54 protein-coding genes (2 of these 54 only partly in view) are annotated in these 57,671 nt (G+C 47.8%); 16 read left to right on the top strand and 38 right to left on the bottom strand.

Annotated features, from left to right (window positions below; translation table 11 throughout):
• From amrS to ACZ45G_RS01250, 5 genes are all read right to left on the bottom strand, one after another.
• A protein-coding gene (gene amrS / locus ACZ45G_RS01270; RefSeq protein WP_464174801.1) for an AmmeMemoRadiSam system radical SAM enzyme crosses the window boundary here: on the bottom strand, positions 1–946 show its 5' portion. The gene continues 62 nt to the left of window position 1, outside the view; only the first 946 of its 1,008 coding nucleotides appear in the window; the start codon lies at positions 944–946; the stop codon falls past the left edge of the window.
• 6 nt (positions 947–952) lie between these two features.
• A complete protein-coding gene (locus ACZ45G_RS01265) occupies positions 953–1,726 on the bottom strand; it encodes a class I SAM-dependent methyltransferase (RefSeq protein ID WP_464174800.1) in 774 nt (257 codons plus the stop codon).
• A 2-nt stretch (positions 1,727–1,728) separates the two neighbouring features.
• Positions 1,729–2,496: an ATP-binding protein gene (locus ACZ45G_RS01260; protein ID WP_464174799.1), complete on the bottom strand. Its 768-nt coding sequence runs from the start codon at positions 2,494–2,496 to the stop codon at positions 1,729–1,731.
• Positions 2,497–2,623: 127 nt separating this feature from the next.
• Positions 2,624–3,187 (bottom strand): response regulator, encoded by a 564-nt coding sequence (locus tag ACZ45G_RS01255; protein ID WP_464174797.1) that lies wholly within the window; start codon positions 3,185–3,187, stop codon positions 2,624–2,626.
• Positions 3,188–3,310: 123 nt separating this feature from the next.
• Positions 3,311–3,811 (bottom strand): universal stress protein, encoded by a 501-nt coding sequence (locus ACZ45G_RS01250; protein ID WP_464174796.1) that lies wholly within the window; start codon positions 3,809–3,811, stop codon positions 3,311–3,313.
• Positions 3,812–4,096: 285 nt separating this feature from the next.
• Here ACZ45G_RS01250 and ACZ45G_RS01245 point away from each other — a divergent pair, with 285 nt between their 5' ends.
• Positions 4,097–4,894 carry a sulfite exporter TauE/SafE family protein gene (locus ACZ45G_RS01245; RefSeq protein ID WP_464174795.1) on the top strand — a complete coding sequence of 266 codons (798 nt, stop codon included), beginning with the start codon at positions 4,097–4,099 and terminating at the stop codon, positions 4,892–4,894.
• A gap of 45 nt (positions 4,895–4,939) precedes the next feature.
• Here the strand turns inward: ACZ45G_RS01245 and ACZ45G_RS01240 are convergent, their stop codons facing one another.
• Both ACZ45G_RS01240 and ACZ45G_RS01235 read right to left on the bottom strand, forming a co-directional pair.
• Positions 4,940–5,680, bottom strand: a complete 741-nt coding sequence (locus ACZ45G_RS01240; RefSeq protein ID WP_464174794.1) for an acyl-[acyl-carrier-protein] thioesterase — start codon at positions 5,678–5,680, stop codon at positions 4,940–4,942.
• A 119-nt stretch (positions 5,681–5,799) separates the two neighbouring features.
• The gene (locus ACZ45G_RS01235) at positions 5,800–6,351 is read right to left on the bottom strand and encodes an FKBP-type peptidyl-prolyl cis-trans isomerase (RefSeq protein ID WP_464174793.1); all 552 of its coding nucleotides are present in this window, start codon (positions 6,349–6,351) and stop codon (positions 5,800–5,802) included.
• Between the two features lie 258 nt (positions 6,352–6,609).
• Between ACZ45G_RS01235 and ACZ45G_RS01230 the strand changes: the two genes are divergently transcribed.
• Positions 6,610–6,771 (top strand): YqaE/Pmp3 family membrane protein, encoded by a 162-nt coding sequence (locus tag ACZ45G_RS01230; RefSeq protein ID WP_464174792.1) that lies wholly within the window; start codon positions 6,610–6,612, stop codon positions 6,769–6,771.
• A gap of 149 nt (positions 6,772–6,920) precedes the next feature.
• On the opposite strand, the gene pruA is transcribed toward ACZ45G_RS01230, so the two are convergent.
• Both pruA and amaB read right to left on the bottom strand, forming a co-directional pair.
• The gene (gene pruA, locus ACZ45G_RS01225) at positions 6,921–8,549 is read right to left on the bottom strand and encodes an L-glutamate gamma-semialdehyde dehydrogenase (protein WP_464174791.1); all 1,629 of its coding nucleotides are present in this window, start codon (positions 8,547–8,549) and stop codon (positions 6,921–6,923) included.
• Positions 8,550–8,589: 40 nt separating this feature from the next.
• Positions 8,590–10,140 carry an L-piperidine-6-carboxylate dehydrogenase gene (amaB, locus tag ACZ45G_RS01220; RefSeq protein ID WP_464174790.1) on the bottom strand — a complete coding sequence of 517 codons (1,551 nt, stop codon included), beginning with the start codon at positions 10,138–10,140 and terminating at the stop codon, positions 8,590–8,592.
• Between the two features lie 131 nt (positions 10,141–10,271).
• Between amaB and ACZ45G_RS01215 the strand changes: the two genes are divergently transcribed.
• Together ACZ45G_RS01215 and ACZ45G_RS01210 are read left to right on the top strand one after the other, a co-directional pair.
• Positions 10,272–11,168, top strand: a complete 897-nt coding sequence (locus ACZ45G_RS01215) for a LysR family transcriptional regulator (protein ID WP_464174789.1) — start codon at positions 10,272–10,274, stop codon at positions 11,166–11,168.
• 57 nt (positions 11,169–11,225) lie between these two features.
• On the top strand, positions 11,226–11,705 hold the full coding sequence (locus tag ACZ45G_RS01210; protein ID WP_464174788.1) for a hypothetical protein: 480 nt from the start codon (positions 11,226–11,228) through the stop codon (positions 11,703–11,705).
• A 69-nt stretch (positions 11,706–11,774) separates the two neighbouring features.
• On the opposite strand, the gene ACZ45G_RS01205 is transcribed toward ACZ45G_RS01210, so the two are convergent.
• From ACZ45G_RS01205 to ACZ45G_RS01180, 6 genes are all read right to left on the bottom strand, one after another.
• Positions 11,775–13,355, bottom strand: a complete 1,581-nt coding sequence (locus ACZ45G_RS01205) for an MBL fold metallo-hydrolase RNA specificity domain-containing protein (protein WP_464174787.1) — start codon at positions 13,353–13,355, stop codon at positions 11,775–11,777.
• A 25-nt stretch (positions 13,356–13,380) separates the two neighbouring features.
• Positions 13,381–14,142 carry a DUF4197 domain-containing protein gene (locus tag ACZ45G_RS01200; RefSeq protein WP_464174786.1) on the bottom strand — a complete coding sequence of 254 codons (762 nt, stop codon included), beginning with the start codon at positions 14,140–14,142 and terminating at the stop codon, positions 13,381–13,383.
• A 49-nt stretch (positions 14,143–14,191) separates the two neighbouring features.
• Positions 14,192–16,231 (bottom strand): AsmA family protein, encoded by a 2,040-nt coding sequence (locus tag ACZ45G_RS01195; protein ID WP_464174785.1) that lies wholly within the window; start codon positions 16,229–16,231, stop codon positions 14,192–14,194.
• Positions 16,232–16,284: 53 nt separating this feature from the next.
• Positions 16,285–16,785: a thiol peroxidase gene (gene tpx / locus ACZ45G_RS01190; RefSeq protein ID WP_464174784.1), complete on the bottom strand. Its 501-nt coding sequence runs from the start codon at positions 16,783–16,785 to the stop codon at positions 16,285–16,287.
• Positions 16,786–17,011: 226 nt separating this feature from the next.
• Entirely contained in the window at positions 17,012–18,469 is a 1,458-nt protein-coding gene (locus ACZ45G_RS01185) for an ExeA family protein (protein ID WP_464174783.1), read from the bottom strand.
• A gap of 41 nt (positions 18,470–18,510) precedes the next feature.
• The gene (locus ACZ45G_RS01180; RefSeq protein WP_464174782.1) at positions 18,511–19,485 is read right to left on the bottom strand and encodes a TAXI family TRAP transporter solute-binding subunit; all 975 of its coding nucleotides are present in this window, start codon (positions 19,483–19,485) and stop codon (positions 18,511–18,513) included.
• A 467-nt stretch (positions 19,486–19,952) separates the two neighbouring features.
• Here ACZ45G_RS01180 and ACZ45G_RS01175 point away from each other — a divergent pair, with 467 nt between their 5' ends.
• Positions 19,953–21,869: a Na/Pi cotransporter family protein gene (locus tag ACZ45G_RS01175; protein WP_464174781.1), complete on the top strand. Its 1,917-nt coding sequence runs from the start codon at positions 19,953–19,955 to the stop codon at positions 21,867–21,869.
• A 69-nt stretch (positions 21,870–21,938) separates the two neighbouring features.
• Here ACZ45G_RS01175 and ACZ45G_RS01170 read toward each other — a convergent pair whose 3' ends face one another.
• From ACZ45G_RS01170 to ACZ45G_RS01160, 3 genes are all read right to left on the bottom strand, one after another.
• Positions 21,939–24,074, bottom strand: a complete 2,136-nt coding sequence (locus ACZ45G_RS01170) for a Tex family protein (RefSeq protein WP_464174780.1) — start codon at positions 24,072–24,074, stop codon at positions 21,939–21,941.
• A gap of 76 nt (positions 24,075–24,150) precedes the next feature.
• On the bottom strand, positions 24,151–24,300 hold the full coding sequence (locus ACZ45G_RS01165; protein ID WP_464174779.1) for a hypothetical protein: 150 nt from the start codon (positions 24,298–24,300) through the stop codon (positions 24,151–24,153).
• A 37-nt stretch (positions 24,301–24,337) separates the two neighbouring features.
• Complete coding sequence (locus ACZ45G_RS01160; RefSeq protein ID WP_464174778.1) at positions 24,338–24,682, bottom strand: hypothetical protein; 345 nt, start codon at positions 24,680–24,682, stop codon at positions 24,338–24,340.
• A 277-nt stretch (positions 24,683–24,959) separates the two neighbouring features.
• Between ACZ45G_RS01160 and ACZ45G_RS01155 the strand changes: the two genes are divergently transcribed.
• The 3 genes from ACZ45G_RS01155 (at position 24,960) to metF (ending at position 26,587) form a co-directional block, all read left to right on the top strand.
• Positions 24,960–25,217 (top strand): FmdB family zinc ribbon protein, encoded by a 258-nt coding sequence (locus tag ACZ45G_RS01155; RefSeq protein ID WP_464174777.1) that lies wholly within the window; start codon positions 24,960–24,962, stop codon positions 25,215–25,217.
• Complete coding sequence (locus ACZ45G_RS01150; protein ID WP_464174776.1) at positions 25,217–25,645, top strand: iron-sulfur cluster assembly scaffold protein; 429 nt, start codon at positions 25,217–25,219, stop codon at positions 25,643–25,645. Before ACZ45G_RS01155 ends, ACZ45G_RS01150 begins: the two co-directional genes overlap by 1 nt.
• A 66-nt stretch (positions 25,646–25,711) precedes the next feature.
• Positions 25,712–26,587, top strand: coding sequence for a methylenetetrahydrofolate reductase [NAD(P)H] (gene metF / locus ACZ45G_RS01145; RefSeq protein WP_464174775.1), 876 nt, complete (start codon positions 25,712–25,714; stop codon positions 26,585–26,587).
• Positions 26,588–26,684: 97 nt separating this feature from the next.
• On the opposite strand, the gene ACZ45G_RS01140 is transcribed toward metF, so the two are convergent.
• Entirely contained in the window at positions 26,685–27,665 is a 981-nt protein-coding gene (locus ACZ45G_RS01140) for a type I phosphoribosyltransferase (protein ID WP_464174774.1), read from the bottom strand.
• A 188-nt stretch (positions 27,666–27,853) separates the two neighbouring features.
• Positions 27,854–28,414 (bottom strand): manganese efflux pump MntP, encoded by a 561-nt coding sequence (locus ACZ45G_RS01135; protein WP_464174772.1) that lies wholly within the window; start codon positions 28,412–28,414, stop codon positions 27,854–27,856.
• 212 nt (positions 28,415–28,626) lie between these two features.
• On the opposite strand from ACZ45G_RS01135, the gene ACZ45G_RS01130 reads away from it, so the two are divergent.
• Positions 28,627–29,130 carry a ferritin-like domain-containing protein gene (locus ACZ45G_RS01130; RefSeq protein WP_464174771.1) on the top strand — a complete coding sequence of 168 codons (504 nt, stop codon included), beginning with the start codon at positions 28,627–28,629 and terminating at the stop codon, positions 29,128–29,130.
• Here the strand turns inward: ACZ45G_RS01130 and ACZ45G_RS01125 are convergent.
• The 5 genes from ACZ45G_RS01125 to fumC all read right to left on the bottom strand — a co-directional run bounded on the left by ACZ45G_RS01125 (position 29,127) and on the right by fumC (position 33,471).
• On the bottom strand, positions 29,127–30,470 hold the full coding sequence (locus ACZ45G_RS01125) for a multiheme c-type cytochrome (protein ID WP_464174770.1): 1,344 nt from the start codon (positions 30,468–30,470) through the stop codon (positions 29,127–29,129). The genes ACZ45G_RS01130 and ACZ45G_RS01125 overlap by 4 nt on opposite strands.
• 79 nt (positions 30,471–30,549) lie before the next feature.
• Positions 30,550–30,975, bottom strand: coding sequence for a hypothetical protein (locus tag ACZ45G_RS01120; RefSeq protein WP_464174769.1), 426 nt, complete (start codon positions 30,973–30,975; stop codon positions 30,550–30,552).
• A 307-nt stretch (positions 30,976–31,282) separates the two neighbouring features.
• Complete coding sequence (locus ACZ45G_RS01115) at positions 31,283–31,786, bottom strand: dihydrofolate reductase family protein (RefSeq protein WP_464174768.1); 504 nt, start codon at positions 31,784–31,786, stop codon at positions 31,283–31,285.
• A 41-nt stretch (positions 31,787–31,827) separates the two neighbouring features.
• The gene (locus ACZ45G_RS01110; protein ID WP_464174767.1) at positions 31,828–32,040 is read right to left on the bottom strand and encodes a hypothetical protein; all 213 of its coding nucleotides are present in this window, start codon (positions 32,038–32,040) and stop codon (positions 31,828–31,830) included.
• A 36-nt stretch (positions 32,041–32,076) separates the two neighbouring features.
• A complete protein-coding gene (gene fumC / locus ACZ45G_RS01105; RefSeq protein WP_464174766.1) occupies positions 32,077–33,471 on the bottom strand; it encodes a class II fumarate hydratase in 1,395 nt (464 codons plus the stop codon).
• Positions 33,472–33,678: 207 nt separating this feature from the next.
• Here fumC and ACZ45G_RS01100 point away from each other — a divergent pair, with 207 nt between their 5' ends.
• Positions 33,679–34,818 carry an SPFH domain-containing protein gene (locus ACZ45G_RS01100; protein ID WP_464174765.1) on the top strand — a complete coding sequence of 380 codons (1,140 nt, stop codon included), beginning with the start codon at positions 33,679–33,681 and terminating at the stop codon, positions 34,816–34,818.
• The gene (locus tag ACZ45G_RS01095; protein WP_464174764.1) at positions 34,781–36,055 is read left to right on the top strand and encodes a hypothetical protein; all 1,275 of its coding nucleotides are present in this window, start codon (positions 34,781–34,783) and stop codon (positions 36,053–36,055) included. The genes ACZ45G_RS01100 and ACZ45G_RS01095 overlap by 38 nt, the downstream gene beginning before the upstream one ends.
• A 14-nt stretch (positions 36,056–36,069) precedes the next feature.
• Here the strand turns inward: ACZ45G_RS01095 and ACZ45G_RS01090 are convergent, their stop codons facing one another.
• From ACZ45G_RS01090 to ACZ45G_RS01035, 12 genes are all read right to left on the bottom strand, one after another.
• On the bottom strand, positions 36,070–37,353 hold the full coding sequence (locus ACZ45G_RS01090) for an Hsp70 family protein (protein WP_464174763.1): 1,284 nt from the start codon (positions 37,351–37,353) through the stop codon (positions 36,070–36,072).
• 229 nt (positions 37,354–37,582) lie between these two features.
• The gene (locus ACZ45G_RS01085) at positions 37,583–37,894 is read right to left on the bottom strand and encodes a hypothetical protein (RefSeq protein WP_464174762.1); all 312 of its coding nucleotides are present in this window, start codon (positions 37,892–37,894) and stop codon (positions 37,583–37,585) included.
• Positions 37,895–38,082: 188 nt separating this feature from the next.
• On the bottom strand, positions 38,083–39,693 hold the full coding sequence (locus ACZ45G_RS01080; protein ID WP_464174761.1) for a fumarate hydratase: 1,611 nt from the start codon (positions 39,691–39,693) through the stop codon (positions 38,083–38,085).
• Between the two features lie 20 nt (positions 39,694–39,713).
• The gene (locus ACZ45G_RS01075) at positions 39,714–40,448 is read right to left on the bottom strand and encodes a fumarate reductase iron-sulfur subunit (RefSeq protein WP_464174760.1); all 735 of its coding nucleotides are present in this window, start codon (positions 40,446–40,448) and stop codon (positions 39,714–39,716) included.
• Entirely contained in the window at positions 40,448–42,418 is a 1,971-nt protein-coding gene (locus ACZ45G_RS01070; RefSeq protein ID WP_464174759.1) for a fumarate reductase flavoprotein subunit, read from the bottom strand. Before ACZ45G_RS01070 ends, ACZ45G_RS01075 begins: the two co-directional genes overlap by 1 nt.
• Before the next feature lie 25 nt (positions 42,419–42,443).
• Entirely contained in the window at positions 42,444–43,382 is a 939-nt protein-coding gene (locus ACZ45G_RS01065; RefSeq protein ID WP_464174758.1) for a fumarate reductase cytochrome b subunit, read from the bottom strand.
• A 21-nt stretch (positions 43,383–43,403) separates the two neighbouring features.
• Positions 43,404–44,270, bottom strand: a complete 867-nt coding sequence (gene sucD, locus ACZ45G_RS01060; protein ID WP_464174757.1) for a succinate--CoA ligase subunit alpha — start codon at positions 44,268–44,270, stop codon at positions 43,404–43,406.
• Between the two features lie 11 nt (positions 44,271–44,281).
• Entirely contained in the window at positions 44,282–45,445 is a 1,164-nt protein-coding gene (gene sucC, locus ACZ45G_RS01055; RefSeq protein WP_464174756.1) for an ADP-forming succinate--CoA ligase subunit beta, read from the bottom strand.
• A gap of 23 nt (positions 45,446–45,468) precedes the next feature.
• On the bottom strand, positions 45,469–46,443 hold the full coding sequence (gene meaB / locus ACZ45G_RS01050; protein WP_464174755.1) for a methylmalonyl Co-A mutase-associated GTPase MeaB: 975 nt from the start codon (positions 46,441–46,443) through the stop codon (positions 45,469–45,471).
• 110 nt (positions 46,444–46,553) lie between these two features.
• On the bottom strand, positions 46,554–48,674 hold the full coding sequence (gene scpA, locus ACZ45G_RS01045; RefSeq protein ID WP_464174754.1) for a methylmalonyl-CoA mutase: 2,121 nt from the start codon (positions 48,672–48,674) through the stop codon (positions 46,554–46,556).
• A gap of 76 nt (positions 48,675–48,750) precedes the next feature.
• On the bottom strand, positions 48,751–49,152 hold the full coding sequence (gene mce, locus ACZ45G_RS01040) for a methylmalonyl-CoA epimerase (protein ID WP_464174753.1): 402 nt from the start codon (positions 49,150–49,152) through the stop codon (positions 48,751–48,753).
• A gap of 274 nt (positions 49,153–49,426) precedes the next feature.
• Entirely contained in the window at positions 49,427–50,308 is an 882-nt protein-coding gene (locus ACZ45G_RS01035; protein ID WP_464179835.1) for a MinD/ParA family ATP-binding protein, read from the bottom strand.
• 476 nt (positions 50,309–50,784) lie between these two features.
• Here ACZ45G_RS01035 and ACZ45G_RS01030 point away from each other — a divergent pair, with 476 nt between their 5' ends.
• A complete protein-coding gene (locus tag ACZ45G_RS01030) occupies positions 50,785–51,417 on the top strand; it encodes a HEAT repeat domain-containing protein (protein WP_464174752.1) in 633 nt (210 codons plus the stop codon).
• 160 nt (positions 51,418–51,577) lie between these two features.
• Positions 51,578–52,063 (top strand): hypothetical protein, encoded by a 486-nt coding sequence (locus tag ACZ45G_RS01025; protein WP_464174751.1) that lies wholly within the window; start codon positions 51,578–51,580, stop codon positions 52,061–52,063.
• A 327-nt stretch (positions 52,064–52,390) separates the two neighbouring features.
• Here ACZ45G_RS01025 and ACZ45G_RS01020 read toward each other — a convergent pair whose 3' ends face one another.
• Positions 52,391–54,130: a long-chain-fatty-acid--CoA ligase gene (locus ACZ45G_RS01020; protein ID WP_464174750.1), complete on the bottom strand. Its 1,740-nt coding sequence runs from the start codon at positions 54,128–54,130 to the stop codon at positions 52,391–52,393.
• 773 nt (positions 54,131–54,903) lie between these two features.
• Here ACZ45G_RS01020 and ACZ45G_RS01015 point away from each other — a divergent pair.
• The 3 genes from ACZ45G_RS01015 to ACZ45G_RS01005 all read left to right on the top strand — a co-directional run.
• The gene (locus ACZ45G_RS01015; protein WP_464174749.1) at positions 54,904–55,095 is read left to right on the top strand and encodes a hypothetical protein; all 192 of its coding nucleotides are present in this window, start codon (positions 54,904–54,906) and stop codon (positions 55,093–55,095) included.
• Positions 55,096–55,254: 159 nt separating this feature from the next.
• The gene (locus ACZ45G_RS01010) at positions 55,255–56,811 is read left to right on the top strand and encodes an SDR family oxidoreductase (protein ID WP_464174748.1); all 1,557 of its coding nucleotides are present in this window, start codon (positions 55,255–55,257) and stop codon (positions 56,809–56,811) included.
• Positions 56,812–56,814: 3 nt separating this feature from the next.
• A protein-coding gene (locus tag ACZ45G_RS01005) for an MBL fold metallo-hydrolase (protein ID WP_464174747.1) crosses the window boundary here: on the top strand, positions 56,815–57,671 show its 5' portion. It continues 289 nt past the right edge of the window; 857 of the gene's 1,146 nt are visible here — the first part of the coding sequence; its start codon is at positions 56,815–56,817; its stop codon lies off the right edge, out of view.

The raw sequence follows: 57,671 nt of genomic DNA, 5'->3' as shown, positions 1-57,671 counted from the left end.
TTTCTATTGTATAGCCATGGCGTTTGACCAACAGGGTGCCGCAATTATGGCAATAGGTGTTTTCAGCAAGGCCCGGAACATTGCCGGTGTAGACATAATACAACCCGGCCTTTTGTCCGATTTCACAGGCCCTTTCCAGGTTGGAAACCTGTGTTACGCCAATATCTGTCATCTTATAACTCGGGTGGAATCTGGAAATGTGCCAGGGGGTGTCACAGCCAAGATCATTGGCAATGAAACGGGCCAATGCGGTCAGCTCCTCTGGATCATCGTTGAGCCCGGGAATCAAAAGCGTGGTGACCTCCACCAGTATTCCGGCCTTTTTCATGAGTTTAAGCGTTTTTTTCACCGGTTCAAGCCTTGCCTGACAATAGGTTTGATAAAATTTATCATCAAAGGCCTTGAGATCCACATTGGCCGCATCCAAAAAAGGGGCCACCAGGTGAATCAAATCGGCACTCATATACCCGTTGGTAACAAAGATATTAGACAACTTATTTTCCCGGGCAAGTTTTGCCGTTTCATAGGCCAGTTCAAAAAAAACAGAGGGCTCAGTATAGGTATAGGCAATACTCTGGCATCCGCTGGCCAAGGCCTGCTCCACAATGGCATGGGGCTGGATCTGCCGGCCCTGGATCACGCCTTTTCTGCCTGCCGGGATCTGGGCGATATCAGAATTTTGGCAAAACCGACATTTAAAGTTACAGCCCATTGTGGCAATTGAATAGGCGGTGGACCCGGGTTTAAAATGAAACATCGGTTTTTTCTCAATGGGGTCGCAGCTTGTGGCGATCACCCGGTCAAACACCAGGGAAACAAGGGTGCCGTTCTGGTTTTCCCGGACATTGCAAATCCCTTTTGCCCCTGGTTTGATCTTGCAGAAATGATGACAGGCTCGGCATTGGACCCAATTTTCTTCCAATTTATCATATAAAAGAGCTTCCATTCTCGTTTATTCCTTGTTCCTCATTTCCGTAATCAGCCCCGGTGCGGGTTTATATATCTTTCTTCGCTGGATTTTCAAGGCCAAGGGCCGGGTCCGAAATTTAGGGACCGGTTTAATCTGCATGCCGATCAAAGAGCCGCAAAAAGATTTTTGCACAAGCGATAAATTTTCAACATAGGATGCCCAGGGACCTGATACAAAGGGAAGCTGTGGGGTTGTCCGCCATTTTATGGGAACATTTCCCAGGATGGCAAAGAGAATCTGCCGAAGTTCCCATATACTGAAAAAATGGGCATTGGTATATATATTTGCGAAAAAAAAACTTTTGAACCTGCGGAACATGTTCTGGGGGGCATACCGGTTCAACACCCCTATCACCACCCGGTTCCTGGCCACCCGGCAGGCCTCTTCAATGGCCTTGGCCGGCCTGTCGGTAAATTCCAAACTGGTAAACAGCAGGGCGGCATCAAAAGAATTGTCGTCAAAGGGAAGGTCTTCTGCCAGGCCCCGGTGAAGATCCACCTTTTCCCCTAATCGTTTGTGGGCCAGGTCCAGCATGTAGGGAGACGGATCAATTCCGGTCAGACTCAAGCCTTTTTCCACGAGAGGTGCCAGGCTGATGCCGGTACCACAGCCGATATCCAGGATTCGCTGTCCTTTTTCAGGGGATAAAAGGTCCAACATTAATTTGATTTCAAGGTCCAGGCAATGACGGTTCTTCCCCTTGTCAATCCAGGCATCGTAATTCCCTGCATCCTTGAAATCAAATACATATCCCATCGCTAGGCAATGACCTCCTGCACTTTTTTCATCATCTCCCCAACCGCCATAACCGCCGTGGACTCATCGGGAAGGTCCAGCAGGGAGCGCTGGGTCATATCAAACTCCAGCAGATTTTCATCATCGGGAAGAATACACAAAATCGGCACCCCGATCCGCTCCACCTCATCCAAAAATGCCTGGCTCAATTCTTTTGGGGCCCGGTTGACAATCAACCCCTTGTGTTTGACGTCCAGCTTGAGATCACCCAGCATCTCATTGATCCGTCCCACAGCCCGAAGCCCTCGCAAAGCATAGTCCGTGACCATGAGAAGCATATCCACACGGCCGCTGGTTCTGCGGCTCAGGTGCTCCATCCCGGCCTCATTGTCCACCAGAAGGTATTTATAATTTTTTTCCAGTTCCTCTGCAAACCGGTTTAAAATATTGTTGACCATACAATAGCATCCCTGGCCTTCCTGACGTCCCATGACCAGAAGATCAAATTCCGGTTGTTCAATGAGCACCTGATTCATCAGCATTTCAAGGTAAAGGATCTTGTCCATGCCCGAAGGGACGCCCTGGGGATCTTTCATAAAATTCTCCCGGACATCCCCCACTGTTCTTTTTTCTACCTCAAGCCCCAGGGTTTCCCCCAGGTTGCTGTTGGGATCTGCATCAATGGCAAGAAGGGGATCCTTGCCTTGTTTTGCGAAATATCTCGTAACCAGTGCAGAAACGGTTGTTTTTCCCACACCACCCTTGCCAGCCATAGCAATCACTCTACTCATATCCACTCCAAAGTTCGGGTTATTTTCATATTTAAATAACATAACGCAGGCTTTGAGAAAAGCAATTAAACTTGTTGAAAATAACCACCAGCTTTAAATACTCAGCCGTGGGAAGGAACAACCGGGGTTATGGGTGACGTTTTTTATACCAGTCAGAATCACCATAAAGGGCCTTGGCGCAGTCTGGACAAATCCCGTGGGTAAAGGTCAGTTCAGAATGGGCCTCAATATATGACTCCACCTCTTTCCAGAATCCGCTATCATCCCTAATCTTTTTACACCCGGAACATATGGGCAAAAGCCCCCTTAAAATTTTCATCTCAATATGGGTTTTGATCCTTGCCAAAAGCTCAGCTGAATTAAAGGGTTTGGTCACATAGTCCACCCCCCCCGCCTCAAACCCCTTGACCACATCTTGAGTATCGGTTTTGGCGGTGATAAAAATAATGGGGATATGACGGGTGCCAAAATCAGACTTTAACCGTTTACACACCTCATAGCCGTCCATTTCAGGCATCATTATATCCAAAAGAATCAGATCGGGTTCATTTTTGATTACAAAATTCAAGGCCTGCTGACCACTCTGGGCCAGTCCCACCTCATACCCGTTATCGGATAAGAGTTTTCCTAGAAATTGAAGGTTCTGGGGCTTGTCATCCACTGCAAGAATCAAGGTTTTTTGTTTGGCCATACCCATTCTCCCAAACGCAACTGCAATTGCTATAATAATTAAAGAATGAAAAAATATCTGTCAATTACATCCACGATACGAGAATTCATATTTGGTTGCAACCATTCTCTAAATTCGAATTTTTTATTTTTCCCTGTTTTTGGGAAGTTTCACGACCAACACGGGAACTTCACTGTTTTTGACTACCTTTCTGGTAGTTCCACCGATGAGGGCGCCTAACAGTATATTATACCCGTAACTGCCCATGACAATCATATCGGCATTAATATTTTTTGCCACATCAAGGATCTCTTCTGTCGGGTTTCCACTGGTTATCTGAATATCCTCAACCAGCAGTCGGCAGGAATCAATTTGGGAATCCATTTCCTGGCAAAAATCTTCAATCTTTGACTTAATTTTTTGGGTTAACTGGTTGCTTTTTTCCGATTTGACCCTGTCCCATTCTTTTGCGCCCAGCATCCCCCTCACCTGGAATTCAGTTGCATAGTTCATATCCTCCATAACATAGAGAATGGTTATCATGGCATCGTATCGTTGTGCCAGATCGGCTGCATAAATAAACGCATGTTTGGCATTTTCGGAAAGATCTGTTGGATAGAGTATTTTTTTTATATTCGGAATCATATTCTTCTCCCTGGGACTGTTGAATCAATTGCCCATATCAGTAATAGTTAAAATAAACATCCTTGTATATAGATAGTCATCTATTTTTCTTTTTTCAAGGACTGACGCCTCTTTGATTTTCCGCCCTCAGTTTATATGCCATCACCCTGCTCCTTTGCACAAAGAATATTGACCAATCCCCAGCCAGGGTGTAATAACCATGCTGCGGTTTTTAATATTTTATCTGCCGGAAAAAAATCCGGTATTTTTTTTTAAGAACACCATGAAAATATAGGAGTACCCATAATGTTGACTATTCTTATTACCTATTGTGGCGTAGGGGCCATTGCCGGTGTGCTGGCAGGGCTTCTTGGCATCGGCGGCGGCCTTGTCATTGTGCCCATGCTCATTTATATCATGGGCGCCCAGGGCGTATCCACAGAGATACTCATGCATATGGCCCTTGGCACCTCCATGGCCAGCATCATGTTTACATCAATCTCCAGTTTCATGGCCCACCACAAACGGGGGGCGGTAAGGTGGGAGGTGGTCCGCCGCATTGTCATCGGCATATTTACCGGTACCTTTATAGGATCTTGTTTTGCAGCGGCCATGTCCACTGGTTTTTTAAAGGGATTTTTCTGTATTTTCCTCTTTGTGGTGGCCACCCAGATGATCATGAACAAAAAACCAAAGGCATCCAGGGATTTACCGGGAACCCTTGGCATGTTTGCAACGGGAAATATCATCGGCGGGGTCTCAAGTCTTGTGGGCATCGGCGGGGGCACCTTGTCTGTTCCCTTCATGGTCTGGTGCAATATACCCGTCCACCACGCCATTGGAACCTCCGCCGCCATTGGCCTGCCCATTGCCGTGGCCGGAACCATTGGCTATATTTTCAATGGTTGGGGGCTTGCCTCCCTGCCGGCCTATTCCATTGGGTACATCAACCTGCCCGCTCTTGTCGGTATTGCCTCCATAAGTGTTCTGACAGCGCCCTTAGGTGTTCGGCTGGCCCACAGCCTGCCGGTTGACAAGCTCAAGCGGATTTTTGCTGTTCTGCTTTATGTGGTCGGCACAAAAATGCTCATAGGACTGATCTGATTTCATCCGATTGACAAGAGAACGGGGCGTCACATCCGGTCATGGTCAGTCCATGGCAATGAACTCCCCGTCCGCATACAACCTGTTCCCATCAGTGGGGTCATATATATTGAACCGATAACGGCCGTCCACGCAGTTACAACCGACGCGAACTGATTCCGCGGACCTGCTGATTTCCCTGGCAAACCTGATTTTCACATTCCCAAGCCGCTTATTTCCCAGAACGAAGGTCCTATGGAACAAGGTTTCTATAAAGCCCAGGTAAATAGTATTGTTCACATGACCGTTCACATCAAAGTCCCCGTACCGAATACTGATTGTCAGCTCTTTTTCAGGCTCTATTTTACCACAGGTCTTCCAATTGACAAGCTCATCCTCAAACCCTTTTTCAGACTCAAATTGATATAGAGATTCAATGTCTGCCGGGACTTTCATAATTTTTTTCCGATGAACGTCAAAAAATATCCAGACGGAAGACCCTTTTGCAACCAGGCCTTTTTCCGATTCAATGCAATATTCCCGCAACCCAGTGTGACGGCGGAATCCCCTTGACCAGGTTGTAATTTTCAATTTTTCCCCCAACAGGGGATACCGGACAACCTGGATTTCCAGACGGTTCAGAAACCAGATCACCCCCCTTGAAAAAAGGACGTCCGGCCCGGCCCCCACCCGGATGGAATGAAGGATGGCCATTTCCTGAAAAAACCGGGCCATGGCATCCACCCGGAGCGTCTGGTCAGAATCAATATCAAAAAAATTAATTTCGCGGACAGTCTCTATTTTCATTTATCTTCCCATAAATAATAAAATTTGATGGATCCACAAAACGAAAAATTATTGTAAAAGGCAACTTCCCTGCCGGGAAAAACCCCGGCAGGGAAGGAATGGGAGGATGGTTTAGAGGATCAGCAGCCGCAACCGCAGCTCCCCTTGGAATCAGATCCGCAATCCCCCTTTGAATCAGACCCGCACCCTTCGCCATGGGACCCGCAACCGCAGCTGTGCTCCGCCGGTGCCGGGGGAGTCAAGCCGGTTTCGCTGATGGTAATATCAAATATCAGTGTCTTTCCGGCAAGGAAATGGTTGATATCCATTTTAACGGATTCTTCTCCTATTTCTGCTACCACGGCCGGAACCGGACGACCGTCAGGGTCCTGGAGTTCCAGTTGCAGCCCCTCGATCAGGGGAATCTCTTCTGGAAAATGCATCCGGGGAACATCCACAAAGGCTTCTTCATTTCGCAGACCATACCCCTCTTCCGGCAAAATGGTGACGGTTTTGGATTCCCCTTTTTTCATTCCAATGACGGCGGTATCAAATCCTTTTATCAGCATTCCCGTCCCAACGGTAAATGTCAGGGGCGCCTTGCCCTCTGATGTATCAAACACCTTTCCATCTTCGTGCTTACCAGTATAGTCTACGGCAATGGTATCCCCTGATTGTATCGTTTCAGTCATGATTTTTTCCTTCCAGGACCAGCTCTGGCCGTACCCTGATATTCAACCGACCCCTGCCTTCTGGCAATGGAAAACCGGTAATTTAAAAAAAATACCCATTAAAGGGATATGATAAACAAATTAGAGAATAAGGTAATCCCCAAATAATAATTGTCCAATATTTTCATGGTTTTTCTTTGTGGAATTTCAAAAAAGTGGTATAGACCATGGATAAATTTAGAATGTCGCTAAAAATTCAAATTATCCACAGGAGCGCTTATGGAACTGATTAAAATTATTATCTCAATTATTCTTCCCCCCCTGGGTGTTTTCATGCAGGTGGGCATTGGTAAACATTTCTGGCTGAACATTCTGCTGACCCTGTGTGGGTATATCCCCGGAATTATCCATGCCATATGGGTGATTGCAAAAAACAAATAACACCGAGACAAGATGTCCTTATAATTGCCGGAACCAGCGACCTCAGTTGCCATAAATACTGACCTGATTCCGGCCCTTTTTCTTTGCCGCGTACAGGGCCGTCTTTTTTTAATTGCGTGGAAAAAAATCCACGCAATTATTCCAACGCCTTATTCTGCCATAAAAGGATATTGAGGAACCACCGGCGGCACAAAGGTTTCCTTAATGGTACGGGCAGACGTCCAGCGCAACAGGTTGAGCTGGCTGCCAGCCTTGTCATTGGTCCCACTCTTGCGCGCCCCCCCAAAGGGTTGCTGACCCACCACAGCACCGGTGGGTTTGTCATTGATGTAAAAATTGCCGGCAGAATGGGTCAGCCGCTGTGTCATGTGGGCGATGGCCTGCCTGTCCTGGGCAAAAATAGCCCCGGTTAATGCATAGGCAGAGGTGTTGTCCAGGATGGTAAGGGCCTGGTCCAGCTCCTTGTCATCATAAACATAAACCGTCAGCACCGGCCCGAAAATTTCTTCGACCATGGATTCATAATAGGGGTCCAGGGCCAGGATCACCGTGGGCTCTATAAAATATCCCCGGGACTTGTCCCGACCGCCTCCGGCAATGATTTCGGCCTTGTCTGAAGCTTCGGCCCGGCTGATGAACCCGTCAATATTATCAAAGGCCTTTTCGTCAATAACCGCATTTAAAAATGGGGTATAGGACAAAACACTGCCGGTTTTGATCTTTGAAACCTGGGCGGTCAATTTTTCCTGGAAAACATCCCATTTTGATTGGGGCACATAGAGCCTGGAACAAGCCGAACATTTCTGACCCTGGTATTCAAAGGCCCCCCGGATGGCAGCCGTCACCACCGTATCCACGTCTGCCGACGAGTGCATGAAAATATAATCCTTGCCCCCGGTCTCCCCCACCATGCGCGGATAGGATTTATACCGGGCGATATTCTCTCCGGCTTTCTGCCACAGGGTCTGGAACACACGGGTAGAACCGGTAAAATGTATACCCGCAAAATCCTTGTGGTCCAGTACAATCTTACCGGTGGTGGCTCCGCTGCCCGGGATAAAATTAATCACCCCGTCGGGCAATCCTGCTTCCTTGAAAATCTCCATGAGATAAAAGCCTGAAAGAACCGCGGTGGACGCTGGTTTCCACACAATAGTATTTCCCATCATGGCGGGTGCCGTGCACAAATTCCCGGCAATGGCCGTAAAATTAAAGGGTGTCAGGGCAAAAACAAATCCTTCCAAGGGCCGATATTCCGTCTTGTTCCAGATGCCTCGACCCGAGACAGGCTGGTTGCCATAAATCTCTTCCATGAAATGTACATTGAACCTTAAAAAATCAACCAGTTCACAGGTGGCATCGATCTCAGCCTGGAAGGCATTCTTGGACTGATTGAGCATGGTGGCCGCATTGATTTTATGGGTATATTTCTGGGAAATCAAATCTGCTGCCTTGAGAAAAATGGCGGCCCGGTCCTGCCAGGCCATGGCTTCCCAGGCAGGTTTGGCCGCAAGAGCCGCCTCAATGGCCAACAAAACTTCTTTGTCTCCGGCCTTGCTGAAAGTCCCAAGAGTATGACCATGGTCATGGGGGCAGCGGGCAACCCCGGTGTCTGTCGTATGAACCTTTTGGCCGTTAATTATCAAGGGAATTTCCAGGGTCAGGTCCATCTGCCGGGCCAGCTCTTGGTTCAAAAGTTCTCGTTCCGGGCTTCCCGGTAAAAAGGTTTTAATGGGTTCGTTATAGGCGGGTGGTAATTTAAAAATGCTGTTATTCATTGTTTTTCTCCATTACTTTTTTCAATTGTCTATCCAATATCTATCCAATATCAAATTCTATGCCCTGGGCCAGGGGAAGATCACGGCCCCAGTTAATGGTATTGGTCTGGCGTCTCATGTAAACTCTCCAGGCATCAGACCCGGATTCGCGCCCCCCGCCGGTCTCTTTTTCGCCGCCAAAGGCCCCGCCGATCTCAGCGCCAGATGTCCCGATATTAACATTGGCAATGCCGCAGTCTGATCCTTTGTGGGATAAAAACTGCTCCTGGGCATACATGGACCCGGTAAAAATTGCGCTGGAAAGTCCCTGGGGGACATCATTGTGCAGTTCAATGGCCTGGTCCAGACTATCATAGTCAATGATATAAAGAATAGGTGCAAAGGTCTCCTGCTGGACAATGGGATAATCATTTTTAACCGCCACAATGGCCGGGGTTACATAGAATCCGCCTTCAAGACCTTGAATGGTCACTCGACCACCGCCGTAAAGGACCTGCCCCCCCTGTTCCCGGGCAACCGTAAGTGCCTGATCCATTTGTGCCACAGCTTTGGCATCAATGAGGGGTCCCATCAGGGTCTTATCATCCATGGGGTTACCGATTCGGACCTGTTTATAGGCATCAATGAGCCGGGCGAGAAATGTCTCACGCACAGAGGACTGGACAATGATTCTCCGGGTGGAGGTACATCGCTGACCGGCAGTGCCCACGGCCCCGAAAAGTGTTGCCCGGATGGCCATGTCCATGTCGGCATCTTCGGTGACAATAATGGCATTATTGCCCCCCAATTCCAGCAGGGTGCGGCCCAGCCGCTCTCCCACAATGGCCCCCACCTGTTTGCCCATGGCCGTACTGCCCGTTGCGGAAATCAAAGGAATTCTGGGATCATTGAGCATGGGCATTCCCACATCTTTTCTGTTGCCGATGATCAGGTTAAACACCCCATCCGCCCCGAATTTGTCCACCACCGGTGCAATAATGTTCTGGATGGCAATGGCGGTCAAGGGGGTTTTTGAACTGGGTTTAAACAGGCAGACATCCCCGCATACCGCTGCCACCAAAGCATTCCATGCCCAGACAGCACAGGGGAAATTAAAGGCGGTAATAATGCCGACCACCCCTAGGGGGTGCCATTGTTCATACATCCGGTGCAGGGGCCGTTCACTGTGCATGGTCAGCCCATAGAGCTGCCGGCTCAACCCCACGGCGAAATCTGCAATATCAATCATCTCCTGAACTTCGCCCAGGCCTTCTGCCTTGATTTTCCCGTTTTCAAGGGCGACCAGGGTACCCAGGGCCTCTTTATTCTCCCGGAGTTGATTCCCGATTTCCCGGACCATCTCCCCCCTTTTAGGTGCCGGCATCATTTTAAAAGACTCAAATGCCGTGATGGCCTTTTCCATGAGGAGGTCATAGGCCCCGGTATCTGCCAGGGTAACACTTGCAATGGGCTGACCGTCAATGGGAGAATAACTGACAAGCTCCTGTCCTTTGGTCCTAAGCCATCCGCTGGTGCTTCCGGTTGTGGCACCCGAATTCACCGCCGCTATCCCCAGTGTTTGTAGAAGCTCATTTATTTTTTTTTCGTCCATGAAGTTCCTCCTGATTCAGTAAGGTCATTATTAAAAAAACAGCTTATCCTTGTAATATAAGCCCTGGGGATATAAAGTAAAATTCATAATATTTCTAATTATCATGAATTTTATTCATACATAAGGATCCCATGGACCTCTATCACCTGAAAACTTTTTTCTTCCTGGCAAAGGTAAAAAGTTTTACCAAAGCCGCCAGCCTCCTGTTTGTCACCCAGTCAGCGGTCAGTCATTCCATCAAAAAACTGGAGGCTTCCGTTGACACCCCTCTTCTCCAAAGAAAAGGAAAAACCATTGTGCTGACCGATGCCGGTCTTACTCTGTTTGCCTCCTGTGAAAAAATTTTCTATGAAATTGAACGGGCAGACCAGGATATCGCCAGATTCAAACGGGAAACCAAGGTCCGTATCCGCATCGGAAGCCCTGTGGAATTTGGCACTAGCATCCTGATCAAGCATATAAAAGCCTTTCTGGATGCCCACCCGGACATCCGCCTGGACTTTTTCTTTTCCCATCATCTTGAAACGCCCCTGGTCCAGGATGAAGTGGATCTGATCATCGACTGCAAGGACCATCTTCTACCAAACCTTATAAAAACATATCTTTTCCAGGAACAATACATCACCATTGCCGCCCCCGCCTTTGTCAAGGAACACAAAATCCGCTCAGTGGAAGACCTTGAACGAATCAATATCCTCTCCAATGACAAACACCTGGAATGGTGGCAAAATTTTATCACCGCCATCCCTGAAAAAAAACGTTCCCACCTGAAAAATGTGGTCCAGATCAACCATGTCCGAGGCATTATCAATGGTGCCATTGCAGGTCTTGGGATTGGATTTGTCCCCAAGTACACGGTCCTGAGGGAACTTGCAGAACAAATTTTAATCGACCCCTTTCCCCTTATCAAACCCGGTGCAGACCACTTTAATATTTTTATTAAACGAGAAAAACTGGAATTCAAGAAAAACAAGGCGCTGGTGGACTACCTATGTCTGCTCAAGCCCTCGGAGTTTGGTGTTGATTAAGCCGGGAAGAAATGGCAGGATAATTGGATATTCAACCCTAAAAAGGTCAAACAAAACATGTGGAAACTGACAGATCTCAATCGAGAGGAAAACGGCCCTGAAAGCCTGTTTAAAAAATTTGAACACTACGTTCTGGAAAAAAATCTCAATTTTATCGTTGCCAGGGAAAAATGCATCAACCAGAGACCAAAGGACTTGGAAAAGGATAAAACAAAGGCATATCTTGGAGAATTTGCGGATTGCGATTTTTCCATGATTGCCCTGTTTAACGACACGCCCAAGTCCCCTTTTATTGCAGCAAACATGGATATTGACAAAGGACTTGCCAGGGTCCAATACCTTATTGATTTTAATCAAGAGGCAACAACGGGTAAGGCAAGCCCCTTTTACAGTAAAGTATTGGGGGCATTTGCCACCCATTTTTTTGCAGTTCACCCTAGGATTGAACAGCTCTGGTTCCCCTTCACCATTGAGAACATGGTGGGCAGTAAAATGAGCGTTCAATCCATAGATGCAGGAACTGCCATTTTAAGGTGACCCGATTCCCCTGGAAAGAATGGCCTTGTCACCTGTCTGATTTTATAAACTGCCGCAGGCTGTTCCCACTTAAAAGGCAACCCTGTCCCCGGGCGCCGGGATAAAGGTGTCATAGCCTAACGCCTGCAGGCGTTGTCCAAAGGCTTTACTCTGATCGGGCTCACCATGAACGATGCCAATCTTTTTGATATTCAGGTTGGACCCGGTGATGATCCGCTCCAGCTCATGCTTATCCCCATGGGCGGAAAAACCCCCTATCTTTGCCACCCGGGCCTTTAAGGGGTAGGTTTTACCCAGTATTTTTACTTCTGGGGGTTCCTGGGAAACGTCTTCTCCATTGGCAATATCCATGCCCATTTCTTCAATGCGCCGGCCCAGGGTATGCTGGGCCATATATCCCACCAGCAAAATGGTATTTTTGGGGTTATGAATTTTATACCGCAAATGATGAAGAATCCGCCCGGCCTCACACATGCCCGATGCAGAAATGACCACATGGGGGGTATCGTCCTGGGTCAGACGCATGGATTCTTCCACGCTTGCCACAAATTTAATCTTATCAAAGTAAAAGGGATTCAACCCCTTTTCCAGAAAGGTTTTATGGGTTTCCTTGTCATAACTTTCCGGATGTTCCCCAAACACAGTGGTGAGATTGGACGCCAGAGGACTGTCCACATAGATGGGGTGTTTTGGGACCTGGCCGGATTCATACAACTCATGGAGCATATAAATAATTTCCTGGGTACGGCCAAAGGCAAAGGAAGGGATAATAACGGACCCGCCTCGTTTAAAGGTCTCGAGCAACACCTTTTTCAAAGAGTCGCCCAGGTCGTCAACCGGGTCATGTTCCCGGTCCCCATAGGTACTTTCCGTAATCAGCAGATCTATCTCACGGTCTTCTTCGTCAAAATCAAGTGTGGGATCCTTGAGAATGGGTTTGCCAAACCGCCCCACATCCCCGGTATAAAGGATCCGACAGGTTCTGTCCGCCTGTTTCACCGTGACCAGGGAAAAGGCAGACCCCAGTATATGACCAGCCACATAAAATTTTACCGTGGTGTCCTTTCCAATGGTTACAGGCGTCCCAAAGGGATATCCATCTATATAGGACAAAGACTGCCGGGCCTGCTCCATGGTATAAAGCGGGGAAAATCTTTCAAGGCCATAATCTTTCTGGAGTTTGGCAATGGCCATTGTATCCAGTTCATAGGGACTTTTTTTCAAAAGTTTTTTAATGCTGTTTTTTTCTTTATTGCTGATATTCTTCTTTCGCTTGTTCTGTTCCTGGCTGTACATAAAAGAGCGCAAAGATTTATAATTCAGGTACTGGGCGTCTGATTCCTGGATATGACCGCTGTCCATGAGCATATACGCCAAGGCATCCTTTGTGGCCCGGGTGGTGATAATTCTGCCGGAAAAACCCTCTTCTGTCAGCATGGGGATCCGGCCGGAATGATCAATATGAGCATGGGACAACACCATGTTGGTAATCTTTGATCGATCCAGGGTAAAGGTCTTGTTTTTCTCGGCACTTTCCTTTCTTCTGCCCTGGAACATACCGCAATCAAAGAGAATTTGATCATTTCCCGTGTCCAGAAGATGCATGGACCCGGTTACCTCGCCAGCTGCCCCAAAAAATCTAAATTCCATAAATCACCTCGTTTTCAGTTCAATATCAATTAAATACCTTCTGCAACAATTCAGTGGTCCGCTTGATGGGATCCTGACGGATGGCCTTTTCTTCCAGGGCCATATAGTGGAAAATCCCGTCCATCCCCTTATCAACCACATACCCGTTCAGGTTGGATTTCACATCCGGCACAAAGGGAAGGGCTTTGTACTCGCCCATCATGGTATCATAGGCCTGGACAGCACCCACCTGGGACAGGCTCTTGTCTATGACCGGTTCCATCACCCGGGCCAGGCCCGGGGACATTTTTTCCTTAAAATACTGGGTGGCGGCATCATCCGCCCCTTTATAAATGGCCTGTACATCCTCAAAGGTCATAGCGGAAATGGCATCCTGAAACAATTTTTCTGCCTCGGGAGCGGCGGCTTCCGCCGCCCGGTTCAATTTAAGTTCCAGGTCATCGGTCAAGGAAGAATACCCCACCTTATCCAATGCCGTTTTTACCATGGACAAGTTTTCCGGCAGGGGGATGTGAATACTTTTATCCGTGTTAAATCCATTGGTTGCGCTTAACTGTTGGACCACATTTTCAGATCCCACACGAAGGGCTTCCTTCAGCCCGGCTGCTATCTCATCCACTGACAGACCTGCCCCGGAAGCTGCATTTGTGGCTGTTTCCTCTGTCAAACCAAAAGATTTAAGGGTATCACTCCCTTTTTCAAGCCATGAATTTCCGGCATGAACCGGTACAACCAACAAGAAAAAAGCGCCGAGTATCAGCCAGATGCTCGTATATTTTTTTATCATGTTCTTAGTTCTCCTCGTTCTGATATGAACCGCAGATTCAATCGGTCCCTTAATTTTTTAAATTTGGCATAAACCCCTTCAGCATTCCCTTGGCCTGATCTTCAACAGATTCTCCCCCGGCTCCTTCTGCCCCTTTTGTATTGAGCATCTGTTTGATACCCTCTGCATCCGGAATCTTACCACCAACCATGGCCTTTAAATCAGGTCGGATCTTGGGGGAATCAAAGGAACCGGTTATCAACAGGGGAACCATCAGGCCGGATCGGTCCTGGGTATCTCCCTGGCCTTTTAAGGTGGCCACAACCTTTGGCTCCAACCGAAAGTCAAGCGCCTCTGTCACCAGGTTGGCCTTTCCCGTGGCCAAAAGCCGGACCAGCGGAGAGGTGAGATTGGCACCCGGGATATTGACAATTCCCTGGTCTGCAGAAAAAGGAATCTTCAATTCAGCAAAATCCGTCTTGGGCTTTTCTGCCGCCGTTTCCCCCATGCCCAGTCCCGAAGCTGCACTCCGGACCGTATCGGCAATGTCGATTCCCACGATGGCACCGTCAACAAATGTCAATTCCCCCTTGCCGGCAAGACTCTTTTTGATCATGTCCGGGCTCTCTCCGGTCATGCCAAGGGTCATGTTCGCCGCCAAAACACCTTCAATGATTTCTTTTGCAAGGGCATCCTTGAGCAGGGGACCTGCCTGTATCCCTTTGGAATCAAGGGTAATCTGAGTTTTCGGATTTGCTTTGCTAACATCCATACGGACTTTGGATGCAACACTTCCCTGGTAAAGGTTCAAGCTGAGGGGGTCCAGATCAATGACCCCGTTTTTAGCGGTTATATGGGCCAGGAAATCCTGAATTTTAACATTTGCAGCCTTTAGACTGCCCACCTTTATCTTACCGTCCAGCACCAATTTTCTTAAGGGACCATAATCTGTTTTCTTTTGTTGATCGGATTTCTTGGCAGCACGCTTCTGTTCAGTGCTTTGTTTGCTTGTCTCCTCTTGTTTAGGCGGCAGATACCGGTCCAGGTCAATACTATCCAGATCCATTTCAAACCGGATATCGGGTTTGTCAAATGCCTTGGCATCTGCCAGAAAAGTGAGAGTTGAATCATCCAGGCCCAGTAACCCTTTGGTAAGGGAGAGGGCCTTGGCATTGCCGTCAATTCTTACCTTCAAAGATACCTTATCCAAAGCTTTGGGATCAGCAGTCTGGACGGGAAAGTGCTGACCGATGCCGTCCAGAAGCTTTCTGGGTGAAAATGGATCAACATTCAGGTCCATGGCAATTTGAGCAGCGCCTGTGGGGTTGACGATCTTTCCCTTGAGATGGATACTCAATTCTCCCAGGGCCTTGAGGGTCATATCAAGATTCAGATCTTCCTTGCCCGGTTCCTTGCCCACCGGTCCGGCCAGTCCTTCCAGGGAAATTGGTTTTCCATCCAATTTGGCGGACAGCTTCACCCCAATGGGTTTGTCAAGACTGATATCGATCAGGTCCAGGTTAAAATCAGAAATTTCTTTTTTCATCCCCGTGGTATGATCCACATAGGCGACAAGCCCATTTACAATAGAAAACTTCCCCACAAAAAAAGACTCAATGGGCAGTTTCCCGTCACTTGTTCCAACGGCCTCATCCTGTTTTTCAGAGGCTTTTTTCCCTGGGGTTTTCTTTTCACCTGATGTCGCGCCGGGGCCGATATTTTCCCAATTGGCCTTTCCGTCCTTGGCTTTTTCCAGAAAAAACTGAGGTGTGTCCACCACAAAGGTGGACACCTCTATCCGGCGGGAAAGCAGGGGCATGACCCGCAGGCGGGCTTCAAACCGCTTCACCGCAATCATATCCTGGTTTTCAAACCCCCTTGGACTGCCAAGGCGAAGATCGGACAAACTCACCCCCACCCAGGGAAAAACAGACAACTTGATATCATCGCCCATGGAAAAGGAACGACCGGTCTGCTCGGTGACCAATTTTTCTATCATGGGTTTATACTGTTGAACGTCCACAAACCGGGGGATCAGAACAACTGCGCCCACAATCAGCACCAGACAAAGTCCTCCACCCATTAAGACCCACTTCATAAACCCTTTCATAGAAGCCCTCCAAATAAAAAATTATTAAAAAAAACAGAGTTTACAGCACAATCTCAGGCCAGAACAGCCAAAGCAGCATCGTAATCGGGCTCATGGGTAATATCGTCCACCAACTGGGCATAAAGAATGTTGCCGGTTTCACCCACCACGATAACCGCCCGGGCGGTAAGCCCTTTCAAGGGACCGTCTGCGATCAAAACACCGTAATCCACAGCAAAGGTTTGATTTCGAAACAAAGAAGCCGTTATGAGGTTTTCAATGCCTTCGGCACCGCAAAACCGCTTATGGGCAAAGGGAAGATCCGCAGACAAGCAAATCACCTGGGTATTTGTAAGGGCAGCAGCACGTTCATTGAACTTTCGAACCGATGCGGCACATACGTCGGTATCAATGCTGGGAAAAATGTTAAGGACCATTTTTTTCCCCTTAAAGGATTCACTGGAAATTTCTGACAAATCCTGCTGAACTGCTGTAAAATTTTTGGCAACAGCATCTTTGATGGGAAAATTGCCGGTTAGGGCAACCGGGTTACCTGCAAGTTGGGTAGTGGCCATGGGATATCTCCTTTATGAATTAGAAACTGATAACTTTTTTCCATGAAACGATCCTGAGCTTTCATGTTTTATGGAGGGCTGAAACCCTTTTTTATTTTTTTTGTTTCGACCATCTATTTTATAAAAATAATGGCTTTATCCACTTTTTCAAGATGGGTTCTAAAAGATAGTACAAAATCCAATGCCATGGCGGCACGGAGATAGGATTAATTCAGTCTCCATTTTGTCATTGGGTTTGTCTTTTATGGATGAGCCAATCAATTATGGCATCTGGCTCAGGGGCATTTAAACTATTGGGATAATCATCCACAGAGTTTTCCTCAAAGGGTTCCGCAGGTCCAGGCAATGGATTTTCTTTTACTTGCCCCAAGGCCATGACGCCTTCCGAGTTAACAGAATCAAATTTTCCCGTGTAGGAAAAAACCTCTTTAACAAACCCATCAATATCTTTAGGTGTTGCTCGTTTAATGTCTATCGTCTGATTTGTATCCATAAGGTTGTTTATCAAAATAGGGGAGGGATCTTCCTTCTCTTCCATGGAAGAGACAGGTGTATACGTTGCATCTATATCTTGTTCCTCTGGTTCCTGAACTTGGGGAACAGCCAACTGAATTGTCTGGGGGGGGATCTGTTCAGCCCCGTATAAAGATTCGGATGTTGCTGTTGTTTTGGGTTTTTGAGGTTGGTTTTCCAGGGATTTCAAACCCCGAGATGGAGAAAAGGGTTCTTTTTTAAAGACAAAGGGCCCATTGTCTCCATAATACGAATAACCCGAAAAAAGGCAAATTAAGACAAAGGCAACCCCCCCTATCAACGCTTTCTTTTGAAACCATGCCCCCTGGATGGGTACGGTTTCCTTTGGGTCAACCTTTTTTTTCTCAGGGAGTATTATCGGTAAATCGATTTGGCCCAGGGCCTGTTTGAATGTTGGGGCGTCAACCAGTCTCATCCCCTTGGCAAATGCTGCGATGAGCGCTTGATCACAGGCGATATTAATCAGCCGGGGAAACCCTTTTGAATAAACATGGACTTCATGAATCGCAGATATTAAAAATATTTTGCGTTTTGATCCAGAAAATTCCAGGCGTTTGTTGATATAAAGCTTGGTTTCATTTTCATCCAGGGGTTCAAGCGAAACATTGGTTTTAATATGGTTCCGCCAGCCTTGCCCCAGTGTCCCCAAAACATTTTGAAGTTCCAGCTGCCCGGCAAGAATCACGGTTAAAACATGATTGAGTCTAAATTCTGACCAAGAGATAATTTCCCTTAAAAACCGAGCAGGTATTCTCTGTGCTTCATCCACGATGACGAGCACTTTTCGGCCCCTGGCATTTACGGTTCTTAGAAAAGAAACAAATTCCGCAGAAAATTTTTTCTCCTTTTGATATTGATTTTCAAACCCAAAGGCCCGGGCAATGGTCAAAAAAATATGATGCATCTCAAAGCAGGAATCGGCAATAATAACGGACTGGGTCTTCGCATCCAGGGTATGGACAATTTCATTGATCAGCGTTGTTTTACCCGTACCCACATCTCCGGTCAAGACCAGCAATCCATGCTCTTGAGCAATTCCATTCTTCAATAATTCCAGGGCAGAGGCATGCTTTTTCCCCAACCATAAAAATTGGTTATCTGAACTTATTTGAAAGGGCTTCTTTTCAAGGTTAAAATGCTGACGATACATTCACCCACTCCATTTTCAACTCCTCAACCTTGAAACGGTTGCTATAATATTTCCTTGATGGCATCAAGCAAGGGATTTTTTTCCATGGGTTCCTCGGTTTCCCCGGGAGAGGCATGGAGATATTTTTTGACACAATCGTATTGATCCCACCCTTTGAGCGGGTAATCAAGATCCACACTCTTCCATTTGGGATGACCGTTTTGTTTTAACCAATCCAAATGATTGTAGACCATTCCTGCAAATTCCCCCACATAATCGCAATTATTTCGCCGGAAATCAAAGGCAACGAGAACTGCCTTCACAGCAACGGTATGAATCAATTCCGGCTGCCAGACATAGGTGTTGGCAGGAATCTGGGCCATTGGATAAAATTCAGTGATGCTCTTATTGGTTATGGGGATAAGATGAAGCCCGTCACTGCCCGCTACATTCTCAGAGAAAAGCTTTACGGGAAAACCGGCAACATAGAACATGGCATCAATACTGCCATTTTTCAAGCGGGACAGGGCTTGATCCGTCCCAAGGGGCACAAGCTCCTTGGGCGTTATCCCGGACACCTCAAACAAAAGTCTGGAGGTCATGTATGAACCACTGCCCTCCTTGCCAATGGCAATGGTTTTTCCCTCTAAATCGTCAAAGGAGTGTATCCCGGTTTTCCCCAAAAGATGAATTTCTTCATTATAAAGGGGAAAAACCATCTTGGTTTTTCTTGCGATATGCTTAAGGGTTTTATTCGTCTTGACCTTCAAAACAAATGCCAGAACATCGGACTGGACGATTCCCATCTGGGTTTTGGGCCGTTTATAAACCGCATATACATTTTCCACAGACCCTCTGGAATTGTATACATGGAGATCAAATCCATATTGTTTGACCATTTCCATCATATTCAATCCAAATTGAAAATAGGTACCTTTTTTGCTGCCGGTAATCATCCCTAAATCGATTGCCGACGAAATCCCGGACATCCCCATCCAAAATAAGACTGTAAAAATTATCATCCCTTTTTTATTCATATTCCCCCCATGACTTCATTTAAGATGTTTGCTTAAAACCGGATTCGTCCCGGGAAACCCGGCATCCAGATTCATCAGGATTAAAATAGCCGCAGGGTCTTATCCTGCGACCCGGTATCTTTCCTGGGCAAGTCCTTTCTGCGGGCACGAATTTAAATCGAAAAATCAAAATATTCTACTGATCTATCAGATTTGGTAACAATGTCAAGCAACAAATCCTGAAATTATCATCCCGGCTTTTGTGTCTAAAAATTACAAGGCCTGGGAAATGACATTCAGATGGATTAACTTATCAATACCCGGTACAAAATATCCGGTACAAGGATACTTCCCAAAGCAAAATAAATCTTATTTTGCTTTAAAGCCTGACTGGAATGCCCCGGAGGGGGGGGGAATGATTCATTGACTTTATTTTCAAGTTTCACTAAATATAATAATAAAATTTCATTCCATATAATGGAGATCCCATGAAAAAAGCCCCTGAAACTGGTCTTTGTCTTTCATCCATCTTTGTTACGGCATTACTGATCTGGGTATCCCTATTCGGGCATCTCCCCTCGGCCATGGCCGGTGCCGGTGCCTTGGAACCCAAGGTTTTTTCCTGGGCAGATATTTTCATCGGTCTTGCCGGAGGCCTTGCTTTTTTCCTATACGGCATGGAAAAAATGAGCAATGGGATGAAAAATACGGCAGGCAATAAAATGCGCTCCATCCTTGCCTCCCTGACCAAGAACAGAATCATTGCCCTTATTGTGGGCGCCTTTGTCACCATGGTAATTCAGTCCTCCAGCGCCACAACGGTGATGCTGGTCAGCTTTGTCCAGGCAGGACTTTTAAATCTGGTCCAATCCATGGGGGTGATCCTGGGGGCTGACATCGGCACCACCATCACCGCCCAGATGATTGCCTTTAAACTCACGGATTATGCCCTTCTCATGGTGGCCATTGGATTTTGTCTCAAACTTGGGGGCAAAACCGAAAGGTCAAAATCTGTGGGGGATATTGTTCTGGGATTCGGCATCCTATTTTTTGGTATGAAACTCATGAGCGATGCCATGAACCCTTTGCGCAGCTTTCCCGCCTTTATCGATCTGATGAAAGATCTGGAAAATCCTCTGATGGGGATTTTGTTCGGGGCTGCCTTTACCGCCGTTGTCCAGAGCAGCAGCGCCACCACGGGAGTCTTGATTGTTCTGGCCCAGCAGGGGCTGATTTCCCTTGAAGGCGGTATCCCTGTTATTTTTGGTGCCAACATCGGCACCTGCGTCACCGCAGCCCTTGCCGGCATCGGGGCCTCCAGGGAGGCCAAACGGGTTGCCATTGCCCACATCATGTTTAAAATTGCCGGGGTGGGTCTGTTTATTTTCTGGATTCCCCAGTTTGCCGATCTCATCCGTGCATTGGCCGGCAAATTTGGGTCGGGCACAGCAAGACAGCTGGCCAATGCCCATACCCTGTTCAATGTAAGTCTGGGACTTTTTTTCCTGCCCCTTATCCCTGTTTTCTCTAAAATTATTTATTTTATCTATCCTGAAAAGGAAACACCCAAATCCCAGGAGATCACTACCTGGTATATTGAAGATGCTGTGCTGGAAACCCCTTCCCTTGCAATTGACCTGGCCCGGGCCGAGATATCCCGCATGGCCAAACTATTGGGCCGGATGCTCAATGCCATCATCATCCCCTTTCTTTCCGATGAAGCCCATATAGCAAACAAGGGCAAACCAGATGAAGAGGCACAACTTCTGCTCAAAGAAATTCCTAAAATAGATGCCATACACAAAGATCTCACCCTGCTCCAGGGCCTGGATTTACGGGAAGAAAAAATAGATTTCCTCGAACAAAAGTTAAGCGCATATCTCACCCATATTGCCCAGGGGACAATTACCGAAGAACAGGCGAAAGAGGTTTTTGGAATGGTCTCCATTGTAAAGGACATGGAAAGCATGGGGGATATTATTCATCGGAACATGATCCCCCTGATTGCCAAGAAGAAAAGACTGCGCTATGATTTTTCCCTTGAAGGAAAAGAGGAACTGCTCATTTACCATGGCAAGGTCTCAAAACAAATCAGATATCTGGAAGCGGCCTTCAAGGAGACAGATACCAAGCTGGCCCATAAAATCATGAAAAAAGAGCGAAAATACCTGGACCTGGAATCAAGCTACCGGGCAAGGCATTTGAAACGAATTGTTCTGAAAAATGAAGAATCCATTGAGACCACCGAGGTTCACCTGGAACTCATGGATCTGATGAAACAGATTGTGCTGTATTCTGCCAATATCGCCCAGACCTATATTGGAACCACCCCTGAAACCTGCGAGGATCACCTGGAAATACAAAAAGAAGAGGAGGAGAAGAACGAAAAAAAACTGGCAACTTAGAATCTATTGGCCTGTTCATTTGTATTTCGTGGGAAGAATAGAACATTCTTCCCACTTTTTTCTTTACGTTTACTTCCCCTGCTTCATGGAAAGGGAAATTCGTTTGCGCTTGACATCCACTTCCAGCACCCGCACCCGCACCTGCTGCCGGACCGAAACAATTTCGTTGGGATCCTTGACATACCGGTCGGCCAGCTGGCTTAGGTGAACCAGGCCGTCCTGGTGAACACCAATGTCCACAAAGGCCCCGAAAGCCGTCACATTGGTTACGATTCCCGGCACCCGCATGCCAGGCACGAGATCGGTAATCTTGTGAATGGTATCATCAAAGGAAAAGGACTGAAAAGCCTTTCGGGGATCCCGGCCCGGGGCTGCCAGCTCATTGACAATATCGGTGAGGGTGGGCAGCCCCACCGTCGGGGTGACATGGGTGCTCAGGTCCAGGGTTTTTACCCCCTGGGCATTGTGCAGCAGCTGTTCAATCTTGCACCCCGCTTCCTTTGCCATTCCCTCCACAATCCCATAGGATTCCGGGTGGATCCCGCTGTTGTCCAGGGGATTTTTCCCGTTTTGAATCCTCAGGAACCCGGCGGCCTGTTCAAAGGCCTTGGGTCCCAGCCGGGGCACCTTTAAAAATGCTTTTCGGGTAGTAAAGGCCCCGTGTTCATTTCGATAGGCCACCATGTTGGCGGCAATGGTTGAATTCAGGCCGGAAACCTGGGCCAGTAACTCTTTGCTGGCGGTATTGGCTTCCACCCCCACCTGGTTAACGCAACTTTTGACCACATCGTCCAGAGCGTTTCTCAACAGCGTCTGGTCCACATCATGCTGGTACTGGCCCACCCCAATGGATTTGGGATCTATTTTCACAAGCTCCGCCAAAGGGTCCATAAGACGCCTGCCAATGGAGACCGATCCCCTGACCGTAATATCATGGTTTGGGAACTCTTCTCTTGCAATGTCCGAGGCCGAATAAATAGAAGCCCCGCTCTCGTCCACCATGACCACCTCAACACCAGCGGACAAATTCATCTCTTTAACAAAGACTTCAGTTTCCCGGCCGGCGGTGCCGTTGCCGATGGCCACCGCCTCAATTTTATATTTTTTCACCAGATCGGCCACCATCTGCATGGCCCGGGGCCGCCCCTTGTCATGGGGAAATATCACATCATGGTCCAGCAGTTTTCCCTGGGAATCCAAACACACCACCTTACACCCGGTGCGAAACCCCGGATCTATGGCCATCACCCGTTTTTGCCCCAGGGGCGCTGACAACAATAATTCCCTTAGATTGGTCACAAACACGGCAATGGCCTGATCATCCGCCCCAAGCTTCAACCGGGCCAGGCTCTCTTTTTCAATGGACTTAGACAGCAGGCGTTTATAGGCATCTTTAACCGCCAGCTTCACCTGATCCCGGATATCCGGATGGGTTTTAGACGGGTGCCTGAGAAACAATCGCTCCACCAGGAGGAGGGCAATTTCCTCTTCGGGAAGAACATGAAGGTTCAAAATGGTTTCATTTTTTCCCCTGAGCATGGCCAAAACCCTATGGGAAGGGGTCTTAAATGCCGGTTCCGACCAGTCAAAATAATCTTGAAACTTGGCACCCACTTCCTCTTTTCCCTTTTTCACCCGGGAGAGAATCAAGGCCTTGGCAAAAAAGAGATCCCGAATTGCTTCTCGGGCTTTGGGGTCTTCATTTACCCTTTCGGCAATGATGTCCCTGGCACCGGACAGGGCCTCCTCCACACAGGTTATCCCCTTTTCAGGGCAGACAAATCTTGCTGCCTCCACCCCAATATCCTGGTGTTTCTGGGCCAGAAGAAAGGTCGCCAAAGGTGCCAGTCCTCGTTCCCTGGCATCCTGGGCCCGGGTTCTTTTTTTGGGTCGGTATCGTTCGTAGAGATCTTCGAGCTTTGTCATGGACAGGGCCCGGGCAATGGCCGTTTCCAGATCGGCTGTCAGCAACTGCCTTTGCGTAAGCGACTTAAGAATGGCTTCCTTGCGGACGGACAGCTCTTTCAGGCTCTGGGCCCGGTCCCGGATATTGGCAATGGCCACCTCGTCCAGGGAATCGGTCATCTCTTTTCTGTACCGGGCAATAAAGGGAATGGTGGACCCCTGGTCCAGCAGGGCGGTCACCGCTTCCACCTGTTTATCCGTCAGCTTCAATTCGCAACTTATGGTATGGTTAATATTCATCCGTCATAATTACCCAAGCCGCAGAACAAAGTCAAGATGCACCTGCCTTGCAACACTTCTTAGGTAACCCGCAAGCTCAGGTTGAAGACATGGAAAGCAGGGCAACCACCAGAGCAAAGAGAGAGGGAATTCCCATGGCCTTGGCCAGTTCCAGCACAGAACTCAGATTAAAATAAGATTCCGGACTCTGTTCGATTTTCTTGAATACTTCATAGTATCGGTCCATGTCTTTAAGTTTTTCATCAATGGCTTCCTTTTCCGCCTTAACAAATTCTTTTGAAGCCTTGCTGGAAATAAATTTCTGCCCTGCACATCAGAAGCGTCTCCGGGTCACCGTCATACCCGCGCTTTTTGTCGATCTCATCCAGATCAAACAAAAAGGCCTTGAGCCACGTTTCATCCTTTTCCCGAACCTCCTGCCCCTCGGCATAGAATAGTTGGTAGATCTTGAGGAGGATCTGTTCTTCAAGACTGCTACCCCGACCGAGGCGGTCTGTTTTCTGTCCATGGTCCCTTGGGGCCTGGTTTGACACCTGGCCAGCAACAGACGGCTGTGCCAGGCCCAGGTAAAAGATGAATAACGTCAGGAAAATGCAGTGTTGCCTCATGGGTGCCTCCTAATTTTGAAGTTTCCCCTGAACACGCTTTGTTTTGGCACAGAAGCAACACTGCAACCTAACCTGTCTTGATTTTCCGACCCTTTGTTTCCAATCAATCCTTAAATCCCGTGACAAATTCAAGATATTGACATAAACAATTGAAATTTAAACAAAATAAATATATTTCATTTATTCTGCTGATTTGGCATGGGCTTTGCTGTTTTAGATTGTTAACTGGATAAGAATCCTTGGAAACAAACAAAATATATCGGTGAAAGGAAAGGCCATGCCTATTTTTGAATACCATTGTAAAGACTGCAACAAAATCAGTGAAATCATCTTGCTTGGGAATAAAGACACCCCGATCTGTGGTTTTTGCAACAGCCAAAACTTAGAAAAGCTAGTATCTGCACATGCATCTGCCTCGGGACCCGTCAAAAACACCATGCCGGGACTGGGTGATACGGCCTGTTGCGGCTCATCCCCAGGCCAGGCATCCAATTGTGCCGGCCCGGGAAGTTGCTGTGGGAGGAATATGGACTGATGAATGATCTGGACCAATTCCTCGATAATTTACAGGAAGAAATATTTGATGAGGCCCGGGAAGCATTGGGAGAAAAGGGATTTGATCGATGGCGCAACCCACAGTTTGCCGGAAGAATGGAAAACCCAGATGCCCATGGGCGTGTTAAGGGCACCTGCGGTGATACCATGGAAATTTTTTTTAAATTTGAAAATGACCGGGTCAAACAAGGCAGCTACGCCACCGACGGGTGTGGGTCGAGCAGTGTCAGCGCGTCCTTTGCCGTTGAACTTTCCCTGGGCAAATCCCCAGAGGAGCTGTCAGATATCACAGGTGAAGATGTTATCGGACTCATTGGCCAGCTGCCTGAAGCGGATCAGCATTGCGCATCTCTGGCTGCCCTGACTATTCAGGATGCCGTTACCGATTATATGAATAACCATAAATAGATAAAGCGGTGATACTTAAATACCCCCTTAAACTTAAATTTTTGATCAGATAAGGAAAATAAACCCATGCGTGTTGCAGAACTGTACAAGAAGAAACGTCCCGTTATTTCAATGGAGTTCTTCCCCTTTCGGGATGACAAAACCGCCGAAAGCTTCAATAAAACAATCGATACCCTGGCCCCCTTGAATCCGGATTATCTGTCTGTTACCTTTGGTGCAGGCGGATCCACCCGGGACGGCTCCGCCCAGACAATCAACACCATCATCAAAGAAAAAATGCTGCCCTGTGTTGCCTATATTGCAGGATATGGGCTCAGCCCGGATGAAATCTGCAAGGTATTGGACCAATATCAGGCCCAGGGCGTTGAAACTATTTTCGTACTCCGGGGTGATAAACCCCAAAAAACCGATTTTATTCCCCACCCAAAAAGCTTCGCCCATGCCTCGGACCTGATTTCATTTATACGGGATCACTACGATTTCAACCTGGGTTGTGCTGGATACCCGGAGGGCCATGTAGAAGCCCAAAGCCTTGAACGAGATATTGAATATCTCAAACTCAAGGTCGACGCTGGTGCCCAGTATGTGGTGGCCCAATATTTTTATGACAATGCTTATTTTTTCAACTATGAAAAACAATGCCGGAAAGCGGGTATTGATGTGCCGATCATCCCCGGGATCATGCCGGTATATACCCTAAAAATGACCCGGGCCCTGTCAAAAATATGCGGCACTAAAATCCCCGAGGTGCTTGGACAAAAGATGGACACCATTGATGGGGAAGACAAGGCTGCAGTGTTAGACCTAGGAATTAATTTTGCCCTGGACCAGTGCCTGGAGCTTTTGGAAAAAGGGGTATCCGGACTTCATTTCTACACCATGAATCGAAGCCACTCCACCCGGGAAATCATTCGCCGATTGAAACTGGAAGGTCTTTTATAGATATTATTGGCAAAGGACCGCAGATGAAATAAGCGCTATTTCGTTCAGCTTATAAAATTTGCGGTCCCCATTTGCGGTTCCATTTGTCAGATAGTATTTATAGCATCTTTTTTATCCAGGCCAGTTGATCATCGCAAACCTTCCCCAGGTCCACAGACCCAAATGGTGCCGGATCAAGCCCGGGATATCTTTCCTTGAGCAGGGCGTCATAGGTGACGCCCTGGTTTGCAAGTGCTTTAACCTTTGACCAATAGTCATCCAGATCCTGTATATATTCCGGGGGCCAGAATGCTCTTGAACCGGCATCATAAATGGCACACCGCTGAATAGGATAACAGGGGTCTTCATATTGGGAAGCGATAAACTCCGGTGCCATTACCGCATTGAGGCGGAGTAGATCTGTCCCGGTTATCTTGATTGAGATTTTTGTTTCAAGCACGGGAACCGTAAAACACCCTTCCAGATAAACCAAGGTTGTCCGTTCATAACCGGAAAACCTTTCCCGACACATGGCGTCCATCTTCCCAAGAATTTCCCCGGCCCTGGGACCGCCAAAGGTAAAGAAAACAACAGACCTCAAATTTGTTCCCTGTTTTTGCGCCTCGGCCACCAGGGCTTTCATGGCATGTTCAAGACTTGTACCCGTTGCCACAACATCTCCAATGACAATGCTGGCGGTTTTGGGCATATAGACCTTGGAATACTCCGTTTCGACAATGTGCCATTGCTCCGGAGACTCATCATTGCGCGCTCGCTGGGCCGAGATAAAAGAGCACCCATGCCGGTTCCAGCCAAAGGCATTGCCAAGGGCTTCCCTGAGACCAAAGTTCAGCCCCCCCCTCAAAATATCAAAAACAATGGTTTGATTTTCTTCAAGGCAGGTTAAATCGTTAAGGGCAAGCTGCCGGAGAATCTTTGTACAGGCCTTTTGGAGGCGATGGGTATACTCCAGCCCCATCACCCTGGGGTTATTTGAAATGGATCTTGTTTCAGGGGTGGTGGCAATAATTTCTTCTATATTTTTTCCTGTGGTCATGCGATACAGACCGCAGTCCGATGAAACATCTATTTTTTCCAATATATGGGGTCTCCCTTTGTTGATTATCATCCGGCCTATGCCGCCTCTAAGGACCGTGGCAGATCATCTCAACTCCCTGTGGTTCTAAGATATATTCCCTCTTGAAAGGGAATAATCTGCCCCGGACTTCGGTTCTTTTAATTCGGGTAACCCACAATGTCAAGGGAAACAGAAAATGGCCTTGGAACTCATGCAAAAAATTCAAGGAACACTATTCTTGACCCGATAAAAATCAGAATCAAACCCCCGACTATTTCCATGCGTTTGCCAAACAAAACGCCCAGTCGCTTTCCAATGCCGATGGCCAGAAGAGACAGACACCCGGTAATGATGCCGATTATCACGCTAGGATACCAGATATTAACCTCCAGCATGGCAAGGCTTAAGCCAATGGCCAGGGCATCAATGCTGGTGGCAATACTGAGCATCACCATGGTCATGCCCCGGGAGGGATCATTTTTGAGGGGATTTTCCGAACTGTCCATGCCGGAAAGAATCATACGCCCCCCCACAAACACGAGCAGGCCAAAGGCAATCCAGTGATCAAAGGCCTTGAGATAGGAGACAAACCCCACCCCCAGAAACCAGCCAATCACCGGCATGATAAATTGAAACAACCCGAAATGAAATGCCAGCCGGAAAATAGCCCGGCCGTCTTTTGCAAACCCGGATGCCGCAGCCGCAAGGGAAACGGCTGCGGCATCCATTGCCAGGCCCACTGCAATCACGATAATATCAAGGGTTCCCATGGTATATTTTTTTATTCCCCTATTTGAAATCTATTTAAAATTTAACGCCACCCTATAAAACTTGCCTTTATATTGCAATTGGATAAATCCCCACGACATTTTTTTTATATTCTCTCCGGGTCTGCTTGAAATGAGAACAAACATGATGTACTCTTTTTTTATTTACCCTTTTTTTATTTACCATTACCACCACACCCAAAGGAGATATGCCCATGGACGAATCAAACACACTGAACATATTAAAAAGCGCCTTTCTCATGGAACGTCAGGGCAAAGCCCTTTACGAAACAGCCCAGGCCCAGGCGGAAAACAAAGATGTAAAAGCGTTTTTCCAGTCTCTGGCCCAAGAGGAGCAAGAACACATGGATATCCTTGAGGAACAATTCAAAGCCTTTATGAAAACCGGAAAATTCATAGCCAGCGGGTTTGGAAATGTTGCCGGTGCGGTAACAGCACCGGATATCCTCAGCGATGCCGTAAAAAAGAATATCAATGCGGCCGGTTTTGAATCAACCGCCATTACTGCAGCCATTGGATTTGAAGAAAAGGCGGTGACTTTATATGCCCAGCGGGCCCAGGAAACCACAGATCCGGAAGAAAAAAAACTATACAATTGGCTGTCGGTCTGGGAAAAAACCCATCTTAAAAAGCTTATGGAGATCCAGGAGTCACTCATGGCCAGAGTTTGGGAAGATAACAGTTTTTGGCCCTTTTAAATTTTTTGCGAAACCTTTGCCATCTCTACCACGGGCAAAGGCCCAAGGGGGGTGCCCGGAATCAGATTTAAAATTTTCTGGGGCATTCCCCGGTAGAGAAGCCGGGCCGTTATGACTGACTTTTTCCCAGGCACAAAATCAAGGGCAATGGTTTGGGTCACCGTTTGTTTGGCCAAAATCCTGTTGTCAGAAAGGACTTGTTTTGCCTTTGCCAGATTCACCACGGGATTGCCCTTGCCGTCCCCGAAGACGGTTCTGAAAATAATGGCACCTTCGGACAATTCATTTTTTTTATCCAGAAAACCGGATTGAAAAACGACCTTCTGGTCTGCATCCTGGATACTGATTTCAAGCCATACCTGCCGCAGATCCCCCACCCCCGTTGGAATTGAATGGCCAGCACCGGAATTGGTCACCTCCACATCCAATTGTTTCTTGGCCAGTTTCTCTGTGTTAAGGCAAATTTGAGCAGCATTCTGGAGTCGCTCCACTGCCAGCGCCTGTTTGTCCTTGCCGCCGAACTCTCCGGTCACACCGGTATTGGCCCCCACAAAATAATGGGTAAAAATATGGGACCTTTCCACGCTGTCCTCGGTGGAAGAACCGGGATTTTTTGGCCGGTCCGTGGAACCTGTGGCTGGTATTCCGGGGCGCTGGTACATATGACACCCCTGGCAGGTGACGCTTTTTTCCGGATCCGGATCATTATAAGGGCTACTTTCCCATTCCGTATAGGTGGTTTCAAGATCTGTCCCAAATGCCACATGCTTTACATTGTGGCAGGTGCCGCAAATCGCAGAACTCGTGTGAAGTTTAGAAAAAGCAGCCTCGTGGAAATCGGGTTCACAATCATCAAAGGGACCCTGTTTCACCCCCGGATCATCTTCACCATGACCGGGTTCCAGGACCAGTCCATTGTTGTACATCCGAGTGGTATCCACGACAGAATGGCAATAATCGCATTGGATGCCCTCGGTGGCAATCCCAGGGGTCTTGGACAGGTCATCGGAAAGTTTTCCAGGAAATCCCGTGATCACGCCCACCGGGGTGTGACATTTAACACAGGACTCGGCTTCTTGAATTTCCCCGGCCCGGGTGAGTCCCTGGCGCAAAAATTTGGCCACCCGGTTGTATACAGGGTCCTTGTGGGAAAGGTTATGCATGGAATGGGTCCACTGCTCCTGGATTTCCCAATGACAGCCGCCACAGGTGTCAGGCTCAATAAACCGGTCCAGATCAAATTTTTTAGCCGGAGCGGCGGTCACAGGGACGGCCGAGAACAAAATACCCGCTGCCAGGAGGATCAGTCCCGGGGCAAGAAAACATCGTTTTTTTTCCAAGGCGTTTCTCCTTTTTTTTAACAATTCACATGGGGTTCTGTCTTTGTCGGGCCTCCCTTTTAAAAGGGTCAGGCCAGAATTATTGGATCAGGCTGCCGAGGAATTCTTTGGTTTCGCCCTCAAGGGTCAAAACCGTCCAATTCCCGTTTTCTTCCTTTGCCGCCACAAGACAATCTTGCCTGGTGCCGTCATTAAAGGTGATAAAACACTGGCGGTCTTCGTTCAGAGTATTGACCTGGACAAATTTTTTATCCTTGGAGATATGCCGGAACTTTTCTGCTGCCTGTTCAATGGCAATAATTTTATTGTATTCATCTTCATCAGTCTCTTTTATTTGATCTCTCAGATCACTGATTTGTTTTTTGAGATCGGCAATGGTATTCACCACCTTTTCCATCTCAGCCTTATTCTCCGATGGAATGGAAAAGAGAATCTGTTTGTGCAGTTCCATGTCTGCTTCGACAAAATTAATCTTTTGCAGCAATCCTTTTACATCTGTGCTCATATCTATCGCCTATTGCCTGTTTTGTTAAAAACCGCTATTAAAAAAATTCTTGATTTCCAGGGTTCCCTCTGCCTTGAAGCGCCCGGTATTTTCACAGGCGAGTATATATTTTTTACAAGAAGATTCAAGAAATATTTCATTTTACTTTCTACCACAGGAATCAGACTGACCCCTTATTTTTTCTTGATTCAAGACTTGCACAACTCCCCATTTTGAGCTGCTTTTTTATTTCCCTTTGCGATCCACTCAAGCAGCCGGACCAGAAAATTTTTTTTCTTTTGTGCCCTCTTTTGTATCCGCTTTTGTATCATTGGATCACCCGGTATACCAGCAGCAGATGGCCCTTATCAATTTCACGGTTTTCCAAAAGTTCCAGTTTAATATCCAAAGCCTCCCTGAACAAGGAAAGCCCCCTGCCAAACAATGCCGGTATCAGGGTCACATGGATCTGGGTAATCAGGTTCTCCCTGGCAAACAAAGAGTTGATAATGGCACCGCCGATCAGGGCCGCTCGTTCAAACCCCTCTTCCCCTAAGGAATTTAGAATTTGTATCGGCGACTGATCTGTAAACACCAGATTTTCATCCTGACTTTTCCGGTCAGGATTCCGGGTCATCACAATATTTTTCCGGCCTGGCAGGGGCTTGCCAATGGTATCAAATGTTTTGGATCCCATGATGACAACCCCGGCCTCCCGGGTCACCCGGACAAAATATTGTTTGTCTGCCTTTCCTGTCCAATCCACCAATTGAAGGGAATCCCTTGCAATTTTCCCATCCAGGGTCATGGCCATGAGCAATATTACTTCCATATGCGCCTTCCTTTTGTTTGAGAGAATAGTGTCTGGCCTGGCTAAACCTGGGGCCATGACATCTGCTTTTCCTCGGCCATATAGCAGAATCGGCTCCAGACCATCTCCTTTTTTGAAATGGGACAGCGCAGGGTGACCTTATGATCGGTCACCTTTATGACTTCCCAGTCCCCGGATCGCGGGGAATCTTCAATCCGTATTTTCTGGCCTTCCTTAAATGGATATGCTTTAAACAGGGTAACCGCGTGGTTCATTTTTTTTCCTCCCTCTATCACTATTTTTCTCCAACCTTATTCCATGGGACCAATCATCTTACTAGGATCCACCAACTCGTCAAATTTTTCCTGGGCCACAAATCCCAGTTCATGAGCGGCCTGCTTCAAGGTAACCCCCTCTCCATGGGCTTTTTTGGCTATCATGGCCGCCTTATCATACCCGATTACGGTGTTTAACGCCGTCACCAGCATCAATGATCGGGACAGATGAGCGTCAATCACCTGGCGATTCGGTAAAAGCCCCTTAACACAATTTTCATAAAAGGAGACGGCAGCATCTCCCAGTAACCGTGCCGACTGCAAATAGGTGTGGATGATCACCGGTTTGAAAACATTCAATTCAAAATGGCCCGAAGCCCCGCTGACAGTGATGGTCACATCATTGCCCATGACCTGGGCGCAGACCATGGTCATGGCCTCTGTCTGGGTGGGGTTGACCTTGCCCGGCATGATGGAGGAACCCGGTTCATTGGCCGGCAGAATCAGTTCTCCAATACCGCACCGAGGGCCTGATCCCAGCATACGAATGTCATTGGCAATTTTCATCAAACTAACCGCCAGGGTTTTCAAGGCCCCGTGGGACGCCACAAGTGCGTCGTGGGCTGCCAGGGCAGCAAATTTATTGGGTGCCGTCACAAAGGGATACCCGGTCAGCTCTGCGATGATCCCGGCCACCCTTAGGTCAAAGCCTTTAGGGCTGTTCAACCCGGTGCCCACTGCCGTTCCCCCCAAAGCAAGCTCAAACAGAGGGGTCAGTCCGGCTTTCAAATTTTGAATGCCATAGGCCACCATGGCGGCATAACCGGAGAACTCCTGGCCAAGGGTCAGGGGAACGGCATCCATAAAATGGGTCCTACCGGTCTTCACAATCGCTTCCCAGGCATGGCTTTTTTCAGCAAGCCCCTGGCACAACCGTTCCAGGCCTGGCAATGTGTGATCTATTAACAGCTCGCAGCCGGCAATATGCATAGCGGTGGGAAAGGCATCGTTGGAAGACTGGGATCTATTCACATCATCGTTGGGGTGGACCAGGAAGGGGCCATGCCCCAATTTCCCACCAGACAATACATGAATCTTATTGGCAATGACCTCGTTGACATTCATGTTGGTCTGGGTACCGGATCCTGTCTGCCACACCTTCAGGGGAAACTGCTCGTTGAGTTTGCCTTGTATGATGGTATCGCAAACCTGACAGATCCATGCTTCCTTTTCCCTGGAAAGCAGATTAAAGGATGCATTGGCCATGGCACTGGCTTTTTTTAAAACGCCAAATGCCTGGATAAGACCTGTGGGCATGGTTTCTTCTCCGATTTTAAAGTTCTCCAGGGACCGCTGGGTCTGGGCACCCCACAGGCAATCTTTGGGAACAAGGATCTCTCCCATGGTATCTATCTCAATTCGTGTTTCCATCAAAAGCACCTTGTACCCTGAAAATCCATCAAATTCTTTCCCCTACCTTTTACAACATCATATCTTATCTTTTTATTATAGCAGAATAATTGCCGATAGGTCAAAAAGCAAGCCTTGAAAATTACTTTACACAAATCCATGAGATTTGTTATGAATGGGCACCATTAATTTAAACGGTTTAATCTGATTTAAAAAAGGAGATTTCCAATGGGAGCCCACAACCTTGTGTTTCTAGAATTTCTCGAATGGTTTGACGAAAGCGGTCGGGAGCTGGTTCATAGGCTCCCGGAACAGGGGTCCGCCGACATAAAATTTGGTGCCCAATTAACGGTGAGGGAAAGCCAGGCAGCTGTTTTCTTCTATAACGGCAAGGCCGTGGGGGCCTTTGGTCCGGGCCGCCACACCCTGAAGACAGCCAACATCCCTATTTTGACCAAATTGGCCAGCCTTCCCTGGGGATTTAAAAGCCCCCTGAGGGCAGAGGTCTATTTTACCAATTTCAAAACCTTTACCAATTTAAAATGGGGCACCCGGGATCCCGTGGCATTCAAGGATACGCAACTAGGGTTGGTAAGACTGCGGGCATTCGGCATCTTTAACCTGAAAATCGTCCAACCCGTGCTCTTTGTCAACCGTCTGGTGGGTACCCAGGGGGTGTATACCACTGAAGAGATCAGTGAATATCTCAACCAGGTGGTGGTTTCCAGATTCAATGATTATATCGGTGAAAAAATCTCCACCATCTTTGATTTACCCGCCCAATACGATGAACTGGCAAAGGGTCTCGCCGAAAAAATACAAGAAGACTTTTCACGGTTTGGCATGGCCCTGACCGGACTTTATATCAACGCCATTACGCCTCCCCCGGAGGTCCAGCAGGCCATTGACGACAAAAGCCGCATGGCAGTCTTTGACGACATGAACAAGCTCATGCAAATGAAGACCGCCATGGCCATGGAAAAAATTGCCGAGGGGTCTGACTCCATTGCCGGAAACGGGGCCCAGGCCGGCATGGGAATGGGGCTTGGGGTAATGCTGCCGGGCATGTTTGCCCAGCAATTGTCAAGCCAAGGGGGAAATACCGCCTCTCCCCCCAGTACAACCCATTGTTGTGAATGCAAAAACACGATACCGATGGATGCCAATTTTTGCCCCCAATGCGGCCACCAGCAGGTGATTTTTGAAAAATGCCAAAGCTGCGGGAAAAACATTACAGTGGGGACCCAATTCTGTCCCCGGTGCGGCAAGGCAGTCCAGGAAAAAATAAAACCCCGGTTCTGTGCCAAATGCGGGGCAAAAGACCTGGGGGATGCACTTTTTTGCAACCAGTGCGGAGAAAAGCATTAGTTTCACGATTGAACATCAATGCCCCCAGTGCGGGGCACCCATCATTATTGGGGAAGAGACCCTTTTTTTTGTGTGCGATTTTTGTCGGGTGCGGTCCTGTATCGCCCAAAAGGGATTCGCCCGGTATTACTTTTCCCCCTCCCCTGATATTCCGACGAACTATGACATCATTTACCTGCCCTATTGGCGATTCAAAGGGATTCGGTATGCCTGTTGCTCGTCCGGGGTAGAACACCGATTTTTGGACATTTCTGCCCTGGCAATGGAAGAAGGGCCACCCCAAATTCCTCGTTCCCTTGGGTTCAGGTCCCAGGCACTTTCCCTAAGACTGGTCTCAAATAAGACCCGAGGCAAATTTATCCGACCCGTGGAATTCAAAACAACTCTCAAGACCCTGGACAAACCAGGCCGATCCCTCAAAAAAAACGTGTCCCCTGTTTTCCAGGAAGATATCGGCGAAACCACAAGCCTGATCTATTCCCCTTTTTATATTCATAAAAACCGACTGTTTGACGGCATCCTGAACACCCCGATCCAGACAATTTTACCCGGGGATATGAATATGGCCGACCAAAATCTGTGCCGCCCGGAACGAGAAACGGTTTTTGTTTCAGGAATTTGCCCCGACTGCGGTTGGGACCTTGAAGGGCATTTTAATTCCCTTGTGCTGGTCTGTAAAAATTGCCATACCCTTTGGAGAACAAGGGGCAACAAACTTGGAAAAGTTAAATACACAAGTGCAAAACCCAAACAACCCGATGATGTCATGATCCCTTTCTGGAAAATAAAGGCGGACATCCCCCCCATTTCCATGAAAACATATGCAGACCTGGTTTGCATGGGAAATCTTCCCAAAGCCATTCAGCCTGAATGGGAAAATCAGGCCTTATGTTTTTGGGCACCTGCATTTAAATTACAGCCGAAAGTTTTCCTGAGACTCAGCACCCAGTTGGCCATTTCCCAGCCGGATCCCCCCCTTGAAAAAACGCTCAGAAAAAATATTCATCTGCCCATCACCCTGCCCTCAGGGGAAGCCATCCAAAGTATAAAAATCATTCTGGCCTCCCTGGTACGGCCCTTAAAAGATCATTTACCCGATCTTTCCAAGGCAACGGTTGTGCCCAAAGAGATCTGTCTTGTTTTTCTCCCCTTTGAACCCCGCCACCATGAGTATGTCAACCCCGATCTTAATATGGCCATTAACAAAAATATCCTGGCGCTGTCCGGCAATCTTTGAGAAAGAGTGGGACATCACCCCATTAAATTCCCCTGGAGTCCCAGGCCATAGGCAACACTGGTAAAGGCATCGGCACTCCGAATTTTATCCTTTCCGATCCTGGTTTCAAATATTTCCCGGATCAAAGGAATATAGGAAGACCCGCCGGTTAAAAAAACCACATCAATATCGGAGCAGGACAGGGCGGCTTTGGCCAGGGTAGAATCGATACAGGCATTGAGGGAGGCAACTTTATCGCTGATAAAAGATTCAAATTCCTCCCGGGACAGCAATTCGTCAATACAGATATCATACTCTTTAAAAGAAATATGGGATTGTTTCTTCTCGGACAACTCACATTTTGTCCGTTCAATGGAACGAAACAACAGGTATCCGTAATTGGCATGAATCAAATTTTCCAGATTTTCCAATAATTTTTTGTCCCGGAATTTTGCTCTGACCTTTAGTTCTTTAATATTGTCCAATGTTCTGGGCAACCGGAGCTGTGGGATAAGATGCCATTGCATCAGCTTCCGGATAACAAGGGGGGACAGTCCGAAAAGGTTCTCGCTCCACATGGATTTCGCCTCTACGTTTTTCCCATAATGGATGGCCACTTTTTCCCGCATGATCGCAGAGTCAAATACATCACCGCCGATATAAACACCCCCCACCGAAAGGATATCCCGTTCCCTTGCCGCTTGGCCTTGATTGTTCCCCGCTTTATAAATGGTAAAATCTGAGCTGCCGGCCCCAAAATCCCCCACCAGGACGATCTGTTCTGTTCCGGCTTCAAGGCTATTTTCATAGGCCAATGCTGCGGCAATGGGTTCCAGTTGAAAGGAGATATTCTTAAACCCGGCGATTTGGGCTGCCCGGGTCAGACGATCCTGGGCAATTTCATCCCTTTCCCTGTCCTCTGAAAAAATAACCGGCCGCCCCAGAACCAGATCCGAGACCTCCTGTTTGATGATCTCCTGGCCCCGTTGTTTCATGACCTTAAGGAATATTGCAATCAATTGCTCAAGGGTATAGGATTTGCCGTAAATATTTGTTCGTTCAAAGGCAGTGTCAGGCAAGAAGGTTTTGATAGATTGCATATACCGGCCATCGGCTTCATTCTCAATATAGGCCTTTACCCCTTCATATCCGACATATGAGCGTGTCTGGCCATCCTCTTTTAAAAAATAAAGGATTGATTTTAAAGAATTGGATATGGGATTCTCTCTGTCCACATCCAACAGACTGACCTTGCCGTCCATATTCACGGATAAGGCTGAATTGGATGTTCCAAAATCAATACCAAAAATGGCTGACATGATAGATTCCTCCCTGGTATAAAAACATACCCTCTTGTCTAAGGCGAGACTCGAATGAGGCTCATTAATTTAAAACGGACAAAAGTATATGAAAACCAGAGATTTGTAAAGAAAAATATCCATGGCCTTGTCACAATCCAAGTTTATGGTCACGGTTTTGTTTTTTTTTGTGTTATTCATGGTATCATGTTTGAAAGAGTCTTTTCTCTATTTAATAATCAAGCGCGCTTTATTCTTCCAAGAAGTCCCCTCCCATGGCGCCCTGATCAGGGGCTATTGCCCGGTCTTTATGGTATATTTCAACGGCCTTGTTCTCCTTGGGATGCGAGGAACGGGTTTTACATCCCAGGAATGCAGCGTCGATCTCGTTTCTGGGAATAAAAATTTCTCCAGACACCGTGGCCATTCGAATGTTCTTTTCACCCAGTGCCACGATATTGCCCGTCACAAGCTCTCCATTGTTCAACCTGATCTCATCTGCCATGAGGGGCATCCCCAAAAAACAGAAAATTACCAGAATAGCAGCTATTTTTTTTTTCATTATATTTTTCTCCTAAAACACACGATATCCGTCCCCGGGTTTTTACCTCAGCCGCCCCGATCCGCATATCATAATTGATTATGGATCAAACTATAACATATTCAAACAATAATGTCTATTGTTTGAATAATAGCATCATAAAAACCCCGGAAAAGTTTCTTGTCCGGGGTTTTTACGGCTATCTTTTTTTACAAAAGGTCTGCATAAAAATCATTGCCCTTATCGTCCACAATGATAAAGGCGGGGAAATTTTCAACCGTAATCATATAAACAGCTTCCATTCCCAATTCTTCATATTCAACCAGTTCGACCTTTTTGATAAAATCTTTGCCCAGACGTGCTGCAGGTCCCCCGGGAGATCCCAGGTAGAATCCGCCATGGGCCTTACAGGAATCGGTCACCTGCTGGCTGCGGTTTCCCTTGGCCAACATGATCATGGAACCGCCTTCCTTTTGAAAAACCGGCACATAGGGGTCCATACGTCCCGCTGTGGTGGGACCAAATGCCCCGGAGGCTTCGCCCTCGGGTGTTTTGGCAGGTCCTGCATAATAAATAATATGGTTTTTAATATAATCGGGAAGACCTTTGCCCGCCTCAAATCCTTCCATGAACTTGGAATGGGCAATATCCCTTGCCACAATAATCTTCCCGGTCAAAGAGAGCCGTGTGGAAACCGGATATTTTGACAATTGTGCCCGGATTTCGTCCATGGGCTTATTCAAATCAATTTCAACAGCCGGGGCCATCTCAGGTTCTGTTTTCGGCAGGTATCGGTCAGGGTTCTCTTCCAATTGTTCCAGGAAAACCCCTTTTCGCGTAATCTTTCCCTTGATCTGGCGATCTGCAGAGCAGGAGACCCCAATCCCGATGGGACAGGAGGCACCGTGTCTTGGCAGCCGGATCACCCGGATGGCCAAGGCAAAATGCTTGCCACCGAATTGGGCGCCAAGACCCAAGCCCTGGGAACGGAGCAACACCTTCTCCTCCAGGTCGATATCCCGAAAGGCGTGGCCGGTCTCACTCCCTGACCTGGGAAGGGTATCCAGGTAACGGGCCGAGGCAAGTTTGACAGCTTTCAGGTTCAGCTCCGCCGAAGTGCCGCCAATAACAAAGGCGATATAGTAGGGCGGGCAGGCAGCCGTGCCAAGGCCTCGCATTTTTTCCAGCATGAAATCAATCAAAATCTCCTCGGAATTGAGGGTTGCCTTTGTCATCTGGAAAAGAGCGGTTTTATTGGCAGATCCCCCCCCCTTTGCCACGAACAAAAATTTATACTCATCTCCCTGCACCGCTGCAATCTCAATCTGGGCTGGAAGGTTTGTTCGTGTGTTCATCTCCTTGTACATGGTAAGCGCCGCATTCTGGGAATACCGAAGATAATTTTTAGTATAGGCCTCAAAGACACCACGGGACAATTCTTCGTCATCATCGGACCAGGTCCAGACCTGCTGTCCCTTCTTTCCCATGATAATGGCCGTACCCGTATCTTGACACATGGGGTATACTTTCTGGGCTGCAATCACTGCATTTTTTAACAATTCCAGAGCCACATACCGGTCATTGTCACTGGATTCCGGGTCCTCAATGATGCCCTTCACTTTTTCAAGGTGTTCTGATCTGTAGAGATGGGCCACATCCTTGAAGGCTTGTTCCGCCAATATATTCAGAGCCTGTGGCTCCACCATGAGCACCTCGTTTCCCTCAAACTCCCTGACCCTTACATGCTCTTTGCTAACCAACCGGTACTCGGTTGTGTCGGGTCCCAGGGGAAACATTGTTTCATATTTAAAATCCGTCATTTTATATCCTTATAATGCGTTTATCTCACCTGGGCCATTTTGCGTCTCAGGTAAGCAATCTGGGTCTGATGGGGCAAATCTTTAGGGCAATAATCTTCGCACCCCAGCAAGGTCATGCAACCGAACACCCCGTCATCATCCCCTATGATTTCATAAAATTCTTCATCTGTCCGTTTATCCCGGGGGTCCAGGGAATACCGGGCAAGTCTCATGAAACCGACAGCAGAAAGGAAATCCGGGCGCATCCGTTTGGTAGCACAGGCAGAAACACAGCAGCCGCATTCCACACACCGCTCCAGTTCATATATCTGATCTGCCACCTCAGGATCCATACGCTCTTCCAATTTATCATAATTGACTTCATCGGCATTGATGTCATGGATCCAGGACTCCACCCGCTCGCTCATGGCCCGCATGAATTTGCCCGTGTTCACGGACAGATCGCCTATGAGCTCAAATCCAGGCAGGGGCAAAAGTTTGATTTCACCGTCCGGGAATTTTGAGGTCAGGGTCCGGCAGGCCAGATCGGGTTTGCCGTTGACCACCATGCCGCAGGAACCGCAGATACCGGCCCGGCAGACAAAATCAAATTGCAGGGAGGGGTCCTGATTTTCCCGGATATCATTCAATGCGATAAAAATGGTCATCCCCGGGGCTTCCGTGACTTCATAGGTCACCATGCGGGGCTTGTCCCCCGGCTTTAAGGGATTGTACCGAAATATCTGAAACTTTAATATTCTTGCCTGATCACTCATTATTTATACCCCCTGCCGATACGCTCATTTTTACCTTTAAATTTTTCTGGAATAGTTAATGGATTGAGAAGCTCCTGCATTTCATGCCGGTCTGCAGTTGGGTTGGCCTTTTTGATCTCTTCAACCTGGGCCACCCGTTTTTCTGTGTCCGGATGGTGAACTGTATTGTCCACCCCATAACCACGAGATCCCGGAGGCATTTCCATTCGCATGACATCCAGGTGTTCATAGGAGACTTCAGGCAGATCGGCTGCATCATCTGTCCAGGTGGTAAGGGTTCGCTTTAACCAGTCCCTATCATTTCTTTCGGGATAATCCTCCCTGGCATGGGCCCCCCGGCTTTCGGTCCGAAGCAGGGCGCCGTAGGCGACACACTGGGCAAGTTTGATCATCTTGGGCACCCGGATGGCTTCCACCAATTCCGGGTTAGAAGAGGAAATCCTGTTGCGAAGTGCTATGTTTTTTGCCCGCTGGTTCAGCACTTTGAGCTCTTCAACCGCCTTGGCCAGATCTTCAGCATTTCTAAAAATGCCCACGTCATCCATCATGATTTTCTGCATTTCAGCCTTCAGCTCAAAGGGATTTTCTCCATAATCTCTGACCAGCAGATCCGTAATTTTCTTTTCTTCCTTTTTCATGAAATACTCAATGGTGGAGGTGGAGATCTTCAGGGGATTGGCAGCACAATGGTCCGCCACATATTCCCCCACGATCATGCCGGCCACAACGGTTTCCGCCACGGAGTTTCCCCCCAGGCGGTTAAACCCGTGCATATCCCAGCAGGCCGATTCCCCTGCTGAAAACAAGCCCTTTAAAGTCGGGCTTTCACCGGTTGGCTTTGTTCTGACACCACCCATGGAATAATGCTGGGTGGGTCGCACCGGAATATATTCTTTCACCGGATCTATGCCCAGAAAATATTCACAAATTTCTTTGACTTCCCTCAGGTTCTTTTCAATGTGTTTGCGGCCCAAAAGGGTGATGTCCAGCCACAGGTGATCTCCGTAACGGGAAGATACCCCTTTTCCCTTTCTCATATGCTCGGTCATGCGGCGGGAAACAACGTCCCTAGATGCCAGTTCTTTTTTGTCCGGCTCATAGTCGGGCATGAACCTATAGCCGTCCTTGTCCAGCAGCAGCCCGCCGTCACCCCGGCACCCTTCCGTCGTCAAAATCCCAACCGGCACAATGGCGGTGGGGTGAAACTGAACCGCTTCCATGTTCCCGAGAGTGGCAATGCCTGTTTCAAGGGCAATGGCGGTTCCAATCCCTTCTGAAATCACCGAATTGGTGGTAACCGCATAAAGCCGACCGTATCCGCCGGTGGCAATGGTGGTGGCCTTGGCCACATAGGCAATGAGCTCTCCTGTGATCAGATCTCTGACGATGGCACCATTGCAGACCCCGTCTTCATGGATCAGGGCAATGGCTTCTTTTCTTTCATGGACCGGGATTTCCATCTGGATGGCCTTATTGTCCATGGCATAGAGCATGGTATGCCCGGTTCCATCCGAGGTAAAACAGGTCCGCCATTTTTTGGTACCACCAAAATCCCTGGCAGTGATCAGCCCCTGGGCTTCATGCTTTTCCGTGATGGTTACTTTTGCACCATTGATGACAACATCCCTGTCCCCCCCCTGAACCCTGGACCAGGGTACTCCCCAAGTGGCAAGCTGACGAATGGCTTTGGGGGCCGTATTAACAAACATCCGGGCAACATCCTGGTCACATCCCCAGTCGCTTCCCTTTACCGTGTCTCCAAAATGGACATCTTCATCATCCCCTTCCCCTTTGACACAGGCCCCAAGGCTTGCCTGCATTCCCCCCTGGGCAGCGGCGGAATGGGACCGTTTGGCGGGAATCAAAGAGAGAATGATCGACTCATACCCCCTTTGCTTGGCAGCAATGGCAACTCTTAAGCCCGCCAGGCCGCCACCGATAATAAGTGAATCCGTATATATGACTTTCATAAAAAATTTCCTTTTCTTAATGTGTTTATTCCGCTGGTTTCTCGCCGTCATGGGCCGTATCGACCGGATGGGCCTCTTCTGCCACCGGATGTTCTTCAACCGCCGGGTGGGCCTCTTCGACTACCGAGTGAGTTTCTTCAACCGCAGGATGCTCCTCTTCAACAGCAGGATGGATCTCTTCAACGGCCGGGGCAGCTACTTCTTCTGCCTGAAACTGTTCAACGGCAACCGCATGGGTTCCATAGCGTTCACCCACTTGATCTCTATGGTTGATACCAATCACAACAAACACAAGCAGGGACAGCACACCAATGGACAAAAAGAAAATGGTGAGTCTGTTTTTCAATACTTTCATTTTTTTCCGGGATGCCCGGGCGTCTTTTCCTGCAAACCAGCCCCATTTCATGCACAACCGGTAGATACCGATGGTACCGTGAAGTTCCACACAAATGAGCAAAATCAGATATAAAAACCACATATTGCTGGAAACCACCCGGTCTGCGGACAGATAGGGATCAATGCTTCCCGGATGGGTCAGCATGACGTACAGATGAACCGAGCCCAGAAAAAACATGAGAAAACCGGTGACCACCTGAATATACCAAAGGTTGGTATCGGTGTGGTTCATCATAACCATCTGGTCCCTCATGATCCGATGCTGCTTCCAGGAAATAGGAAATTTACGAACCCCCAGCAATGCGTGGAGAATAAACAGGGTAAAAACCATGACCACGGCAAAAAAGACTGCAATTGGGTATCCGTGACCCGTGTCTGAAAGAAAGGATAACTCCATGGTCTTTGCCACAAAGTTAAAAGAACCTTTTCCCAGGATAACACTGCCCACAAGGAGCATATGCACCCACATGAACAGTCCCAGGATCAGGCCGGAAGCGCTCTGGGCTAAATCCAGCCGTGCTGGTATTCTGCTCTTTTTTTTGTTTGATTCAATCGTATAGCTTTCCAACTTTAACCTCCTTAAGGTTATCTAAAATACGTCTTTACAAATCCGGCCGATTTGCCCTAGGTTTTCGCAGACATGAATTCCATTTTCTTTGAATGCCGCAATTTTTGCCTCGCCCGTACCGCTGGACCCTGAAATAATCGCACCGGCATGCCCCATTCTTCTGCCGGGCGGTGCTGTCAGGCCTGCGATAAAGCCAACCACCGGTTTTGTCATATTTTCGTTAATGTAAGCTGCTGCCTCTTCCTCTGCACTGCCCCCGATTTCACCGACCATGACGATGGCGCTTGTTTCGTCATCGGCTTGAAACGCTGACAATACATCTATAAAATTGGTGCCGTTCACCGGGTCTCCGCCGATACCAATGATGGTGGACTGGCCCATCCCAAGCTTTGTCAGCTGGTCAACCACCTCATAGGTAAGGGTACCAGATCTGGAAACAACACCGATACTGCCTCGTTTGTGAATTTTGCCGGGCATGATCCCAATTTTGCACTCGTCGGGGGTTATAATACCCGGACAATTGGGCCCGATAAGCCGGCAATTTTTAGTGGCCAGAAAATTTTTGACACGCACCATGTCCAGGATGGGAATCCCTTCGGTGATACAAACAATCAATTTTATACCGGCATCTGCTGCCTCCATGATGGCATCCGCTCCGAATGGCGGCGGCACCAGAATCAAGGACGCGTCTGCGCCTGTTTCTCGTACGCCCTGGGCCACGGTGTTAAAGACCGGAACATTGTCCAGCTTTTGTCCGCCCTTGCCCGGGGTCACCCCGGCCACCACCTTTGTACCGTATTCAATACATTGTCTGGCATGGAAACTACCTTCATTGCCAGTGATTCCCTGGACCAGAAGTCGTGTGTCCTTATTTACAAATATACTCACAATTATCTCCTTTAATTAGCAACCGCAGCGGCTATTTTCTGGGCCGCATCGGCGAGGTCGGCAGCAGCGATCAGATCCAGCCCTGCGTCGGCCAAAATTTTCTTGCCCTGTTCCACATTTGTTCCTTCCATGCGAACCACCACCGGGATATTGATCCCGGTTTTCCTGGCAGCATCCACCACCCCCTGGGCAAAAATATCGCACCTTAAAATGCCGCCAAAAATATTGATGAGCACGGCTTTTACCTTGGGATCGGCCAGGATGATCCGAAGGGCATTTTCCACCTGCTCGGAACTGGCGCCGCCCCCCACATCCATGAAATTAGCAGGGGTGGCCCCGGCATTTTTGATGATGTCCATGGTGGCCATGGCAAGGCCCGCTCCATTGACAATATTGCCCACATTACCGTCCAGATTTATATAGTTCAAATTAAACTTGGAGGCTTCCACTTCCAAAGGATCTTCCTCATCAAGATCCCGAAGCTCCAGCAGATCCTTGTGTCGATACAGGGCATTTGAATCAAAATCCACCTTGGCATCCAGAGCCAGAACTGCATTGTCCTGGGTAAGGATCAAAGGATTGATCTCCACCATGGAACTGTCATAGGCAACAAACAGTTTATAAAGATTGGATAAGAGGCCGGCAAAGGAGCGCATGGCAGCTTTGGGCAGCCCCAGGCCGAAGGCAACTTCCCGGATCTGATATCCCTGGATGCCCATGAGGGGATCCACATAAACTTTAATAATTCTTTCAGGGGTTTTTTCAGCCACCTGTTCAATATCCATACCCCCGTCCTGGCTGGCCATGATCACAACAGATGCGGTTGCCCTGTCCACCAGGAGGCTTAAATAAAGCTCCCGTTCAATCTTCTGACCGGCTTCAACGAGCAATTTTTGCACCAGCCGTCCTTCGGGACCTGTCTGATGGGTAACAAGGGTCATGCCCAAAATCTGCCCGGCCAGGATTTCGGTCTCCTCCAGAGAAGCGGCCAATTTGACCCCCCCGCCTTTTCCACGGCCGCCGGCATGTATCTGGGCCTTGACCACCACGGGAAAAGAGCCCAGCTCTCCGGCTATTTTCTTTGCTTCTTCCACGGAAAAAGCCACTCGCCCCTCAGGTACCGGAACATTGTAGCGCCGAAACAAGTCCTTTGCCTGATATTCATGTATTTTCATCTATCATTCCTTAAGATTATGAATTATAAATATGACAATAATCGTTCAGCCGCAGCTGAGGGCGATATTTTTTCAGTTTCCACCTGGTGCGACACCAGGGGGATCTGGTCATTTATCCGTTTATTATTTTTAAACCGCTGTTTTAGTCCTTCCTCCACAAGGGTCCACATCCACTGGATGGATTGCTGTTTCCGCCGTTGTTCAAATTCCCTGGTTTCCTTAAATTTTTGCCTGTGGTCCAGCACAGTTTCCCATACGGCGCGGGTCCCCCCCTCAATCACCGAGGAACAGGTCAAAACAGGGGTATGCCAGGTGGGTGTGTCGGAAGCGATCAGGTGCATGGCAAGCTCAAGATCTCGTTGGGCCCGTTCAACCGGCACGAGGTTATCACCGTCTGCCTTGTTGATCACGATAGCGTCGGCCAGTTCCAGCACCCCTTTTTTAATGCCCTGGAGTTCATCCCCGGCCCCCGCAATCATCAACACCAGGAAAAAATCCACCATGGAGGCCACCCGTGTTTCAGACTGGCCCACCCCAACGGTTTCCACCAGGATGACATCAAACCCGGCTGCCTCACAGACCAGCATGGTTTCCCGGGTTCTCACGGCAACCCCACCCAGGGTCTCTCCGGCGGGAGATGGCCGTATGAATGAATTTTCATGGGCTGACAGCCGCTCCATCCGGGTTTTATCCCCCAGAATGGACCCACCGCTTCGCTGGCTTGTGGGGTCCACTGCCAGGACTGCCACTCTGTGGCCTGCATCGGCCAGGTAGACCCCTAAATTTTCTATAAAGGTAGATTTCCCCACCCCGGGAACACCCGTAATACCCAGGCGAATACTCTTGCCTGTCAGGGGAAGAAGCCGTTCCATAACCTGTTGCGCCACCTGCTGGTGGGCAGGAAGGTTGCTTTCGATGAGGGTCATGGTTTTTGCAATCAAGCGCCGGTTATTGTCCAGAATACCCTGGAACAACACATCCGGGTCATTTAGTACCATACTCTTTATGCACCTATTTTTTTTATACGACCTGTTCTTTAAGGGCCCATTTTATAGGCGCCCATTTTATAAGCACTCTTATCCTGAACGCCCCATTATTAGGCACCTTATTAGGCACCAATGATGTTGAGCGTCCGATTGGCAGAATCCGTCACCACGGTGCCCGGGCCAAATATCTCCGATGCACCGGCCTGGATTAAAAAGTCATAATCCCCCGGGGGAATGATGCCGCCAACCACCACTTTAATATCAGAAGCCCCCCCCTTTTTCAACGCTTCAATCACCTGGGGAACCAAGGTCTTATGGCCAGCTGCAAGGCTTGAAACCCCCACCACATGGACGTCATTTTCAATGGCCATCTTGGCCGCTTCTTCCGGGGTCTGAAACATGGGTCCCAGGTCCACATCAAAACCAAAATCGGCATAGGCAGTGGCAATCACCTTGACCCCCCGGTCATGGCCATCCTGGCCCATTTTTGACAAAAGGATTCTGGGTCTGCGGCCGTTGGCCCGTTCAAAATCAGCGGTTCGTTTTCTCAAGGCCGCCATGATATCAGGGTCTGCGCTTTGGGCATACACCCCGGAGATGCATTGGGTGGTGGCCACAAACCTTGTAAAAACCGTTTCCATGGCATCACAAATCTCCCCCACGGTTGCCCGGGCGCGGACAGCCGGCAAGCAGGCCGCAAGAAGATTTCCCCCGTTTTTACAGGCCGTTATGATATCATCCAACGCCTTTTTTACCGCGGTGTTGTCCCGGTCTTGTTTAATCTGGTTCAGCCTTGCCACTTGCTCTTCTCTGACATCCTCGGAAACTTCCCTCACCGGGATCGGGATTTCATCTTCAATCTTGTATTTATTAACCCCGACAATAACATCCTCACCCTTGTCGATCCGGGCCTGTTTACGGGCGGCCACTTCTTCTATTCTCATTTTCGGCATACCCGACTCAATGGCCTTGGCCATGCCACCTAAGCCCTCAACCTCTCGTAAAATTTTTCGGACCTCGTCAATGATGTTCTGGGTCAGACTTTCCACATAATAGGACCCTCCCAGAGGATCCACCACATCACAAATATGGGATTCCTCCTGAATCAGAATCTGGGTGTTTCGAGAAATTCTGGCAGACAGTTCCGTGGGAAGCCCCACGGCCTCATCAAAAGAGTTAGTATGCAGGCTCTGGGTGCCCCCCAGAACGGCGGACAAACATTCTAAAGTGGTTCTGACCACATTATTATAGGGATCTTGCTGGGTAAGGCTCCAACCCGAGGTCTGGCAATGGGTCCGAAGCATTTTGGATTTGGGATTTTTAGGATTAAACTGAGTCATGAGTTCCGCCCAAAGGAATCTGGCGGCCCGCAGCATGGCAATGTCCATGAAAAAGTTCATGCCGATCCCGAAAAAAAAGGATAGCCGTGGGGCAAACTTATCGATATCAAGACCGGTTGCAAGGGCAGCCTTAACATACTCAAGCCCATCCGCCAGGGTAAAGGCGGCCTGAAGAACCGAATCAGCGCCGGCTTCCATGATATGGTAACCGGAAATGCTGATGCTGTTAAACTTGGGCATATTTTCCGAACAGAACCCAATGATATCTGAAATAATTCTCATGGAAGGCGTGGGCGGATAGATATAGGTATTCCGGGTGAGATATTCTTTGAGGATATCATTCTGGATGGTTCCCATGAGCTGGTCATGGGCAACCCCCTGCTCTTCCGCGGCCACAATATAACCGGCCAGAATGGGCAGGACCGCCCCGTTCATGGTCATGGAGACAGACATCTGATCCAGAGGGATCTGATCAAAGAGAATTTTCATATCTTCAACGGAATCGATGGCAACCCCGGCCTTTCCAACGTCGCCTGCAACTCTCGGATGATCCGAGTCATATCCTCTGTGGGTGGCAAGGTCAAAGGCAACGGAAAGCCCCTTTTGGCCGGCTGCCAGGTTTTTACGGTAAAAGGTGTTGGATTCCTTGGCGGTTGAGAAACCGGCATACTGGCGAATGGTCCAGGGTCGGCCCGCATACATGGTGGCCATGGGCCCCCGGACAAAGGGGTCTATCCCCGGCAAATTGTCAATAAATTCTACCTGCTCCAAATCCTTTGATGTATACAGGGGCTTAACATCAATTCCTTCGGGTGTCGCTTTTGTCAGTGCCCCAAGGGGTTTTCCCCTTAGCCCTTTGATTGCAAGTTCTTCCCACTTTTGGATATCAGACATTTGAGACATGGTTATCCTCCGGTCTAAATTTAATAATTATCAGTACAAACAGCAAAAACCTTTGTGAACGAACATTTACGGATATCTACCTTTCACACAATTCCACAAGGACACCTGAGGTAGCCTTGGGATGCAAAAAGGCAATTTTCGCACCCCCGGCTCCCCTTCGCGGCACCTGATCAATGAGCTGGATCCCTTTTTCCTTAAGTTCTGCCAGGGCTTCTTCGATATTCTCCACCTGAAAGGCTACATGCTGAATGCCTTCCCCTTTTTTTTCTATATATTTGGCCACAGGTCCGTCGTCAGAAGTGGATTCTAACAATTCCACCTCGCTTTCCCCCACGGGTAAAAAAGCGGTGGTGACCTTCTGGGCCTCGACGGTTTCAGTGCCTTCCAGGGTTAACCCCATGGCATCTATCCAAAAATTTTTCTTTTCATCAATACTTGAGACAGCTATGCCGAGGTGGTCAATTTTCAATATTTTCATCTCGTATCTCCATATTTAGTTATTCCAATTACAATCATTATCTATAGTTGGTTCAAATGATGAAAGTCAACCATAAACTCATTGGAATCATTTAAAAAGCAGACACTAAAATAAGGAAAGGGGTGAGTAAAATCCACAAAAACAAAACCGGGATTCCCGACAAAAAGGGCAAGTCAGAATATGTCATCTAACTTGAAACACTCTTTTCAGGTATAAGATCCTTACCTAACGCAACATCTCAGGGGACAGTCTTCCTGATGCCAGCAATAATGCATCATAATACCGTTTGGAGAAGACTCCGGGCAATTCGGGCCAGGTCATTGGCACTGGGGGTATGGGAATATTTTGTAATAAAGGTTTGCCGCATCCGGATGGAATCATGGACTCGCTCATCAAACCGGATATTTCCCATGAAGGTAAATCTTGAATAAAAATGCCGGTTAAACACCTTCTCAATTTTAGTGCCAAGGGAAGGATCATCGTTTTTCCGCAATTGGTTGACCACAAAGCTGAAATGGAAATCCCCTAGTTTCTTTTTTAACAATTCCCCCTTTTCAGGATCTTGCCGGGTAACGGTATTAATGATGCGAAAGGACTGGTCAATGGTGTTCCCGGAAAGATCAAGATGGCGATTCACCCGGTTAAAAATATTTTGTTTCAAGGTCTTTTTTATGACACGGAAATAAACCGCCTTGATAAAATTAAATGAATTTTCAATGGAGGTTGGCTCACAGGTACAGATGAAAATTCCCTGGGTGGAGGTGAGGAAAAAATCGAGCATATTAAAATTTGTACCCGCCCCCAGATCCATGAGCACCACATCAACATCAAGTTTCTGGATGGCCCGGATGATCTTTTGCTTCTGGGCGGTATACAGGTTGGCGGCTTCGGTCAGGCAATTTCTGGAACTGATGAAAAACAGGTTGGGAACCTGGGTGGGCAAGATCACCTCTTCTAGCTGGCCAGCACTTTTGTCGAGAAAACTTTCCAAGCCCCTGCCCGCGTCTTTTTGTTGGATAAACGTATGCAGGTTGGAGGCACCCAGGTCCAGATCCACCAGAACCACCCGCTTCCCCTGCCGTGCAAGCAGAACCCCTAAATTAGCGGTTATCATGCTTTTCCCGATCCCGCCTTTGCCGCCACCGACAGGATATATTTGTGTGAGTTTAATGAGCCCTTCCTTTATTCAAATATCCGTATAGAGATTAATTTATCGCAAACTTGGACAACCGTGTCAAGCGGCCCTGACAAAATCCAGCAGCCCCCGTTCCGGTCAGGTCCCATGGCCGGAACGGGAGATCATGGGTTTTTTGAGCAGCAAAATTAAGATCTCTTTGATTTAAAAAGGTCCGGATTATAATAATAGTCCACACCAGATCAGAAAGGGACTGCTTAATTTTTTTGTTTTATAAAACCCTGTTTTTCATTCAACTCAGTCTCCAATATAGTTTCATGGGGAAATTTAAAATTTGATTGTTCCATTCCCCATATAATGGAATTATTTCTTTACAACCTTAGTTTCGCTTGATATTCAATTGTTGATCAATCTTTGAAACACTTTTGGGCGCTCATCATTCAAATATAAAAGATATGCAGACTCGGATAATTGTTAGTTTAAGAAAGAATATATTTATGTCTACAGTTTATTCAAAATCGGTTCAAAAAATCCTTCAGATTGGAGAGCCTGAAGATATAGATAGCTGGCCTGACTATCTGGAATATGGTTTCAATAAAACTCATATACAGGAACTCATTGAATTTCTATCAAGTAATGATTTATGGTCCTATAATGATAATAAAGAAGCTTGGGCTGGTGTTCATGCATGGAGAGTTTTAGGACAATTGAAGGCAGAAGAAGCGATCGAACCATTGTTTGATTTTTTACATCGAACCAACGATGAATGGAGTCATACTGAAATTCCACGAGTCTTGAAGATGCTTGGCCCTTCCGTGTTCGAGACAAGTAAAATGTTTCTAAAGGATCCTTCTAAAAATGTATGGGTTCGAGTTGTTGCAGCAGAGACCATGACTAACATAGCTCAATATTATCCACAGTATCGAGAAGATTCCATTCATATTTTTGGCGAAGAATTAAAAAAGTATAAAACAAATGAGATTACATTAAATTCCTTTGTGATTTATGGGCTGGTTAACCTACAGTCTCATGATTATTTAAACGAAATGAAGGAAGCCTTTGAGGCACGATGTGTTGATGAAATGACTATGGGCAACTGGGAAGATGTTCAGTATGAGTTAGGGCTATAGTATGAAGAAGTGGTATGGTATTCAGGCAGAACACAAGATTACAATATGTGTGCCAATAAAAACCAAAGTTGGACCACTATACCTGATTTATTATTTTTATATGTTCAACAGAAAAAAACAGGTAAACTCATTATTAAGCATTGCCTGAAATATATCCCGTATGCAAGAAACTGTTTATGATAAATTAAATGAAATTATTAAGATCGGTGAAGATAGGATTAAATTATTTCACAGAATAAGAAATGAAGTGGATAGCTATAGGCGAGTTATTAGCGCTATCCTTAACAAAAAAGCCTATCAAAGATGTGTAGATGAACTGGAAGTAACCCATAAGGAACTACATGATTTTAGGCTTAGATTAGATGAATTTCATACTAAGAATAAAACTTCCTTTACTGGAATAATGGCACAACATATAGGCTCATATGCCGAATACATAAACTCTGTGGTTAATGCTTCTGAACATAGGCTAATATTACAAAAATTAATTCGTGATATAAAAGTAAATAAAATAATGATGCACTATAAAAATGAAGTCCCAAGTATGATTAAGGATACCGACAAATCTTTTGAGGATTGTTTATCAAAAGCTGTAGCATTCAACAAAATTGCTGACAAAGTGAAATCAGCACACGCTGAAAAATAGCATTACATTATATGGACCAGAGGCTATCTCAGAGGCCATTTCCCCACACTAATTTTTATAATATATTGATCACATTTTGGCAGATTCACGGGAAATAATTTCCGGGGCCTGGACCAAAATCCGGTTACTCCCAATAAAACGTAATGGCGTCTTGATTGATTTGATCCTTTCCATTTCCAGTGGGTTTTGATACACCCTGAACGGGTATGTGGCTGAGCATAAAAAAGTTGTTTGCGATCACCCTGGGCAGAACGCCCGATACCAATCCAGGAGATTGAAAGGGTATCGGGCGTAAGGAATGCGGTTATGATGCTTTTCTTAAATCCCTTATTTTTCTACGGCAAGTTCCTCGTCTCTGAGAACCCGCCTTAACACCTTGCCCACATTAGATATGGGAATTTCGTCCCGGAATTCAATCTGTCGGGGTCTTTTGTAACCCGCCATATTTTCCTTACAAAATTCTTGAATCTCTTCAAATGTTGCGCTCTGGCCTTCTTTCAATTTTATGAATGCCTTTACAGACTCTCCGCTCCTATCATCGGGAATCCCCACAACCGCCACAAGTTCCACCTTGGGGTGGGTATAGAGTATATCCTCAACATCCCTGGGATAAACATTAAATCCCCCCACAATGATCATATCTTTTTTACGATCAGTGATGGTGATATATCCGTCTTCATCAATATGGCCGATGTCCCCTGTGAGAAAATAGCGATCCCCGTCAATCTGTCTGAAAACCTCTTCATTGGCATCCGGCCTTTTCCAATAGCCCTTCATGACCTGGGGGCCGCATACGGCAATTTCGCCATCTTCTCCCCGGGGCAATTCCTGAGTATCATCGTCAAGACCCATAATTTTGACCATGGTTTCGGGCAAGGGAAATCCAATGGAACCGATTTTTCTGGTTTCCCTGTTGGTCGGATTAGAGGTGACAACCGGTGTCGTCTCTGTCAGGCCGTAGCCTTCAAATATAATGGCCCCTGTTTTCTCTTCAAACTGCCGGCATACGTCAGGCGGCAGCGGCGCCCCGCCTGAAAAACATGCCATCAAAGAAGAAAGATCATACTGGCCTAGAAGGGAATGGTTGGCAAAGGCCACAAAGATAGTGGGCACTGCCGGCATAATCGTGGGTTTGTGTTGTTGAACCGCTTTAAGAACCTCTGTAAAGGGCGGTTTTCCAGCCCTGGGGTCGGGAATGCAAACAAGCTTACTCCCGGTCATAGCAGCAAACAGCAATGCACAGGTAATACCAAAGCTATGATACCAGGGTAAAACCCCAAGAAAGGTATGATGCCCTCCCTTATAAAATTGTTCTGCTCCCTTGGCTTCATCCTGGACAATACGGCCGCTCTCATACAACCCCATTACATCATAGGTAAAATTGGTGTGGGAAAGTTCCGCCCCCTTGGGCACCCCGGTGGTTCCCCCGGTATAGAGCATAACGGCGGTATCTTCCTCTGGGTTGATCACCACAGCAGGGGGGACGGGGCTGGCAGCGGCAACCACCTCATCAAACATCAGATGGCCGGGTTCATGTTTTTCAGCCTTGGGTATTTTCCCGAGAAGCCCGCCTATAAACCCCTTGAATTTGGGCAAATAGGACTTGATGTTACAAACAACAACGGTTTTAACCTGGGTATTTTTAATGGCCTTAACTGTGTTGTCGTAAAACAGGGGGTGGTCCATGCAAAAAACCATCTTTGACTCTGAATCATTGAGTTGATAATTGAGCTCTGTTGCCGTGTACACCGGATTACAATTGACGCAGACGGCCCCGGCTTTAAGGATGCCAAACAAAATTTCCGGAAAGTGGGGAAGATTGGGCAGAAAAATAGCCACCTTATCTCCTTGTTTGATACCTTTTCCCACAAGAAAATTGGCGATTCTGTCGGCGGTATCCTTGACCTGGGAATAGGTTTTTGTGGCCCCGTTAAAAATGGTAAAAACATTATCGGGATAATTCATGGCAGCATCATCCAGGAATTTAAACACAGGAAAATGGTAATCAGGTACCGTGCGTGCAACTTCTTTAGGCCAGAAAGGGGTTTCCCAGATTGTCTCAGTCATCTTTTTTTCTCCTTTTGTTCGGGCGCTCGGGCTGTTTGAATGTCTTTGTCTCAGGGACCAGCCCATTACCGGGTTAATAATATTTTTCCCACCTTTATCTCGTGTATCTTTGTTGATCTAATCGATGATAGCGTTAAACTCCTCAATGGAGTTGGTATTAATTCTACATAGATATTGCCGGCACCTGTGGCGTGAACAATTTACCAGAGTTGCCTTATCTTGCTTAAGGCGTAACCGATATGCTCATTTTTTTTAACATCCGCATTTATTTTAAATAGGTATATATCAATAATCCTCCCCTAACAACCATGAAATGTCGATTGTTTTTTCAGGGGGTCAAAATCCGATTTACATTATTTTTTTATATTACAAATAACCGTTTAGATAAAATATTTCGAATCCAGTTGATTTCTTTTTGATTTTATTTTTGACCCCCTATCATTTGATCTTCCTGGACATTGAGATGCAGGGCCTTGATGGCCACCTGGGGCCAATGTCACCGCCCTTATGGAACCCAGATATGAGACCTGGATGAAAAAACCGGTTACCCGGGACCGCCTTGCCAAAGCATTTCAACAGATCCACTATCGTTAGCCCACCTTTAACTTTCGCCATGGGAAGAATATTTTTGAAGAGGTCGGGTTCTCCGAAACTGGCCGGGGTGGCAGAATCTAACAGGTCTTAACCCTTCTATTTATGATAATTTTAAAAAGTGAGTCTACCACGTTAATATAATCGCTACCGTCCAGACCCAGGAACCCACCGATGATACTATGGAACAGCGGGTATCCCTTAAAGTATGGCAGACCAGGCGGACGGCCTCCCGGGGAATGGACATGCCGCATTCCACCTCCGGGCAGACACGAACTGATACCAATTTTTATGGAAGCCAGCATACATCCTCCATTTTTTTGGGGTTGAGATCCGATTGTCTGGTGCCGCTTTTTAAACAAGACGGTCATTGACATTGTCCCAATGAGTATATAGATTTTGTTTAATATTGGTACTCTTTTTTTACCCTGACTTTTTTACCATCCGATGTGGATAATCTCTGTTGCGGGAAAAGGAGGTATCCAAATTTTACAGCCCCTTTTACCAACGTGTAATGGACAGGGAAACCCCATATGCCACCCATTGATGATCATAAAATTGCGCAACGACCCGTTCTGGTAACCGGTGCCACCGGATATGTGGCTGGCCGCTTGGTCCCCTTGCTGCTGGCATCGGGATACCAGGTGCGAACCATGGGCCGGTCCATTGAGAAAATGGCCGGCCGTTCCTGGGGCCACCATCCCAATATTGAATTGGTAAAAGGGGATATCATGGATGGCAATTCCCTGAAGGCAGCTGTTGCCGGGTGCGGCACCCTTTATTACCTGGTCCACTCCATGATCTCTCAAAAAAAGCACTACCGAAATGCCGACCAGACCGGAGCCCGGAATATGATGATGGCGGCGGCAGACGCCGGGGCAGACCAAATCATCTATCTGGGAGGCCTGGGCGATGTCAGCCACAAAAATGTCAGCCGTCACCTGGTTTCTCGGCATGAAGTGGGCCAAATTCTAAAGAAAGGTCCTGTGCCGGTCACCATTCTTCGGGCAGCCATGATCCTGGGATCGGGCAGTGCCAGTTTTGAGATATTAAGGTACCTTGCAGAACGGCTGCCCCTAATGATCACCCCCAAATGGGTGAGAATGCCCACCCAACCCATTGCCATTACCAATGTGCTGGGATATTTAAAAGGGTGTCTGGAACAAGAAGAAACCCGGGGGAAAACATTTGATATCGGCGGTCCCGAGGTACTTGCCTACCAGGACCTGTTTAAACTCTTTGCCGGGGAAGTCGGTCTGCCACCCCCTTTGATGATAAAGGTTCCGGTATTAACCCCGCGCCTGTCTTCTTTGTGGATTCATCTGGTGACACCGGTGCCGGCCGCCATTGCCCAGCCCTTGACCGAGGGGCTAAGCATTCCCACGGTCTGTACGGAAAACGCCATTAAACAACTCATTCCCCAGGAACTGATATCCTGCAGGGAAGCCATCCGAAGGGCTGTGGACCGCATCCGCCAGGAACAGGTGGATACCTGCTGGGCAGATGCCGGTGAGATGGTCCATCCGGAATGGGCCCATTGCGGGGATTCCGATTATTCCGGCGGCACCATTCTCCAATGCGGATACCGGGCAAGGGTAAACGGGTCAGCCCAGATTCTATGGCCCGCCATCCATAAAATAGGCGGCCAAACCGGTTACTATGCCGCAGACATTCTCTGGCAGATCCGGGGGATGCTGGATATCCTGACCGGTGGAGTGGGACTTAACCGTGGACGGCGTTCCAAAAAGCATCTCCAGGTGGGGGATGCCCTTGATTTCTGGCGGGTCCTGGAAGTCAAACCACCGTCAAAACTGCTGCTCCTGGCCGAAATGCGGACACCGGGGGAAGCCCTCCTGGAAATCCAAATCGATCCCGTTAGCGATAACGCATGCGAGATCACCCTGCTCTCCCGGTTTTTGCCCAAAGGATTGCCGGGCATTGTCTATTGGTACCTTCTCTATCCCTTTCATCAATATGTATTCACCCAGATGCTCAAGGGAATGGCAAAGGCCGCAGGCCTCACACTTGCATCGTCGCCCAAACGATTTACCCCCAAAATAAGTCGATCCTGCACCCTGAAGGACACATAAGCCATGAAAGGAACTTGGCACTTATCTGTTGGCCTGGTATCTGTTCTGTTGATCCCTTGGTTTTTTGCCTGTTCTCCTTCGGAAAAACAAAATTTTTCAGAAACAAAATGGGCCCAAAGCGTCAACGAGACGAATGTTCAAGATCTGTATGCCCCCCATGAAAAGGAGGGCCGGTTCTTCACCCCCTGGATGGAAATGGGGGACAAAAGTTTTTTGGATGTGCTGGGCTGGAAATTCTTTTCAAGCACGGACTATACAGACCAGGAACGCGCCTTTTTGCCCCGGGTCATACCCGACACGACCCAACGCCTCAAAAACACCCAGGGCAATTTTATCCTGTGGATCGGCCACAACACCTTTTTAATCCGTATTGACAACAGCTATTGGTTAACAGATCCCATTTTTTCCAAACGGGCCCTGCTGCCGGCAAGACTCACCCCCCCGGCCCTGACCCTGGCCCAACTCAATGACCTTCTAAACAATGACCTGAAAAATGATAATCAGGCAAAAGAAGTGAACATTCTGATTTCCCACAATCACTATGATCATCTGGACCGGTCCAGCATGAAGGGTCTACCCTCCTCGGCAAATGTGTTCGTGCCCAAGGGGCTCAAAGACTATGTCATGGGAATGAACAAACCCCGGGTAAGGGAAATGGACTGGTGGGAAACCATTGACCTGGGCAAGGGGAATCGATTGGTCTGCCTGCCCGCCCAGCACTGGTCCCTGCGGATAAACCAGGGGCGAAACCGATCCCTGTGGGCCTCCTATCTGCTGATAACCCCGGATGTGACCCTTTATTTTGGTGGAGACTCAGGATATTTCAAGGGATTCAGGGAAATCGGCCAAAAATATCCCAA

The organism is Desulfoconvexum algidum (assembly GCF_055382125.1).
The sequence above is the reverse complement of the archived record's forward strand: the minus strand, read 5'-3'. Positions and strand labels throughout refer to the sequence as shown.

Bases quoted from the DNA above. Each gene is read 5' to 3' on its own strand.
- ACZ45G_RS01265 (WP_464174800.1), bottom strand. From the start codon at position 1,726: ATGGGATATGTATTTGATTTCAAGGATGCAGGGAATTACGATGCCTGG.
- ACZ45G_RS01090 (WP_464174763.1), bottom strand. From the start codon at position 37,353: ATGTCAGCCATTTTTGGTATTGATTTTGGAACATCCAATTCAGCCTTA.
- scpA (WP_464174754.1), bottom strand. From the start codon at position 48,674: ATGTCTCAAATGTCTGATATCCAAAAGTGGGAAGAACTTGCAATCAAA.
- ACZ45G_RS01100 (WP_464174765.1), top strand. From the start codon at position 33,679: ATGGGAGCCCACAACCTTGTGTTTCTAGAATTTCTCGAATGGTTTGAC.
- metF (WP_464174775.1), top strand. From the start codon at position 25,712: ATGCGTGTTGCAGAACTGTACAAGAAGAAACGTCCCGTTATTTCAATG.
- ACZ45G_RS01250 (WP_464174796.1), bottom strand. From the start codon at position 3,811: ATGATTCCGAATATAAAAAAAATACTCTATCCAACAGATCTTTCCGAA.
- ACZ45G_RS01165 (WP_464174779.1), bottom strand. From the start codon at position 24,300: ATGGACCGATACTATGAAGTATTCAAGAAAATCGAACAGAGTCCGGAA.
- ACZ45G_RS01195 (WP_464174785.1), bottom strand. From the start codon at position 16,231: ATGAAAGGGTTTATGAAGTGGGTCTTAATGGGTGGAGGACTTTGTCTG.
- ACZ45G_RS01135 (WP_464174772.1), bottom strand. From the start codon at position 28,414: ATGGGAACCCTTGATATTATCGTGATTGCAGTGGGCCTGGCAATGGAT.
- ACZ45G_RS01130 (WP_464174771.1), top strand. From the start codon at position 28,627: ATGGACGAATCAAACACACTGAACATATTAAAAAGCGCCTTTCTCATG.
- ACZ45G_RS01115 (WP_464174768.1), bottom strand. From the start codon at position 31,786: ATGGAAGTAATATTGCTCATGGCCATGACCCTGGATGGGAAAATTGCA.
- ACZ45G_RS01085 (WP_464174762.1), bottom strand. From the start codon at position 37,894: ATGAAAAAAAAAATAGCTGCTATTCTGGTAATTTTCTGTTTTTTGGGG.
- fumC (WP_464174766.1), bottom strand. From the start codon at position 33,471: ATGGAAACACGAATTGAGATAGATACCATGGGAGAGATCCTTGTTCCC.
- ACZ45G_RS01160 (WP_464174778.1), bottom strand. From the start codon at position 24,682: ATGAGGCAACACTGCATTTTCCTGACGTTATTCATCTTTTACCTGGGC.
- ACZ45G_RS01235 (WP_464174793.1), bottom strand. From the start codon at position 6,351: ATGACTGAAACGATACAATCAGGGGATACCATTGCCGTAGACTATACT.
- ACZ45G_RS01075 (WP_464174760.1), bottom strand. From the start codon at position 40,448: ATGAGTGATCAGGCAAGAATATTAAAGTTTCAGATATTTCGGTACAAT.
- ACZ45G_RS01070 (WP_464174759.1), bottom strand. From the start codon at position 42,418: ATGAAAGTCATATATACGGATTCACTTATTATCGGTGGCGGCCTGGCG.
- ACZ45G_RS01170 (WP_464174780.1), bottom strand. From the start codon at position 24,074: ATGAATATTAACCATACCATAAGTTGCGAATTGAAGCTGACGGATAAA.
- ACZ45G_RS01200 (WP_464174786.1), bottom strand. From the start codon at position 14,142: ATGATAAAAAAATATACGAGCATCTGGCTGATACTCGGCGCTTTTTTC.
- ACZ45G_RS01255 (WP_464174797.1), bottom strand. From the start codon at position 3,187: ATGGCCAAACAAAAAACCTTGATTCTTGCAGTGGATGACAAGCCCCAG.
- ACZ45G_RS01155 (WP_464174777.1), top strand. From the start codon at position 24,960: ATGCCTATTTTTGAATACCATTGTAAAGACTGCAACAAAATCAGTGAA.
- ACZ45G_RS01245 (WP_464174795.1), top strand. From the start codon at position 4,097: ATGTTGACTATTCTTATTACCTATTGTGGCGTAGGGGCCATTGCCGGT.
- ACZ45G_RS01025 (WP_464174751.1), top strand. From the start codon at position 51,578: ATGCAAGAAACTGTTTATGATAAATTAAATGAAATTATTAAGATCGGT.
- ACZ45G_RS01210 (WP_464174788.1), top strand. From the start codon at position 11,226: ATGTGGAAACTGACAGATCTCAATCGAGAGGAAAACGGCCCTGAAAGC.
- ACZ45G_RS01260 (WP_464174799.1), bottom strand. From the start codon at position 2,496: ATGAGTAGAGTGATTGCTATGGCTGGCAAGGGTGGTGTGGGAAAAACA.
- sucC (WP_464174756.1), bottom strand. From the start codon at position 45,445: ATGAAAATACATGAATATCAGGCAAAGGACTTGTTTCGGCGCTACAAT.
- ACZ45G_RS01015 (WP_464174749.1), top strand. From the start codon at position 54,904: ATGGAACAGCGGGTATCCCTTAAAGTATGGCAGACCAGGCGGACGGCC.
- ACZ45G_RS01240 (WP_464174794.1), bottom strand. From the start codon at position 5,680: ATGAAAATAGAGACTGTCCGCGAAATTAATTTTTTTGATATTGATTCT.
- ACZ45G_RS01215 (WP_464174789.1), top strand. From the start codon at position 10,272: ATGGACCTCTATCACCTGAAAACTTTTTTCTTCCTGGCAAAGGTAAAA.
- meaB (WP_464174755.1), bottom strand. From the start codon at position 46,443: ATGGTACTAAATGACCCGGATGTGTTGTTCCAGGGTATTCTGGACAAT.
- ACZ45G_RS01110 (WP_464174767.1), bottom strand. From the start codon at position 32,040: ATGAACCACGCGGTTACCCTGTTTAAAGCATATCCATTTAAGGAAGGC.
- ACZ45G_RS01080 (WP_464174761.1), bottom strand. From the start codon at position 39,693: ATGACGGATTTTAAATATGAAACAATGTTTCCCCTGGGACCCGACACA.
- ACZ45G_RS01205 (WP_464174787.1), bottom strand. From the start codon at position 13,355: ATGGAATTTAGATTTTTTGGGGCAGCTGGCGAGGTAACCGGGTCCATG.
- amaB (WP_464174790.1), bottom strand. From the start codon at position 10,140: ATGGACGAAAAAAAAATAAATGAGCTTCTACAAACACTGGGGATAGCG.
- mce (WP_464174753.1), bottom strand. From the start codon at position 49,152: ATGAAAATATTGAAAATTGACCACCTCGGCATAGCTGTCTCAAGTATT.
- ACZ45G_RS01150 (WP_464174776.1), top strand. From the start codon at position 25,217: ATGAATGATCTGGACCAATTCCTCGATAATTTACAGGAAGAAATATTT.
- ACZ45G_RS01095 (WP_464174764.1), top strand. From the start codon at position 34,781: ATGCACTTTTTTGCAACCAGTGCGGAGAAAAGCATTAGTTTCACGATT.
- ACZ45G_RS01120 (WP_464174769.1), bottom strand. From the start codon at position 30,975: ATGAGCACAGATGTAAAAGGATTGCTGCAAAAGATTAATTTTGTCGAA.
- pruA (WP_464174791.1), bottom strand. From the start codon at position 8,549: ATGAATAACAGCATTTTTAAATTACCACCCGCCTATAACGAACCCATT.
- ACZ45G_RS01020 (WP_464174750.1), bottom strand. From the start codon at position 54,130: ATGACTGAGACAATCTGGGAAACCCCTTTCTGGCCTAAAGAAGTTGCA.
- ACZ45G_RS01230 (WP_464174792.1), top strand. From the start codon at position 6,610: ATGGAACTGATTAAAATTATTATCTCAATTATTCTTCCCCCCCTGGGT.
- ACZ45G_RS01180 (WP_464174782.1), bottom strand. From the start codon at position 19,485: ATGAATAAAAAAGGGATGATAATTTTTACAGTCTTATTTTGGATGGGG.
- ACZ45G_RS01185 (WP_464174783.1), bottom strand. From the start codon at position 18,469: ATGTATCGTCAGCATTTTAACCTTGAAAAGAAGCCCTTTCAAATAAGT.
- tpx (WP_464174784.1), bottom strand. From the start codon at position 16,785: ATGGCCACTACCCAACTTGCAGGTAACCCGGTTGCCCTAACCGGCAAT.
- ACZ45G_RS01010 (WP_464174748.1), top strand. From the start codon at position 55,255: ATGCCACCCATTGATGATCATAAAATTGCGCAACGACCCGTTCTGGTA.
- ACZ45G_RS01175 (WP_464174781.1), top strand. From the start codon at position 19,953: ATGAAAAAAGCCCCTGAAACTGGTCTTTGTCTTTCATCCATCTTTGTT.
- ACZ45G_RS01030 (WP_464174752.1), top strand. From the start codon at position 50,785: ATGTCTACAGTTTATTCAAAATCGGTTCAAAAAATCCTTCAGATTGGA.